The following is a 57,671-nucleotide window of genomic DNA, read 5'->3' on the forward strand; positions in this document are numbered from 1 at the left end:
TGGTACTCGGCGGTCCCCTCCTCCAGCACCGCCAGCCGGTCGAAGAACAGCTTCGACAGCTCCCGCGCGTCCTTCGGCGCCACCTGGGAGGGATCCGCGATCTCCGGCACGTCCACCCTCTGCTCCGCAGTCTGCGCGGTCGTCGTCGGCATCACGCGTCCCTCCCAGTCGATCGGCCATGTCCCGCCGGTCCATTGTCCGGCAAGCCCGCGTCTACCCCGGTTACCGGCCGGCATTCCTCCACATGCCGGCCGGGTGTGCGGTTCAGCTCGTCGTCAGGGTGGCGTCGTCGACGACGAAGCTGGTCTGGAGACCGGAGTCCTCGGTGGCGGTGAAGGTCAGCGTGATCTGCCGGCCGAGGTACTGGCTCAGGTCCAGGGTGCGCTCGGTGTACCCCGTGGCCGCGTTGGCGTTGGAGTACGACTGCTTCACGGTCCCGTCGACCTTGACCTGGAAGGTGTCGTACACCGTCGTGCCCGACTCGGCGGTGTCGATGTGCAGCCAGTACTTCAGGGTCGCCTTGGTGCAGCCGGACGGGACGGTCACCGTCTGGGTGAGGGTGTCGGTGGCCGCGTAGCCGTAGCCGGCGAGCCAGGCGTACCGGGTGCCGGAGTGCGCGGACTGGCCGCTGAACGTGCCGATCGCACCGGTGTCACCCGTCCACGGCGACGTACCGCTCTCGAAGCCGCCGTTGGAGACGACCTGGGAGGCCGTGCAGCCGCCCGCGCCCTTGACGGTGAGCGTGTAGGAGGCGGTGTGGGTGGTGGTACCGGTGCCGGTGATCGTGAGCGGGTACGTGCCGGGCGGCACCGAGGAGCCGACGGAGACCGTCGCCGTGGACGAGGCGCCGGAGGTCACCGAGGCCGGGCTGAAGGAGACCGTGACGCCCGCCGGGGCGCCCGAGGCGGACAGGTTCACCGTCTGCGCCGAGCCGGTGGTGGTGGCCGTGGAGACGGTGGCGGTCAGTGAGGTGCCCGGGTCGGTGCTGCCGGTGGCGGGGCTCACCGAGACCGAGAAGTCGTTGGCGGGAGCGGTGTCCGCGACCGCCTGCTTCCACAGCGTGTAGGCGACGCCGTCGGCGCTGCGGTTCAGCCCGGTGGCGTTGATGTTGCCGGTGGTGTCGCAGGAGGAGTGGTAGCAGCCGTCGTACGCGGCGCCTGCCGTACCGCCCCACTTGGCCGCCTGCGCCGAGGTCTTGCGGGCGCTCGCGCCCATGGCGTAGCCGGAGGTCGGGATGCCGTAGTTCTCGAAGGAGTAGTCGTCGGAACGGCCCGCGCCCTCGGTGTTCTCCTCGGGCTGGAGGTTCAGCGAGTCCCAGTACGCCTTCATCGGCGCGGCGGCGGTGGAGGTGATGTGGTTGATGAAGTAGCCGCCGTTGGGCGAGGCGACCATGTCGAAGTTGTAGTACGCCTTGATCGCCGAGCGTTGGGCGGAGGTCAGCGAACGGACGTAGAAGTCCGAGCCGTTGAGGCCCTGCTCCTCGTCCGTCCACCAGCCGAAGCGGACGCGCGCGGCCATCGACGGCTTGGTCTCGGCCAGTTTCAGCGCGACCTCCAGGAGGGAGGCGCTGCCGGAGCCGTTGTCGTTGATGCCGGGTCCGGCGGAGACGCTGTCCAGGTGTGAGCCGAACATGTACACCTTCGACGCGTCGCCCTGGGGCCACTCGGCGATCAGGTTGGGTCCGGCGCCACTGGTGCAACCCGAGGTGCAGGCCTGCTCGGTGACGGTGTAACCGGCCGCCTGGAGCTTGCCCTTCACATAGGCGACCGAGTCGCGGTAGCCCTGGGTGGTGGATCTGCGGTTGCCGCCGTTGCGGCTCGCTATGGCGTTGAGTTCGGTGAGGTGCGCCTGTACCCGGGTGACGTCGATGTCGGGCGCGGTCGCGGCCAGGGCGGGGGCAGGGCGCGCTGCCGTGGTGCGGCCGCCGGAGGCCGCCTCGGCGCTCGCGGGCAGCAGCGTGAGGCCCGCGGCGGCCGTGGCCAGCGCGAGTCCTGCCAGGGAGAGTCTTCGTGGTCGTAGCACCATGTCTCCTTGTGGGGTGGAGGAAACGGGAGGCGGGCGGCGGGCCTGGGTGGGCCGTGCCGCTTCACCCTGATGAGCATGCGCATGCCAAGGCCGGTTCAAGCCTCCGCGCGCCAGACCGGCCGGATCGGAAGCGTGCCGCCTGCTGCGCCATGTTCCTCCCGGGGCTACCGTACGGTAACCGCGCGGGCCTACGCTGCCGTCAACTCGGTGACAGCGAAGGGAAGTTCGGGGATGCGCGGATTGAGACGGCTGGCGGCGCTCGCAGGGGCCGCGGCTCTGCTGGTGGTGGCGCCGGGCAACGCACGGGCGGCGTCGCCGAAGTTCTCCGAGACGACGGCCATCGGCACGCACAACGCGTACGACAAGTCCAAGTACACGTACTTCGCACAGGCGCTGGACTCCGGCGCCTCACTGCTGGAACTGGACGTCTACGCCGACACCATCAGCCATCGCTGGCGGGTCAGCCACGGGAACCCGTTGGGCAACGACAACAACTGCGAGGCGGCGAAGACCCCGGGCGAGCTGTACAGCAAGAGCCGTGACCAGGACCTCGGCAGTTGCCTGGACAACATGGCCGCCTGGAACCAGCTGCACCCCGACCACCCGCCGATCCTCGTCAAGGTCGAGATGAAGGTCGGCTTCAACGACAAGAGGGGCCTCGGACCGGACGAGTTCGACACGCTCGTGGCGCAGAAGCTGGGCGGCAGCGTCTACAAGCCGGCCGACCTGCTCGGCGGGACGTACGGCACGCTGGACGCGGCGGCGAAGGCCAACGCCTGGCCCGCCCGGGACTCCCTCCGGGGCAAGTTCGTCTTCGACCTGATCCCGGGCACGGTGGAGCAGTCCAACCCGTTCGACAGCTACTGGACGGACGAGGAGTACGGCGACCACCTGCGCGACCTCTACGCGGCCGGGAGGATCTCCGCGGCCCAGGCCTTCCCGGCCGTGCTCGGCGCGGCGAACGGCGATCCGCGCACCAGCCGCTACGACGCCTCGATCCGCCCCTGGTTCGTGTTCTTCGACGGTGACGCGGCCACCTACGTGAACAACGGCTACGACACCTCGTTCTACTCCGCGAACCACTACATCCTCATCGCCACGGGCGCCCACAGCGTGTCCCCGGCAATCTCCTCCACCAGCCCGACGGACGCCGAAGTCGCCGCGCGGCTGGCTCTGCTGGCCAAGAACCACGCGAGTCTGATCACCTCGGACTGGTCGGCGAAGTCCGCGTCGGTGCTGAGTTCGGTGACCACCCGAAGCTGAGGTTCCGGACAGCGGCCCACGGGGGACAACCCTCACATGCTGCATGGCATCGACGTGAGCGCCTACCAGTCCTCCTCCTACGGGACGGACGGCCTCTCCTTCGCCTTCATCAAGGCGACGGAGGGCCGTTCGTACGTCAATCCCCGGCTGACCGCGCAGACGAAGACCGCCCGCGACGCCGGACTGGTCGTCGGCTTCTACCACTTCCTGTGGCCGGGCGACCTCACCGCCCAGGCCGAGTACTTCCTCCGCCACGCCCCGGACCGCGCCGGCGACATCCTCGCGGTCGACTGGGAGACCACGGGCGCCGGAACGCACGCGAGCAACGCGGAGAAGGACCGCTTCCTCCGCAAGCTGAAGGAGTCACGGCCGCACAACCGGGTCGTGCTCTACTGCAACCGGCACTTCTGGCTCAACCTCGACACCACCTCCTATGCCGGGGACGGGCTGTGGATCGCCGACTACGTCACCGCGGGCAAGCCGCGCATCAAGGCGAAGTGGCGGTTCCACCAGTACACCAGCGAACCCCACGACAAGGACGTGGCGAACTTCGCGAGCAAGGCGGCGCTGAAGGACTGGGCCACCCCGTAGGGACCGGGCGGCAGGCTCGGCCCCGGACGTCCGCCCGGACGTCAGCCCCGGAAGTCGGCCGGGCGTTCCGGGGAGGCCTCCGCCAGGGCCTTCTCCACGGCGGCCCTGCCGGCTCGGAGGCCGTAGACCGGGGTGCCGGGCTGCTGGCGCCAGGAGTCGGCGATGGTGCCGGCGTCGACCGTGTCGAAGCCCAGTGCGTCGATCAGGGCGCGGACGGTCCGCTTGGCGGCCTCGTCGTCGCCGGCGACCGGGAGGGCCATGCGGTCGGGGTCGCCCGCGGGGCGGTGCCGGTCCAGGATGTCCTGGGCGTAGGTGCCGTTGAAGGCCTTGATCACCGGGTGACCGAGGTGCTGCTCGGTCCAGCGGCTCTCGGTGAGGCCCTCGTCCTCGATGGCCGCGATCCGGCCGTCCCGCTGCTGCGGGTAGTAGTTGCCGGTGTCGATCACCGCGACGCCCTCGGCCGCGCCGTCCAGCAGGCCTGCGGGCAGGGCCGGGACCGCTTTCAGGGGAACGGTGACGACCACCACCTCGGCGCCCTTGGCCGCGTCCTCGGCCCGGACCGCGGTGGCACCGGTCTCCTCGGCCAGTTCCCGGAGTGTCTCGGGGCCGCGGGAGTTGGCGACGGAGACGTCATGGCCGAGGGCGGTGAGCCGCCGGGTGAGGTTGCCGCCGATGTTTCCCGCGCCGATGATGCCGATCTTCATGGCCGACCTTCCGGATGATTGATGCATACGCATGCTTCGGTCGTCCGGGTCAACCTCACGACTGCACGGCCTATTCCCCGCCGCCGCCGAACGGACGGCAGGGGGCTCCCGGTCCGGTCGGGACGGGCACCCCCTGCCGCCATCGGTCACTTGTTCAGGTAGGCCCAGAACTCGTCGAACGACAGCACCTTGTCGCCGTCGAGGTCGCGGGACTTGATGATGGCCTCCGCGACCGTCTCGGTGACGTTCCAGTCACCTTCCTGTGCCAGGGCGGACTTGAACTCCGCTGCGGTGATGAATCCGTCACCGTCCGCGTCGATCCGCTGGAACTGCTTGCGTGCTTCCTCGATGTCCGCCACCGATCCGCCCCTTTTGTTCGTGTTTCTCATGCCGTGCTGGCGTACTGACGCTGGTCAGATTAACGGCCCGCCGGAGACCTGACTGCGGCGACCACCCAGCAGGTCTGCGAGTCTGGGCCTTCCAGTGGCGAAAGACTCGGGGAGCGGGCCTTGGAGACCTTGCGGGACATTCTCGACGCGGCGGCGGCCGGCGTCTTCCCGGCGGCGGACGGCGGTACGACGGTCGTACCGCAGCCCTCACCGCGGGACGCCGGGGTGATGTCCTTCACCGCGCACTCGGTGGTCTTCACCGACGAGGACCCGCGGTGGGTGCGCGAGGCGCTGCGCGGCACGGACTGCGACGCGCTGGCGGCGACCATGAACCCGCGGTTCCTGACCGCCCTCATGGACCGGACCGGGCGCCGCAGCGAGACGATAGACGCGGTGCTGGTGGCCGACCCGCTGCCGGGCGAGCCGCCGCTCGCGCTGCGCGAGGTCGCGGACCCCGGCCATCCCCGGATCGCCTACGCCCACGGGCGCCGCGACGAGGTGCGGGCCTGGACCGCCGAGGGCGGGGTGCTGGTCATGGGGCGCGGGGTCGCCGGGCGGCTGGAGGTGTCGGTCGAGGTGGCCGAGGGGGTACGGCACCGGGGGCTCGGGCGGCTGCTGGTGACCGCGGCCCGGCAGCTCGCCGCGGAGCCGCTGTGGGCGCAGGTCGCCCCGGGGAACGCCCGCAGCATGCGGGCGTTCCAGGCGGCCGGTTACCGCCCGGTCGGCGCGGAGCTGCTGCTTCAGCGGAAGATGCCGGTGTGCCCCAGCGAGTAGCGGCCCGGCTGGGGGTACACGGCGAGGCCGTGGGGTCCGCTGCCGACCTTGATGCGGGCCACCTGGGCGCCCGTGCGGGTGTCGATGGCGTACACCTCGGCGTTGTAGCGGCCGGAGAGCCACAGGATCCTGCCGTCGGCGGAGACTCCGCCCATGTCGGGGCTGCCGCCGCCGGGCAGGTGCCACTTCTTGGTGAGCCGGTCCTGGGTGAAGTCGAAGACGGAGATGGTGCCCTCTCCGCGGTTGGAGACGTACATCTCGCGGGAGTCGCGGCTGACGTAGAGGCCGTGGGCGCCCTTGCCGGTGGCCAGGAACCGGGGCCGGGTGAAGCGGTCCCCGTCGAGGATCCACAGCCCGCCCGCCATCATGTCGGCGATGTAGAACAGCTTGCCGTCCGGGGAGATCTTGACGTCCTGCGGCATGGCACCGCGGAGCGGCAGCTTCTCCTGGGCGACGACCTTCATCCGCGCCGTGTCGACCTTGAGGATCTCGCCGCTGAACTCGCAGGAGACGATGAAGTAGCGGCCGTCGACGGAGAAGTCGGCGTGGTTGACGCCGTAGCAGGTGACCGGGACGGTCTTGACGACCTTCATGGTGTGCGCGTCCCGGAAGACCAGCTCGCGGTCCATGGAGGCCATGACGACCGCGTACTTGCCGTCGGGCGTGAAGTACAGGTTGTACGGGTCGTGCACGGCGACCGGCTTGCCGGCCCGGCCGGTCCGCGGGTCGATGGGGGTCAGGCTGTTGCCGAGGTCGTTGTTGACCCACAGGGTCTTCAGGTCCCAGGACGGTACGACGTGCTGGGGCTGGCGGCCGACGGGGATGGTCTCGACGACCTTGTAGGTCGCGGGGTCGATGACGGTGACGGTGTGAGAGTTGGTGTTGGGCACGTACACCCGGGAGGGGAAGTCCCGGACCACGGGCGAGAGCCGGTTCGGCCGGTCGGCGGAGTACAGGTCGGCCGGGTCCTCGACCGGGGGCATCCCGGGCAGCACGTTCACCCGCGGCTTGTTCACCCGCGGCTGGACCGGGGCCTTGCTGCCGAGGGCCTCGCTCTCCTGGTCCCCGCTGCCGCCGCACGCGGAGAGCAGCGTCAGGGCGGTGAGGGCGGCACCGGCGGCCAGCAGGCGGGCGGCTTTCGTGGTTCGCATCAGCTCAGCAGCTCCGTGGTGGTGACCGCGCGCAGTCCGCGGCGGCCGAGTTCGGTCAGGACGTCGGGGAGGGCGGCGACCGTGTCCGGGTAGCCGAAGTGCAGGCTCACCACCGATCCGTTGCGCACGCCGGCGAGGACCTCGCGGGTGACGGCGGCGGCGCCGGGGCGGGTGTGGTCGAGCGAGTCGACGTCGTACGACAGCACGTGCGGGTAGCCGGCGGCGCGGGCCAGCCGGGTGACGAGCGGGGAGGCGGTCGGGGCGCGGGAGGGGCGGAACCAGGTGCCGATGGAGCCGGTGAGCCGTGTGAGCCGCTCGGCGCAGTCGGTGATCTCCCGGCGGGCGTCCGCCTCGGCAAGGGTGTTGATGCCGATGTGCCGCTGGGTGTGGTTGCCGAGGTCGTGGCCGCCGTCGAGGATGCGGCGGGCGAGGCCCGGGTGTTCGTCCAGCCAGGTGCCGACGGCGAGCACGGTGAGCCGGGCGCCGTGCCGCTCGGCCGTGGTGAGCAGGGCGCGGGCGAGGGCGGGGTCGCCCTGGCCGTGGAAGGTGAGGGCCACCTGGGGGCGGCTGCGCGGGCCGTGGGTGATCTGGGCGGGGTGGCCCGGGTACGCACGGGGTCCCGCCGGGGGTTCCGCGGAGGGCGATGTGGGGGCGGCCGGGGCGGGGGGCCGGGCGGCGTGTTCGGTGCCGCAGCCGGCGGCGAGCGCACCGCCGGCGACGGCGCGCAGCAGATCACGGCGGAGGGTGGAGGTCACCCGCACCATTTAAGGACGGTTTGGCAGAAAAACCGGCGATTAGCCCGCTTGGGAGTGACGTCGGGTCGCCGTGCCCGGCATCCTGCTACCGGTCCGCGACCCGCATCTCGAACCAGGTCGTCTTGCCGCGCGGCAGCAGGTCGACACCCCACCGGTCGGAGAGCTTGTCCACCAGGAACAGTCCGCGTCCGCTGACGTCGAGTTCCTGGACCGGCATCAGACAGGGCAGCCCGCGCGAGGGGTCGCGGACCTCCACCCGGATCCAGCCGGTGCGGCGGCGCATCCGCAGGCCGAAGACCCGGGCGCCGGTGTGCCGCACGGCGTTGCCGACGAGTTCCGACACGAGTAAGACCGCGTCCTCGGCCAGCTTGGGACTGAGCCGCCAGGTGCGCAGGACGACGACCTGGGCGAGCCGGCGGGCGGTGGCGGCGGACTCGGGGCGGGACGGCAGCGGCACCTCCGCCTCCGTCGGGTTGCCGAACAGTTCGATCGCCTTGAGCGCCTGTTCGTCCTCGACCGCGGGCGACCAGCGCGCCGCGGCTGCACGGCTGTGTCCCCGCGGCTGTTCGATGCCCTCCAGCCCCGCCATGCCCCCATGATGGCCGTCCGGAGCCGGCTTGGGGGCCGTTCCGGAGGAATACGCCCCCCGCACGCCCCCGTTCCGCGCCCGTCGCCCGGCATATGTCATCGGCATGACGGTGTTCGACACAACCTGGTTGACCTGCGGAGACGGCTCACTTCCGGGCAAGCGCCAGGCTCCCTCGACAAGGCAGGCTTAAGGCTGCCTTAAGGCTCCCATAAACCGCCCCATCGAGGGACCCGAAAGAAGACGACGCGTCAACTCCCCGCCACCGGACGGGAGTCGGCGGGACGTGCGCGTCGTTGACGCTCAGACGAACTTGGCCTTGCCCGGCCCCTCCTCCACGAAACTGCGCATGCCCCGCTCGCGGTCCTCGGTGGCGAACAGACCCGCGAACCAGTTCCGTTCGACGGCGAGCCCGGTGTCGATGTCGGTCTCCAGGCCGGTGTCGACCGACTCCTTGGCCGCGCGCAGCGCGATCGCCGGACCCTGGGCCAGTCTCGCGGCCCAGGCGTGCGCCTGCTCGTACACCTCGGCGGCCGGGACGACCCGGTCCACCAGGCCGATGGCGAGGGCCTCGTCGGCCTTGACCTGGCGGCCGGTGAAGATCAGGTCCTTGGCCTTGGAGGGGCCGATCAGCCGGGGCAGCCGCTGGGTGCCGCCGGCGCCCGGGATCAGCCCGAGCAGGATCTCGGGCTGGCCGAGCTTGGCGTTGTCGGCGGCGATGCGGTAGTCGGCGCACAGGGCCAGCTCGCAGCCGCCGCCGAGCGCGTAGCCGGTGATGGCGGCGACGACCGGCTTGGGGATGCGGGCCACGGCGGTGAAGGCGTCCTGCAGGCCACGGGAGCGCCGGACCATCGCGGGATGGTCCATGTTCTGCATCTCCTTGATGTCCGCGCCCGCCGCGAACACCCGCTCGCCGCCGTAGATCACCACGGCGCGCACGTCGTCGCGGTGCGTGGCCTCCTCGGCGAGTTCCTTCAGCCGGTCCTGGGTGGCGATGTCCAGCGCGTTCATCGGCGGCCGGTCCAGACGCAGGGTGCCGACGCCTTCGGCGACTTCCAGAGTGACGGTCATGCAGGTCAGGTTAACGGCCACTAACGACAGTGGGCCCGGTGCCGTTCCTCACAGCACCGGGCCCGCTCGTCAGCCGGGGTTCACTTCTTCCAGGCGGCCCACGACATGTTCCAGCCGTTGAGGCCGTTGTCCGGGGCCACCGTGGCGTCGTGGGAGTTCTTGACGACCACCACGTCACCGATCATCGAGTGGTTGAAGAACCAGGCGGCGGGGACGGAGCCGTCGTAGCCGCCGCGGACGTCGCGCAGGCCCACGCAGCCGTGGCTGGCGTTGTAGTTGCCGAAGGCGTCGCCGCCCCAGTAGTTGCCGTGGATGAAGGTGCCGGAGGTGGTGAGACGGATGGCGTGCGGGACGTCCTTGATGTCGTACTCGCCGCCGTAGCCGACCGTCTCGCCGTTCATCCGGGTGACGGCGAGCTTCTCGCTCATGACCATCTGGCCGTTCCAGGTCTCGTAGCCGGGCTTGCCGGTGGTGACCGGGAGGGTCTTGACGACCTTGCCGTCCTGGGTGACCTTCATCGTGTGCTTCTTGGCGTCCACGACCGAGACCTGGTTGCGGCCGATGGTGAACTTCACGGTCTTGCGCTGCTTGCCGTAGACGCCGTCGCGGCCCTCGACGCCGTCCAGGTCGAGGTCGACGGTGACCTTGGTGCCTTCCTTCCAGTACTTCTCGGGGCGGAAGTCCAGGCGGTCGTTGCCGAACCAGTGGCCCTCGACGTCGACGGCCGGCTCCGTCTTGATCCTGACGGCCTTCTCGACCGCCTCGGGGCTGGTGATGCCCCGGGTGAAGCGTATGGAGAACGGCATGCCCACGCCGACGGTGGAGCCGTCCTCGGGGGTGAAGTAGCCGGCGAAGGTGTTCTTCGGGGTGAGCGTGGTGAAGGTGGCGTCCTCGGCGGCCTCACGGCCCTCGGCGTCCTTCGCCACCGCGTGCACGGTGTACTTGGTGGCCGCCGCCAGGTGCGAGGACGGCGTCCAGGCGGAGCCGCCCGCGGTGAGGGCGCCCTCGACCTTCGTGCCCTTCTCGTCCTTGACGGTGATCTCGGTCAGCTTGCCCTTGGCGACGCTGACCTTCAGCGCGCCGCTGGTGTCGACGCCGGTGGCACCGGACTTCGGCGCGATGCTGACCGCGGCCGTGGACTGTCCGCCCTTCTGGCTGCCGTCCTTGTCCTTCCCGTCCCCGGAACCGGACCCCGATCCGCCGCCCCCGCCGCACGCGGTGAGCGACAGCACCAGGGCGCCGGCTATGACTGCCAGTCCCCTACGGCCTCGCCGCCCCCGAGCCGACGCCCCCGCTACAGGCCGCATGTTCAAGTTGTTCTCCCCTCGCCGGACCCCTGATCAGGCCCGCTCCCCACCACGTTGTGCGCGCATATTAACTGCCAGGTTTTGAGCAGGGTGTCAGGCGAATGTCACCGTTCCGTCGCAACTTCCGCCCGGCACCCCCACCAGCGCCCCCGCCCCTCACCTGGTTACTTCTCCGCGCTGCCCGCTTTCCACTCCTTCCAGCCCATGTTCCATCCCCCGAGGCCGTTGTCGGGTGCGACCGTCTTGTCCTTGCTGTTGACGACTTCGACGACGTCCCCGACGAGGCTGCGGTCGAAGAACCAGCCGGCCGGGGTGTCCGAGCTGCCGCCCTTGACGTCCACGAGGCCCACGCAGCCGTGGCTGACGTTGACCCGGCCGGGGGCGTCCGTGGCCCAGTAGTTGCCGTGCAGGAAGGTGCCGGACTCGGTGAGCCGCATGGCGTGCGGGACGTCGGCGATGTCGTACTCGGCGCCGAGGCCGACCGTCTGGCTGTTCATGCGGGTGACCTCCAGCATGTCCATCACCACCATCTTCCCGTTGTAGGTCGGGTGCTTGGGAGCGCCCGCGGTGATGGGGACGGTGGCCAGGAGCTGGCCGTCGCGCCGTACGTCCATGGTGTGCTTGGCCGCGTCGACCAGGGAGACCTGGCTGCGGCCGACGGTGAAGGAGAAGGTCTTGTCCTGCAGGCCGTAGATCCCGCGGGCGCCCTCGACGTCCCGCAGGCCCAGGTCGACGGTGACCTCGGTGCCCGGTTTCCAGTAGTGCTCGGGACGGAAGTCCAGGCGGCCCTTGCCGAACCAGTGCGGGCGGATCTCGACCGGGGGCCGCGCGCTGACCCGGACGGCGCGTTCAACGGCGGCACGGTCGGTGATCTCCTGACTGAAGGAGAGGGAAACGATCATGCCGGTGCCGACGGTGGCGCGGTTCTCCGGGGTGACGTAGGCGATGAACCGCCGGTCGGGGACGTAGGTGGTGAAGGTGGTGTGGCGGGCCGCGCGACGGCCGTGGGCGTCCAGCGCGACCACGTCGACGGTGTACTTGGCGGCCAGCGCCAGCCGGTCCTCGTCCGGCCGCCAGGTCAGCCCGTCCTCGCTGACGCGCCCCGGGACCGGCGCGTCCTGCGCGTCCTGCGACCTGACCACGGTCACCTTCTCCAGGCGCCCGCCGGGCACCCGTACCCGCAGCCGGTCGTCGGGGCGTACGGCCTTGCTGCCGTCGTTCGGGGTCACCCGGATGACGTCCTCGGGGGGCGGCGGCTCGCCCAGTGCCCCGCCCATGCCCAGCGGGCCCGAGCCGTCCGCGGAGCAGCCCGCGAGCAGCCCCGCCCATGTCAGTGCGGCGGCCAGCGCGGCCCCCGCGCGCCGTGCGCGTCCTGTTACGTGCATCACACAGGACCCAACGACGGGGCACGCTCCGGGGAAACGTGAGTGCGAGCCACGCGCTGGGCAGAACAGAGGCAAGGACGACACGTCGGGGAGCCGCCGCGCCCGCCTCGGAGCCGTCGGGGCGCAGTCGTACCGGGCGGCCGGGGGTGCCGGAACGCTCCCCCGGCCGCTCGGCACGGCCGGACGCGCCCCTCGGGCGTGCCCACCGAGAAGAGGGGCCGACAGTGACGAGCGCAGCCGAGCAGCGGGCGCCGGCCGGGGAGCCGACCGCCGGGAGCGGGCAACCGGCGGCGGTGAACGGCGCCCGGCGGGCCGTACCGCCCGTCCCGGCCGTGTGGCCGGGTGCGCCGACCCCGCTGGGCGCCCGGTTCCGGGTCGGCCCGGACGGGGTCGCCGGCACCAACTTCGCGCTGTGGGCGGCCGGCGCGGAGGCGGTCCGGGTCAGCCTGTTCGACGAACAGGGCCGGGAGACGCGGATCCCGCTGACCGAACTGACGCACGAGATCTGGCACGGGTTCGTGCCGGGCGTGATGCCCGGGCAGCGGTACGGCTACCGGGTCGAGGGCCGCTGGGACCCGTGGACCGGTGCCCGCTGGAACCCGGCGAAGCTGCTGCTCGACCCGTACGCCCGCGCCGTGGACGGCGAGTTCGGCCTGCCGCCGGAGGTGTACGGGCACGTCCGGGACTGGCCGGACCAGTCGGTCGCCGACACCGTGCGCGACGAGCGGGACTCGGCGCCGTACGTCCCGAAGGGCGTCGTGGTCCACGACGACGACGACTGGTCCGACGACCGCCGCCCCAAGACGCCCTGGGCCGACTCGGTCATCTACGAACTGCACGTCCGGGGCTTCACCAAGCTGCACCCCGGGATCCCCGAGGAGCTGCGCGGCACCTACGCGGGCCTGGCGCACCCGGCCGCGATCGAACACCTGGTGCAGCTGGGCGTCACGGCCGTAGAGCTGCTGCCCGTGCACCAGTTCGCACACGAGGACCACCTGCTGCGCCGGGGCCTGAAGAACTACTGGGGCTACAACTCCATCGGCTACTTCGCCCCGCACGCGGCCTACGCGGCCTCCGGTACGACCGGACAGCAGGTCGGCGAGTTCAAGCGGATGGTGCGCGCCCTGCACGCGGCCGGCATCGAGGTCATCCTCGACGTGGTCTACAACCACACCGCGGAGGCGGGCGAGCTGGGGCCGACGCTGTCCCTGAAGGGCATCGACAACCGCGGCTACTACCGGCTCCAGGACGACGCCCGCCGGTACGCCGACTACACCGGCTGCGGCAACACCCTGCACGTGGTCCAGCCGCAGGTGCTGCGCCTGATCACCGACTCGCTGCGTTACTGGGTGACCGAGATGGGCGTGGACGGCTTCCGCTTCGACCTCGCGGCGGCGCTGGCCCGCTCGATGCACGACGTCGACATGCTCTCCCCGTTCCTGGCGGTCATCGCGCAGGACCCGGTGCTGCGCCGGGTGAAGCTGATCGCCGAGCCGTGGGACATCGGCTCCGGCGGCTACCAGGTCGGCGCGTTCCCGCCGCTGTGGACCGAGTGGAACGACCGCTACCGCAACGCCGTCCGGGACTTCTGGCGGCATGCCCTGCCCGACGTGCGCGAGATGGGCTACCGCCTCTCCGGCTCCAGCGACCTGTACGCCTGGGGCGGCCGGCGCCCCTACGCCTCCGTCAACTTCGTCACCGCGCACGACGGTTTCACCCTGCGCGACCTGGTGTCGTACGGAACCAAGCACAACGAGGCCAACGGCGAGAACAACCGCGACGGCACGAACGACAACCGCTCCTGGAACTGCGGGACGGAGGGCGAGACCGACGACGAGCGGGTGCGTGCACTGCGGCGCCGGCAGCTGCGCAACCTGCTGACGACCCTGCTGCTGTCCACCGGCGTGCCCATGCTGGTCGCCGGCGACGAACTCGGCCGCACCCAGCGCGGCAACAACAACGCCTACTGCCAGGACAACGAGATCGGCTGGCTGGACTGGTCGCTGCTGGAGCAGCCGGGCTGGCGGGCGCTGTTCGACCTGACCTCCCGGCTGATCGCGCTGCGCCACCGGCATCCGGTGCTGCGCCGGCGGGCCTTCTTCTCCGGCCGCGCCCAGACCGCGGACGGGCTGCGGGACCTGGCCTGGTTCACCTCGCGGGGCGCGGAGATGACCGAGGGCGACTGGTACGCGCCCGCCGCCACGCTCGGCATGTACCTGTCCGGACGGGACATTCCGGGCCGGGACGAGCGGGGCGCGCCGGTGGTGGACGACAGCTTCCTCGCCGTGCTGCACGCGGGCGACCGGCCGACCGGCTTCGTGCTGCCCGGGCCGCCGTGGGCGGAGCGGTACGAGGTCGTCGTGGACACCTCGGTGGAGGAGCAGGCGCAGGCGCCCGGTACGGTCCACCGGGCGGGGGCGGAGATCACGGTCCCGGCCCGGGCGGTGCTGCTGCTGCGGGTGGCCTGAGCCTGCGCGAGAGCCGCGTGTGACGCGAGTCACGGCTCCTGAGTGCAACGCCCTCGGCCCTCAGGGCCTTTTCTCTGGTGCGGGCCGCCATTTGGCGCACCGTCTATTCGGTGCGCCTATAGAAACGAAAGACGCAGTTTCAATCATTAGGCTTTCAATCAACTACCACTGAGTCAACTGCTCCACGACCATTGTCATCTGATAACTTCTCAGGTCGTAATCACTCGGCCAGCCAACGCCGAGTTTCTTTATGGAGTGATGCCTGCTATGAACAAGCTCGCGCGCGTCTCAATCGTGGCAAGTGCCATGTCGGCCGCATTGTCCATGTTCGTTGGAATCGCGCCGTCGGCATCGGCAGCGACCGGTCCCCGACTCATGAACGACAACAACTACTGCCTGGGCAGCCAGGGCGGAGCCAATAGGACGAACGCCCTGCAGTGGTACTGCAACAGCAACCCCGATCAGTCCTGGCACTTCAACAAGATGGGGAGCGACTCCCACGGAACCTACTACCGGGTGACCAACGACAATGGCCAGTGTCTGGGCATCAATGGCGTCTCCCAGGCGTCCGGCGCAACCGCCATGGTGTGGGACTGCAATGGAAACAAGGACCAGCTGTGGTACTGGCAGAAGGGTTCCAGTGCGGGCTGGTACCAGATGATCAACAGGAATTCGCAGATGTGCCTGGGCACAAAGGGCAACGCCGTCGGAGCCAAGGCGATCCAGTGGCCGTGCAACGGCAACCCTGACCAGCGTTGGGGCCAGTTGGACCACTGATGGTGGTGATCCCCGGCCGGGGCTATGACGACGGCGCGGTAGCCGGTCCCAGGAAGGCCGTGACGGCCGTCACGAAGCGGTCTGGGTCGTCGAGCGGCGGGTAGTGTGCGGCGCCCGGCGTCCGGGAAGAGGTCCGCGAACTTGGCCACGGTGCCGGGCGGGGCTCCCGGGTCGAAGTTGTCGGCCAGGAGGAAGACGGGCCGAGTGAACCGGGCGAGCCCGGCGCGCGTGGCGTCCGGGGCGAAGGCGCCATCGGCCCCGAAGACGGCCACGATCTCCGGGTTCATCCGCTCGTCCTCGGCGGCCTGACGGGCCCGGGCCGGCCTCGTCTCAGCGGCCGTGGGAGAACGGTGCGACGGCCTTCCAGCGGTCGGCTGTCGCCTCGCCCGCCAAGATCGCCTCCAAAACCGCAAACGCCTCCGGAAATCGCGGCTCGTCCCGGCGGAGCCGCGCCGTCCGTAGCCGGGGGTCACCGCTGATCGTGAGACAGACGGCCCGGACGCTCGGTGTGATCAGCGCGAGCTTGCCGACGGTGTCCGGATGACGGCTCGCACACAGGACGGCCAGATTCGCGCCGGTTCCGTGTGCGAGCAGATCCAGGTGCTCGCGCAGGGCCTGGACGTCGTCGACAAGCCGGTCGCAGCCGTAGGAGGCGGTGTCCTGCGGTGTCGCGGACCGGCCAGTGTCCCGGAGATCCAGTCTGATCAGCTGCCGGTGCGCGGACAGCCCGCCCAGGTCCGCCAGGTAGGCGGAGTCCGTCGGGCCTCCGGGCAGACAGACCACCGCAGGGCCGTCTCCGACGACGTGGTAGGTGAGCCGGGTCCCGTCGTACGCCGAGCAGGTAGGCATGGCAGGGACCCTGTCAGCAGCGCACCGGCAAGGGCAACCGGGTTTCGGCCGATGCTCGCACCCCGAGCGCGTCAGGCCAGGCTGTCCCGCCAAGCCTTGTGGAGGTCCGCGAACCGGCCCGTACCCCCGATGAGTTCGTCCGGGCGGCCGTCCTCCACGATCCGGCCGTGCTCCATCACCAGCACCCGGTCCGCGATCTCCACCGTGGACAGCCGGTGCGCGATCACCACCGCGGTACGGCCCCGCAGCACCGTCGCCATCGCCCGCTGCACCGCCCGCTCCCCCGGCACGTCCAGCGAGCTGGTCGCCTCGTCCAGGATCAGCACCGCCGGGTCGGCGAGCAACGCCCGGGCGAAGGCGACCAGTTGGCGCTGGCCGGCGGAGATGCGGCCACCACGCTTGCGGACGTCGGTGTCGTAGCCGTCGGGCAGCGCGCTGATGAACTCGTGCGCGCCGATCGCCTTCGCGGCCTGCTCGATCTCCTCCCGGGTGGCCTCGGGCCGGCCGATCGCGATGTTGTCGGCGACCGTGCCGGAGAACAGGAACGCCTCCTGCGTCACCATGACCACCCCGCGCCGCAGCTCGGGCACGGACAGCTCGCGCAGGTCCACGCCGTCCAGCAGCACGCGCCCGTCGGAGGGGTCGTAGAAGCGGGCCAGCAGCTTGGCCAGGGTCGACTTGCCCGCGCCGGTGGAGCCGACGACCGCGACCGTCTGCCCGGCGGGGAGGGTCAGGTCGAACCGGGGCAGCACCTCGCCGCCGGTGCGGTAACCGAACCGGACCCCGTCGAAGACGACCTCGCGCCCCGGGAACCCGCCCTTGAGCGGCGGCAGTCCGCGCGGCCGCTCCGGCTCCGGAACGGACGGCGTCTGCGCCAGCAGACCGGCGATCTTCTCCAGGGAGGCGGCGGCCGACTGGTAGGAGTTCAGGAACATCCCGAGCCGGTCGATCGGGTCGTACAGCCGGCGCAGATACAGCACCGCCGCCGCCAGCACGCCCAGCTCCAGCGAGCCGGACGCCACCCGGTGGGCGCCCCAGAGCACGATCGCCGCGACCGCCGTGTTGGCCACCAGCCGGGAGCCGACCACATAGCGGGCCATCTCCAGCAGCGCGTCCCCGTTGGTGCGCTCGTGCCGCTGGTTCAGCACCGCGAACTCGGCGTCGTTGGCGGCCTCCCGGCGGAAGGCGCGCACGGGGCGGATGCCGTTCATCGTCTCCACGAACTTCACGATCACCGCCGCGATCGCCGTGGACCGCGCCCGGAACACCCGCCCCGCGCGCCTTCGGTAGAGCCGGACCAGCAGATACAGCGGACCGAACGACGCCACCGCGACCGCGCCGAGGCCCAGGTCCAGCCAGAGCAGCATCGCCGAGATGGAGAGGAAGGACAGGAGGACGGTCACCAGCTCCTGGAGCCCCTCGTCGAGGAGTTCGCGCAGCGACTCGACGTCCGTGGTGGACCGTGAGATCAGCCGGCCCGAGGTGTAGCGCTCGTGGAAGTCGATGCTGAGCGCCTGCGCGTGCCGGAAGATCCGCCCCCGCAGGTCCAGCAGCACGTCCTGGTTGACCCGCGCGGAGGTCTCGATGAACGCGAACTGCAGCCCGCCCGAGGCGAGGGCGCACAGCAGGTAGCCGGCGCCGACCACGAGCAGCGGGCCGTGCCTGTCGTCCCGGAACGCCGGTACGGCGCTGTCGATGGCGTACGCCACCAGCAGCGGGCCCGCCTGCACGGCCGCCTGCTGGAGCAGCAGCAGGAGCGTGGTGAGGGCGACCCGGCCCTTCATGGGTGCGAGCAGCGAGCGCAGCAGGGCGGCGGTGGCGCCGGGCGGGGTGGGCAGGACGTCCCGGTCGAAGGGGTCGCCGCCGCCGGTGTCCCGGGGGCGGTCGGGGTCGTCGTCCGCGACGGCGGGGGTGGAGGCGGTCGTGCTGGTCAACGGGAGTCCTCCTGTTCCCCGGACATCAGGTGGGCGTACTCGGCGTTGTGGCGCAGCAGTTCCTGGTGGGTGCCGACGGCGGCGATCCGGCCGCCGGAGAGCAGGGCGACCCGGTCGGCGAGCAGCACCGTGGACGGGCGGTGGGCCACGATCAGCGCGGTGGTGTCGGCGAGGACCCGGCGCAGCGCGGCCTCCACGGCGGCCTCGGTGTGCACGTCCAGGGCGGACAGCGGGTCGTCCAGCACCAGGAACTCGGGCCGGCCGACGACCGCGCGGGCCAGCGCCAGGCGCTGCCGCTGGCCGCCGGAGAGGCTGAGGCCCTGTTCGCCGACCCGGGTGTCGGTGCCCTGCGGCAGCGCGTGCGCGAAGTCCGCCTGCGCGATGGCCAGGGCCCGGTCGAGTTCCGGCCGTCCGGCGCCGTCCGGGGCGCCCATCAGCACGTTCTCGCCGACGCTCGCCGAGAACAGGGTGGGTTCCTCGAAGGCGACGGCGACCTTCGAGCGCAGTTCCTCGCGGGACATCGCGGTGATGTCCACGCCGTCGAGGGTGATCCGGCCCGAGGTGACCTCGTGCAGCCGGGGGACGAGCGCGGTGAGGGTCGTCTTGCCGCTGCCGGTCGCCCCCACGAGGGCCATGGACTCGCCGGGGCGGATGTGGAGGTCGATGTGGGTGAGCAGGGGCGGGGAGCCGGGGGGTGCGTCGGGGTAGCGGAAGGAGACGTCCTCGAACCGGAGCCCCCGCACACCCCGCGCGCGCGGGCGGGCGTCCCCGGCCCCGGCCGACTGCTCCTCCGGCACCTCGTCCCTCACCTCGAAGTACCGCTCGGTCGCGGTGGCCGCCTCCTGGCTCATCGCCAGCAGGAACCCGATCGAGTCGACCGGCCACCGCAGCGCGAGGGCCGTACTGAGGAAGGCGACCAGCGTCCCCGCGGACAGCTCCCCGTCGGCCACCCGCACCGAGCCCAGCACCAGCGCCGCCCCGATGGCCACCTCGGGCAGGGTCACGATGACGCCCCAGATGGTGGCCAGCAGCCGCGCCTTGCGCAGTTCCGTGCCGCGCAGCCGGCCCGACAGCTCGCGGAAGGCGCGGGCCTGGCTGCGGTGGCGGCCGAAGCCCTTGATGACGCGGATGCCGAGCACGCTCTCCTCGACCACCGTGGTCAGGTCGCCGACCTGGTCCTGGGCGCGGCGCGCCGCCTGCGCGTACCGCCGTTCGAAGACCACGCAGGTCCACATCACGGGGACGGCCGGCCCGAGGATGACCAGTCCCAGCACCCAGTCCTGCATCAGCATGATCACCACGCCGACCACGATGGTGACGCCGTTGACGAGCAGGAACGTCAGCGGGAAGGCGAGGAACATGCGCAGCAGCATCAGGTCGGTCGTGCCCCGGGAGAGCAGCTGACCGGAGGACCAGCGGTCGTGGAAGGCGACCGGCAGCCGTTGCAGCCGCCGGTACAGATCCGCCCGCATCTCCGCCTCGACGTGCGACAGCGGCCGGGCCACGAGCCAGCGCCGTATGCCGAACAGGACCGCCTCGGCGAAACCGAGCAGGAGCAGGTACAGCGCGCCGAGCCACACTCCCGCCGGGTCGCGGTCGGCGACCGGCCCGTCCACCAGCCACTTCAGGACGAGCGGGATCACCAGACCGGCACAGGAGGCGACGACCGCGACGAACGCGGCGGTGAACAGCCGGGCACGGACCGGGCGGACGTACGGCCACAGCCGGAGCAGGGTGCGGACGGCGGAACGGTCGGTGGTTGCACGTGTCGAGGGCATCACTCGCGAGCGTACGGACCGCCGCTGACAACGCCCACCGAGTTTTGGCCCAAGGCCCGCGCGGACAGGCTCGTTGCAGGGACGGGGGGATGCATGATCGACGCGTACGAGGACCCGGGCACGCCCGACGCCCGCGGCGGCTGGTGGTATTTGTGGTGGCTGGTGCGGTGTCAGCCGGGCCGCTCGGTGGCCGGGGCGCTGCTGGGCAGCACCTGGATGGTGCTGCTGGCAGCCCAGCCGTACCTGACGGCACGGGCCGTGGACGACGGGCTGCTGCCGGGGCGGCTGGGGATGCTCGCCGGGTGGACGGCGGTGATGTTCGCGGTCGGGTCGGTGAACGCCTGGCTGGGCATCCTGCGGCACCGGATGATGACCCGGGTGCGGATGGACGCCAACTTCCGCACGGTCAAGGTGGTCGTCGCACATGTCGTGCGGCTGGGGGCCGCGCTGGCGCGCCGGGCCGGCGCCGGAGAGGTCGTCACCATCGGCGTCGGCGACGTCCAGACCATCGCGACGGCGCTGACCGTGGTCGGACCGGGTGTCGGCGCCGTCGTGGTCTACGCGGTGGTGGCCGGACTGCTGCTGACGGTCTCCGCGCCGCTCGCCGCCGTGGTGCTGCTCGGCGTGCCGGCGGTCGTGCTGCTGACGGGCCCGCTGTCACTGCGGCTGCAGGCTGCGGAGAGCGAGTACCGGGAGCGGCAGGGGGTGCTCACCGCGCGCATCAGCGACCTCGCGGGCGGCCTGCGCGTCCTCAACGGGCTGGGTGGCAAGGGGCTGTTCGCGGACGCGTTCCGGAGCGACTCGCAGCGGCTGCGGGCGCAGGGCTACCGGGTGGGCGCGGTGGCCAGCTGGGTGCAGGCCCTCGGGGTGGGCCTGCCGACCCTGTTCCTGGCCGTGGTGACCTGGCTCGCGGCCCGGCTCTCCGCCCAAGGGACGGTCACGGTGGGTGAGTTGGTGTCGGTCTACGGCTATGTGGCGGTGCTGGTCGGACCGGTCGCGTTCTTCGTGCGGATGGCCTACGACCTCAACCGGGGCGTGGTCGCCGCGCGCCGTGTCGTACGCCTGCTGCGGCTGGAACCGGAACCGGACACCGGCACCCGGCCGGCGCCCGCCGGACCGGCCGAGCTGTACGACCCCGCGTCCGGGGTGCGGGTGGTGCCGGGCCGGCTGACCGCGCTGGCCGCCGCCCGGCCCGTCGAGGCCGCCGCCGTGGTCGACCGGCTCGGCCGGTACGGGCCCACCGACGCCACCTGGGGCGGGGTCCGGCTCGACGCGGTGCCGCTGGCCGAGGTACGGCGGCGCATCCTGGTCGCCGACAACGAGGCGGACCTGTTCGCCGGGCCGCTTGGGGAGGTGGTGGCCGGCGCCGGGCCGGCCGGCGAGGCGGCGCTGCGCCGGGCGCTGTACGCGGCGGCGGCCGAGGACGTCGTGCGCGGCCTGCCGGACGGGCTGGACTCGGCGGTGGCCGGGCAGGGCCGCAGCCTCTCCGGCGGCCAGCGGCAACGCGTGCGCCTGGCCCGGGCGCTGCTCGCCTCCCCCGAGGTCCTGCTGGCCGTGGAACCGACCTCGGCCCTGGACGCCCACACGGAGGCCACGGTCGCCGACCGGCTCCGGGCGGAACGGGAGGGCCGTACGACCCTGGTGACCACGACGTCCCCGCTGGTCCTGGACCGGGCGGACACGGTCGTGTTCCTGACCGGCGGCAAGGTCACGGCGACCGGCCCGCACCGGCGGCTGCTGGCCGAGGAACCGGCGTACCGGGCACTGGTCGCGCGGGACGCCGAGGCGTCCGAGGGGGTCGCGCGATGACGGCGGGCGAGACCCTGCTGCCCGTCGCCGACCGGGCCGCCGTGCGGCGGGCCGCGGTGCGGCTCGTGACGGCCGACCGGGGGGCGTTCACCGCCGCGCTGCTGCTCAACGCGCTGGCCGCGGCGGCAGGGCTGGCCGGGCCCTGGCTGGTGGGCCGGATCGTCGACGAGGTGCGGGCCGGGCACGGGGTGGGCGCGGTGGACCGGCTGGCGGTCTGGATCGTGCTGTGCGCCCTGGCGCAGGTGCTGCTGGCCCGCTGGGCGCGGTACGTGGGGCACCGGTTCGGGGAGCGGACGCTGGCCCGGGTGCGGGAGGAGTACGTCGAGCGGGTGCTGGCGCTGCCCGCGTCCGTGGTGGAGCGGGCCGGCACCGGCGACCTGACCGCGCGGGGCACGGCGGACGTGGCCACCGTCGGCACCACGCTGCGCGACGTCGGCCCGGAGCTGCTGGTCGACACCGTCCAGGCGCTCTTCGTCCTGGGCGCGGTGTTCGCCCTGAACCCGCTGCTGGGGGCGTTCGGGCTGCTCGGCCTCGCCCCGATCTGGCTGGCGCTGCGCTGGTACCTGCGGCGGGCCCGGGACGGCTACCTCGCCGAGGGGGCGGCGAGTTCGCAGGTCGCGGAGGTCGTCGCGGCCACGGCGGCCGGGGCGCGGACCGTGGAGGCGTTCCGGCTGCGGGAGCGGCGGATCGGGGCGAGCCGGGAGGCGCTGGAGGCCTCCCGCCGCACCCGCCTGCACACGCTGTGGCTGCGGTCGGTGTTCTTCCCGGCGGTCGATGTGACGTACACCGTCCCCGTGGCCGGGGTGCTGCTGCTCGGCGGGTGGCTGCACGCCCGGGGCGCGGTCGGCGTGGGTGCGGTCGTGGCGGCGGCGCTGTACCTGCGGCAGTTCACCGAGCCGCTCGACCAGATCCTGATGCGGGTGGAGCAGCTGCAGAGCAGCGGCGCCTCGTTCGCGCGCGTGGAGGGGCTGGCGCAGGCTCCCCGGGGCGAGGGCGGCGACGGTGCGTCCCCGGTGCCGGCGGACGACCGGATCGAGGTGCGCGGTGTCCGCTACGCCTACGAACGGGGCGGGGAGGTGCTGGGCGGGGTGGACCTGACGGTACGGCCCGGGGAACGGCTCGCGGTGGTGGGACCCTCGGGCGCCGGCAAGACGACCCTCAGCCGGCTGCTCGCGGGCATCGACCGGCCCGGTTCCGGCACGGTGACGGTCGGCGGTGTGCCGGTGGCCGAGCTGGCGCCGGAGCTGCTGCGCCGGCAGGTGGTGCTGGTCACCCAGGAGCACCACGTCTTCCTGGGCAGCGTCCGCGACAACCTGCTCATCGCCGAACCCGGCGCCGACGACGACCGGTTGTGGGCGGCGCTCGCGACCGTGGGCGCCGACGACTGGGTGCGCGCCCTGCCGGACGGGCTCGGCACCCGGCTCGGCGAGGGCGGCCGGCCGACGGACGGTTCGCAGGCGCAGCAACTCGCCCTGGCGCGGGTGGTGCTGGCCGACCCGCACACGCTGATCCTCGACGAGGCGACCGCCCTGCTGGACCCGGCCACGGCCCGGCACACCGAACGCGCCCTCGCCGCGGTGCTGGCGGGCCGTACGGTCATCGCCATCGCCCACCGGCTGCACACGGCCCACGACGCCGACCGGGTGGCGGTCATGGAGGACGGCCGGCTGACCGAACTGGGCACGCACGAGGAGCTGGTGGCGGCCGGCGGGGCGTACGCGGCGCTGTGGCGGACCTGGCACGGGGACGCCACCGGCGAGGGCCGGTAGGCCACCGTGCCGGGTCGTCTCCGGCCTCGGGATCCACGACGACCAGCCGCCGGCGAGAAGGCCGGCGGCTGGTCGTACGGGTGCGAGGTGGCTAGGGAGCCACGGGGTCACCGTCCCCGAGCTGCAGCCACCACACGTCGTCGTCGCGGGTGAGCCGCACCTCCTGTCGCTGCCCGTCGCCGAAGCGCAGTTCGACGGTGGCCAGGTACGGCACCACGGGGTCCCGCACCAGCGCGTCGACCGGTTCGCCGGCGTGTGCGCCGTACCGGCTGATCAGCTCCCGCGCGGCGCGGTCCCGGCCGGTGTACCAGGGGGCGCCGAGGCGGGCCAGGTCGGTGGCGTCCCCGGCCTTGAGGCGCTGTACGTACACCTTGAGCAGCGGATCGACGTCACCGGCGAGTTCCCCGGCCTCCGGGTAGTCGGACTTCACGGCGTGGACGGTGACCTTCACCGCCGGTGTTTTCCGCAGGGCGTAGGGAGCGGGGTCCCTCAGCAGCCACCAGGTGCCGACGGCCGCCGCCAGGACGACGGCCAGCGCCGCCGCCCCCGCACAGAGGCGCTTCCCGGCCGGGCCGGCCATCAGTACCACCCCGGAATGACGTGGAAGATGTCCGCCCAGGTGCCCCGCTGGCTGTTGATGTACACGTCGAGGCGCTGGTTGAGACGGTTGTTGTTGTGCGCGGTCACGTACGCCTTGCCGCCCGACATCTTCGTGACGACGCCCGCGTGGTCCCAGCCGCCCCGGCCGCCCCAGTTGAACAGCACGATGTCACCGACCTTGGCGTACTGCTGCTTGGTCTCGGTGTTGATCGCGCCGTCGCTGTGACGCAGCAGGAAGGTGTGCATCTTGTCGGCGACGGTCCAGGTGTAGGAGTACGTGTAGTAGTGCACACCGTGCGGGGCCAGGTGCCCGACCCGCCACCAGTAGTCCGCGCTCTTCTTGTCCTTGTTCACTCCCTTCATGCGCATACCGCCCCCGTGGTACAGGGCCTTGGAGACGAAGTTGGTGCAGTCCTGGCTGAACTCGGACCGGGAGTTCACGTTGTCCCTCGCCCACTTCGCGGTGCCGCTGGCGTTGAGGCTGGCGTAGGGCGTGATCTGCGCCGCGTAGGCCGAGTACGGGCTCGGTGCGGCGCTGGCCGTCCGGGTGGCCTGCGTGGTGCCGCTGTCGTTCTCCACGGTGCCGTAGGTGACGGCTCCGAGGGCCCGGTCGTCCTTGGCCAGCTGCTCCTCGTACTGCTCGGCGTTCATCCTGTTGCGGAGCACGGGCGTGTCCCCGGCGGAGAACGTGTAGAGGATCGTGGCCTCGGTGGTCTCCGGGTCCGAGGGCGCGTCGGCCAGGGTCTTCTGCTGGCCCACCGTCGCGCGGACGGTCACCGTCCCGTCGGCGGAGGGCAGCAGCAGCGTGTCGGAGAGGTCGGTGGTGATCGACGTGTACGTCAGCCCGCTCGCCTTGAGGGCGTCGCGGCTGTCGATCAGCCAGGACTCCTCCGCCTTGAGCAGCGAGGTGTACATGCCGGCGTGCGGACGTCCGTCCACCGCCGCCGCGGCGCTGCCCTTCGCTCCGGTCGTCAGGGAGGCGGAGGCGTCCAGGTATTCGCGGACCGCCTGGGTGTAGGTGGCGCCGTCGAGCGGGGCGCCGAGCGGCTTGGCCTCGGCGCTGGTGACCGCGTCACTCGTGCCGTACGGGCTGGAGGCGCTGACCCGGAAGGTGTACGAGGCCCCGTTGGTGAGGCCGGTGAACACGGAGTCGGTGCCCTGGGTGGTGTGCTTGGCGACCTCGGCGCCGGAGGAGTCGAGGGCGGTCACCTCGTAGGTGAGGACGGTGTCGTTGTAACCGCTGTCCTCGCTGGCCCCCCAGGTGACCAGGGCGCCGGAGTCGGCCGCCCGGGCGCGGACCGCCACGGGCGGCGAGGGCGGGGTGGCCGCCTCGTACTCGGCCGTGAGCGTGGCCGAGGTGAAGCTGATGCCGGCCGTGCTCGCGGCGTCCTCGGCCCTGCGCAGCACCAGGCCGTGGTTGGCGTTCGCCCCGTCGGTCCAGCCCGTGACCAGGCCGGTGACGTCGATCGTCCAGGGCGCGCCGGCCGTCAGGTTGGCCTCCGGGGCCGTGACGGCGTCCAGCTGGCTTCCCGCCCCGGTGGTGTCCCAGGCCGCGTTGAGGGCGTGCACGTCCAGGTCGGGCGTCGTCGCGGCCGACTGGAGGGTGAGCACGGCCTTGGTCACGCGGGCGCCGGCGGGGATCTTCGACACGTCGGCCTTGAGGTAGGCGCGCCAGTTCTTGCCCGAGACGCTGCCGGCCTTCAGGGCGGTACCGGTCTCCCCGACGCAGGCGTCGGAGTCGGTGCAGACGGTGGCCTTGGTGAGCGGCAGGCTCACCGAGGAGGCGGCGGTCACCTGGTCCGGTTCCGCGCCGGTCCCGGCGGCGATCGGGGTCCGCTCGGTCCACGCGGAGCACTTGCCCACGTAGCAGGCCCTCATCGACCAGTCGAACGGGCCGCCGGAGGTGAGCCGGTCGGCGGGGATCTGGAAGCCGGCCCGCTCTCCGCTGGGGACGAGCTGGGCGCCCAGGGTCTGGGTGCCGGTGGCGTTGCCGAGGCGGAACTGGGCCTCGACCATGCCCCCGTTGGGCGAGGTGACGACGCCCGTGACGAGCGGCGAGGCGGTGTCCGTCGCGCCGGCCTGGAGCTGCGTGGGCAGGTCGGCGGGCTGCACGGCGGTCGCGTCGACGCGGAAGGTCTTCCAGTCGGACCAGGCGGAGGTGTCGATCCCGTCGCTGGTGCGGGCGTGCATCCGCAGATGGCTGCCGTCGGGCATCGCCGACGCGGTGGGGATCTGCGTGGTGGCCACGGTGCCCGGCGCGAACTGGGCGGTCTTGCCCGTCCAGGTGTACGTGGTGTCGGCGAACGCGGGGTCCGGCTGGACCTGGAACTCCGTCACCAGGTCGGAGTCGGCGTCGGCGTCGCCCACCTTGGCCTGGAGGGTGGGTGTGAGGGACCCGGCGGTCGTCAGCGTGGTGTCCGTCTTGAGCGGGCCGACACCGAGGGAGGCCGGGACCGTGGGGGCGGAGTTGTAAGTGACGATCAGAGACGGCTCGGTGGCCGCGTCGTGCGATCCGTCGACGTAGTTGGCGGAGCGGTAGCGGCGCCAGGTGAGGGGGTCGGTCTCGTCCACGGCCGCGAGGCGCACACCGTAGTTGGGCTGGCCGTCCGCCCACGCCTGGGCGATGCCGTCGATGTCCCACGACACCTGTCCGGCGGGGCAGGCGGAGCTGTAGCCCTTCGCCGCCGTCGAGACGGGAGCCGAGGCGGTGCTCGTGCCGGGCTGGCTTGCCCACGTGATGGCGGAGGGGTCCCAGTCGCTCGTGACGCGCCGGACCTGGATGCCGGAGTTGTTCGTCGAGCAGGTGGACGACCAGTGCGAGTACATGCGCAGGTCGGCGTCGACGATGTGCTTGCCGACGAACCGGGCCGCGTCGAACTTGAGGTAGGAACGGGCGCGTTCGGTCCCGTTGTACGTGCCCGCCTTCAGCTCGGTCGAACCGCGCTGGGACGTCGGATAGTCGTCGTCCTGGATCCAGGTGTCCGTGAGCGGCCCGAGCAGGGTGTTGGTCGGGTCCACGGTGACCGGGTACTTCACGGCGGGGTCCGTCAGGAACGACGTGTCCGGCTTGAGCACCAGGGTCTGTCCGTCGGCGCCGCCCTCGACGGAGACGCCCACGTCGGTGACCTTCGCCGGTTCGCCCGACGCCTGGCCCTCCCCGGCTCCCCACATGACGGGGACGGGAGCGGTGGCGACGTTCTTGCCGCTGTCGCTCTCCCACAGCAGGCGCTCGTCGGAGGTCTCACGGAGCTTCAGGCCCTCGGCGGACACGGGGATACGCAGCTCCACGTCGTCCTTCGGGCGCTCCTTCAGCACGAGCTGGTGCGAGAAGCCCTCCGGCAGCGCGGTGACCACGAGGTCCTGGCCCGGCCGTACGTCGCTGTAGACGGCGGTGTTGCCCTGGATCTCCGGTTCGGGGAGGGTCCCGTCCCAGCTGATGCCGAGGGTCTTGTCCCCCTCGTCGACCTCGGCGAGCGGTCCCTCACCGCCGTCGGAGATGCGGATGTCGGCCGCGGCCCGGCGGGGCTCGATGCCGCCGTCGCGGCGGACGAGGGTGGTGTCCAGGTCGTGCCATGCGCCGTCGTCGTCCTTGACGCGGACCGGTCCGGTGGCCGCTTCCACGGTCACGGACCCGTCGGGGTTGACGTACGTCGTGGAGCTCTCGGTGCGCAGGGCCGTGACCTCGACGCGTTCCCCCAACGCCGCGGCGCGGCGGCGGGCTTCGCCCGTCGCCGCATCGTCGTCGTCGTCGGATGCGGCCGCCGCCAGCGCCACCGGGGTGACGGTCCCGGTGGTGTCGTGGTGTGCGGGCAGGGCGAGACCGGCGGTCACGACACCGGCCATGGCGTACGCGGCATAGACCAGGAAGCGGTTGCTCCCGGGTCTGTGGCGTCTTCTCATGTAGAGATCCTTGCTTTACAAACTCGTGGCAAAATTCAAAGGATCTTCACACAGGGATCTAGCCATGTCCATGGCTGAAAAGGACCCAGGACGCTCGGCACCCCCACTCGACCCTCCTGCCACACCCGCGAAGCGTCCGCATACCGAACAGGAACATCCGGTCAACGAACCGTTTTTGGCCAAGTTTGTGACGCGGTCCTGACAGATGGCGAGATCTCCTGCCACTCTTCCCTGGCCGACTCACAGCAACCCCACAGTTACTGCGCGCCTGGGTGAGCCGGCTCCGCACCTGCACGTGGCTTTCGCACCGCCCAGTTCTGCCCGGACGTCCCAACCCACCGTCCGGTCTCCCCTGGCCGCGCGACCCGCGGTCACGCAGAAGGAGTCAGTGTTGAGAAGCAATTCCTCTCGCGGACGCACCTCCCACACCTCGCACCGCAGAACCGCCACCGTCGCCCTCGCCGGCGTCGCCGCCCTGATCGCCGCCGCCGTCCAGTCCGGCGCGGCCAGCGCGGCACCGGCGAAGCCGCAGGCCGGGAAGGTCAACCCGGCCCACGCCGCCGTCAAGCTCACGCCCTCGCAGCGCGCCGAGCTGGTCCGCCGCGCCGACACCGGCAGGGCCGCAGCGGCCCGCGCGCTCGGGCTGGGCGCCCAGGAGAAGCTGGTGGTCAAGGACGTCGTCAAGGACGGCGACGGCACGCTGCACACCCGGTACGAGCGGACGTACGCGGGTCTGCCGGTGCTCGGCGGCGATCTGGTCGTGACCACCGCGAAGTCCGGCAAGACGATGGACGTGGTCCGGGCCACCAACGCCACGCTGAAGGTCACCGGTCTCACCCCGGCCGTGTCGGAGGCCGCGGCCAAGCGGCAGGCCGTGCAGCGGGCGAAGGCGCTGGGCGCGGCCAAGCCGGCCGCGGACAGCGTCCGCAAGGTGATCTGGGCGGCGACCGGCAAGCCCGTGCTGGCGTACGAGACGGTCGTCGGCGGGCTCCAGGACGACGGCACCCCGAACCAGCTGCACGTCATCACGGACGCGGCCACCGGCAAGAAGCTGTTCGAGTACCAGGGCGTCCGGACCGGCATCGGCAACACCCAGTACAGCGGGCAGGTCTCGCTGACGACGACCCAGTCCGGTTCGACGTACACGCTCACCGACGGGGCGCGCGGCGGCCACAAGACGTACAACCTGAACCACGGCACCTCCGGCACCGGCACCCTGTTCTCGCAGTCCTCCGACACCTGGGGCAACGGGAGCAACTCCAACGCCGCCACCGCGGGCGCGGACGCCCACTACGGCGCCGCGCTCACCTGGGACTACTACAAGAGCACGTTCGGCCGCAGCGGCATCAAGAACAACGGCGTCGGCGCCTACTCCCGCGTGCACTACGGCAACTCGTACGTGAACGCGTTCTGGGACGACAGCTGCTTCTGCATGACCTACGGCGACGGCTCCGGCAACGCCAAGCCGCTGACCTCGATCGACGTGGCCGGCCACGAGATGAGCCACGGCGTCACCTCCGCCACCGCGAACCTCAACTACAGCGGCGAGTCCGGCGGTCTGAACGAGGCGACCAGCGACATCATGGCCGCCGGCGTGGAGTTCTACGCGAACAACACCACCGACCCCGGCGACTACCTGGTCGGCGAGAAGATCGACATCAACGGCAACGGCACCCCGCTGCGCTACATGGACAAGCCCAGCAAGGACGGCGCGTCCAAGGACAACTGGTACTCGGGCATCGGCGGCGTCGACGTGCACTACTCGTCCGGCCCCGCGAACCACTTCTTCTACCTGCTGAGCGAGGGCAGCGGCGCCAAGGTCGTCAACGGCGTCAGCTACAACTCGCCGACGGCGGACGGACTTCCGGTCACCGGCATCGGCCGGGACAAGGCGCTGCAGATCTGGTACCGGGCGCTGACCACCAAGTGGACGTCCACCACCAACTACGCGGGCGCCCGGACCGGCACCCTGGCGGCGGCCGGCGAGCTGTACGGCACCTCCAGCGCCGAGTACAAGGCGGTGCAGGACGCCTGGGCGGGCGTGGCCGTCGGGTCGCGCTCCGGTGGCGGCGGGGGCGGCGGCACCTCGTACGAGAGCACCACGCCGGTGTCCGTCCCGGACAACGGGCCGGCCGTCACCTCCAGCATCACCGTCTCCGGCCGGACCGGGAACGCGCCGAGCAACCTCCAGGTGTCCGTCGACATCACCCACACCTGGCGGGGTGACCTGGTGATCGACCTCGTCGGCCCCTCGGGCACCGCCTACCGGCTGAAGAACTTCAGCTCCTCGGACTCGGCGGACAACGTGAACGAGACCTACACGGTCAACGCCTCGGCGGAATCGGCCAACGGCACCTGGAAGTTGCGGGTACAGGATCAGGCCACCTACGACACCGGGACGATCAACGGCTGGAAGCTGACCTTCCCGTAAACCGCAGGCCCTAGGGCCCGGAAACACGGCGCTGTCCGAGGGTGGAGCACCCTCGGACAGCGCCCGTTCACACTGCTGAAACGTTCACCCGAAGGTCGACTTTCAGCCAACATCACTTCAGGGTCCTGACATGTACGCGCCCTTGATGTCACTCTCTCTCCACCCGCCGCACAGCACAGCAACTTCACCACGCCACACACTCCGGCCAGTAACCCCACGCTGCCCGGACTCCCCCACGAGAAGGAGCTTCTGTGAGCCCCCTCTACGCGCGTCACAAGCGCACCACTCTGGCCATCGCCACCGCTGTCGCCGCCGGAGCCCTGCTCGCCACTGGTGTGACCACCAGCGCCACCGCCCAGCCGACGGCCAAGCCCCTCGCTGCGGCCCCGACCCAGCTGTCCGCGGCGGCCCGTACCACCCTGATCCAGCAGGCCCAGGCCGGCGCGACCGACACCGCGCACCGGATAGGCCTCGGCGCCAAGGAGAAGCTCGTCGTCAAGGACGTCGTCAAGGACGTCGACGGCACGCTCCACACCCGCTACGAGCGCACCTACGCGGGCCTGCCCGTGCTCGGCGGCGACCTGATCGTGCACACCGCCAAGTCCGGCAAGACCGAGGGCGTCACCAAGGCGGCCAAGTCGGCCATCAAGGTCTCCTCGCTCAAGCCGCAGATCACCGCGGCGAAGGCCGAGAAGCAGGCGGTGTCCGCCGCCAAGACGCTGGGCTCCGCCAAGACCACCGCGGACGGCGCCCGCAAGGTGATCTGGGCCGGCTCCGGCAAGCCCGTCCTCGCCTACGAGACGGTCGTCGGCGGCCTCCAGGACGACGGCACCCCCAACCAGCTGCACGTCATCACCGACGCGGCCACGGGCAAGAAGCTCTACGAGTACCAGGGCATCGAGACCGCGACCGGCAAGACGCTGTACTCCGGCACGGTCACCCTCAACTCCGTGCAGTCGGGCTCGACGTACCAGCTCACCGACAGCGCGCGGGGCAACCACAAGACCTACAACCTGGCCCGCAAGACGTCCGGCACGGGCACCCTGGTGGCCAGCTCGACCAACGTCTTCGGCACCGGTACCGCCTCCAGCTCCTCCTCCGACCAGACCGCGGCGGCCGACGCCGCCTACGGCGCGGCGGAGACCTGGGACTTCTACAAGAGCACCTTCGGCCGCAGCGGCATCAAGAACAACGGTGTCGGCGCCTACTCCCGCGTGCACTACGGCAACGCCTACGTCAACGCGTTCTGGGACGACAGCTGCTTCTGCATGACCTACGGCGACGGCTCCGGCAACGTCGACCCGCTGACCTCGCTGGACGTGGCCGGCCACGAGATGAGCCACGGCGTCACCGCGAACACCGCCGGCCTCAACTACTCCGGTGAGTCCGGCGGCCTGAACGAGGCCACCTCCGACATCTTCGGCACCGGCGTGGAGTTCTTCGCGAACAACGCCAGCGACCCCGGTGACTACCTCATCGGCGAGAAGATCGACATCAACGGCGACGGCACCCCGCTGCGCTACATGGACAAGCCCAGCAAGGACGGCGGCTCGGCGGACTACTGGTCCTCCTCCGTGGGCAACAAGGACGTGCACTACTCGTCCGGCGTCGCGAACCACTTCTTCTACCTCCTCTCGGAGGGCAGCGGTTCGAAGACGATCAACGGCGTGACCTACAACTCGCCGACCTCCAACGGCTCCACGGTCACCGGCATCGGCCGCGCCAAGGCGCTGCAGATCTGGTACAAGGCGCTGACCACGTACATGACCTCGACGACCAACTACAAGGCCGCCCGCACGGCGACCCTGAACGCGGCGTCGGCGCTGTACGGCTCGACCAGCACCGAGTACAAGGCGGTCGCCGCGGCCTGGTCCGCGGTCAACGTCGCCTAGTCGCCAGCGACTCGGCACAGGGCGGCACCCGGGAGGAAGGCCTTCCGGGTGCCGCCCTACCCTTGTGACCCATGTCTTCGGCGCCCTTCACCTACGAGCCGGTCGGCGCGACCCGCGACGATCTCACGTCCTGCCCGCCCGGCTTCCACCCCATGCTCGTCCGCACCCGCCTCGGCGAGGGCCACGAGGTCTTCCGGCGAGCCGCCGAAGCGGTCCTGACCTGGGAGATGCACCGCGCACTGGGCGTCGGCATCGACGCCACCGCCGACCGCGCTGCCCCCGGCGTCGACGTCACCGTCACCCTGGCCGGCGTCATAAAGGCCCCCTGCCGCATCATATGGACGACCGAGGAACCCCGCCGCGCCGGCTGGGCCTACGGCACCCTCCAAGGCCACCCCGAATGCGGCGAGGAAGCCTTCCTCATCGACCGCACCGGCGACGGCACGGTCTGGCTCACCGTGGCGGCCTTCAGCAAGGCCGCCGCGTGGTACGCCCGCGCGGGCGGCCCGGCCACCCGCGGCCTGCAACACGCGTACGCCCGCAGGTGCGGGACGGTACTGAAGCGACTGTGCGCGGGCCTGTCCGAGTCATGACCCGAGAAGCCCCACCCCCCACTTTGTAAGCCGGGATGTATCGATGTGATCATCCCGCCATGGAGGAACACGGGGCCCACACCGGACCGGCGGCGCAAACGCCGAGGTCACGGTTGTACGACTACGCGGACGTCGCGATGCCGGAGCATCAGCCGGAGACCACGGGCGATCCCGACCACAGACGCCGGGAGTTCGCCGTCCTGCTGGGAGAGTTCCGGCGTACGGCGGTACTGGTGCCGGTGGACGGGGACGACGTGCCCCTGTCGGGTGATTTCGGCGGTGTCCGCTGGATCTACGCGTTCTCGAACGAACAGTCCCTGGCGCGTTTCGCCCTGGCGCGGGGCGAGGGTGCGCGGGAGTGGGCGTATCAGCGGTGGCTGGGGGCGCGGCTGCTCGACGCGGTGGTGCCGGCTGTCGGGGTGCCGTGCGGGGTGGCGCTGGACTGCGCTGACGGGGAGGACGGGGCGGTCTTCCCTCCGGTACGCGGGATCGTGCCGGATGCGGTGGCGGTGAATGTGGACGGCGGGACGGGGGACGAGGAGTGACTGGGGGCGGCGGCAAGGACCTGGCGACGGACGGGCTGGCGTTGATCGCCAAGGGGTTGACCGATGCGCTGGGTGAGTTGAAGGAGCTGGGTGGTTTCGGCACGTCCGGGGCCGGCCGTGGCTTCGCCGAGATCGCGCTGTCGGGTGTGGAGCTGGGGCATGAGGGTCTGACGGGTGAGTTCACGTCGTTCTGCGAGCGCTGGGAGTGGGGCGTGCGGTCGCTGATCGCCGAGGGCAACGGGTTCGCGGAGAAGACGGGGCTGGCGGCGGGGACGTACTACGAGACCGACAAGTACGTCGAGGGCACCGTCAAGGTCGTCGAGAACGCGGCCATCGGCAACCCGTACGCCTCCGAGGAGGACGTGGAGAAGATGGGCTACGGCGACATCGCCAAGTCCGGTGCGTACGGCGGCGACGTCGACTACAGCAAGGAGTCCTTCGACCAGGCGTGGGCCAACAGCAAGCAGGGCTGGAAGACGGCCGCGGACGACGTGATGACCTCGCACACCATCGGGCCGGTGCCGGGCATGGGCGTGGGTGATCTGCGCGAGGCGCTCGGGGACGGGGACGGAGACGGTCAGCGGCGGGGGGTTGAGCGCTGATGGGCATCGGGGATGTGACCAATGCGCTCCTGGGCGGTGCCGAGGACCTCTACGACAAGGGCAAGAAGAAGCTCGGCGAGGGCGTCGACTGGGCCACGGACAAGGTCGGCGACAAACTGGACGATGTCGGCCTGCACAAGTGGGCCGACGTGGTGGAGGACTGGGGTGACGGGGTCGCCTCCGACCTCGGCGCAACACCCGGCGAGCAGCAGCTCGGCCAGACAGAGGACGCCGACGAGCTCGTCCACGGCGACCCGGCGAAGATCCGTGAGAGCGCGGGGCACCTGCGGGACTTCCACGGCGCGTTCGACAAGGTCAGCCAGGGGCTGAAGAAGGTCGACTCCTCCGGCTGGAAGGGCGAGGGCGGCGACGCCTTCCGCGAGAAGTTCGGCGTGCACCCCGCCAAGTGGGCGCAGGCGGCCGAGGCCTGCAAGAACGCGGCGGAGGCGCTGGAGTCGTACGCCGACACGGTCAAGTGGGCGCAAGGCCAGGCGAAGGAAGCCGTAGAGCTCTACAAGAAGGGCGAGAAGGCATCCAAGACCGCGTTCGACGCCTACAAGGACAAGGTCGAGACGTACAGCGCGAAGGCGAAGGCGGGCGAGGACCCCGGCCCCGATCCGGGGAAGTTCCACGACCCGGGCAAGGCCACCGTCCAGGCCGCCCAGCACAAGCTCGCCGAGGCTCGCAAGCAGCGCAACACCGCCGCCACCGAGGCGCAGGGCAAGGTGAAGGCGGCGCTCGCCCACGCCCCCGCCGAGCCCCCGCCCCTGGACCGCCTCAAGGGCGACCTGAAGGACGGCGCGCTGTCCACCGGCATCGAACTCACCCACTTCGCCGGAGGCGTCGTCAAGGGCACGGCCGGCCTGGTCACCTTCGTCCGCGGCCTGGACCCGATGGACCCCTACAACCTCACCCACCCGGCCGCGTACATGCAGAACGTCAGCATGACGCTCTCCGGCCTGGTCTCCACCGCCGCACACCCCGAACGCACCGCGAAGACCATGTGGGACGAGTTCCGCAAGGACCCGTCCGAGTTCGGCGGCCGCATGCTGCCCCAGTTCCTCCTCGGCGACGGCGCCGGACTGGAGGCGGGGCTGGCGCGGGATGCGGCGAAGGCTGGTCTGACCCGGCAGGCGGCGGAAGCCGCGGCACGCGGAGAGGCGCGGGCGGGAGCCGAGGGCGCGGCCGCAAAGACGGCCCGGAACCGGGTGAACGAGGACCCGCACGGGCCCTCACGGGAGTCGGATGCGGTCTACAGCGGCGGCACCGACCCGATCGACCTCGCCACCGGCAGGATGTACCTGCCGCAGACCGATGTCACCCTCCCCGGCGCACTCCCCCTGGTCCTCGCCCGTCGCGTCGAGTCGGGCTACCACCTGGGCCGCTGGTTCGGCCCGTCCTGGTCATCCACCCTGGACCAGCGCCTGGAGATCGACGCGGAGGGAATCGTCTACGTCACGGAGGACGGCCTCCTCCTGTCCTACCCCCACCCCGCCCCCGGCCTGCCCACCCTGCCCAGCCACGGCCCCCGCCTCCCCCTGGACCGGGTCGACGGCGGCTACACGATCACCGACCCGCGGACCCACCACACCCGGCACTTCGCCGACCAGGGACCCGGCCTCGCGGTCCTCGAACAGATCGACGACCGCAACGGCAACTGGATCACCTTCGAATACGACGGGGCGGGAGTGCCCTCGGCCGTCGTCCACAGCGGTGGCTACCGCCTGCGGATCGAGAGTGCCGACGGGCGGATCACCGGCCTCTACCTGGCCGGCGGAAGCGAGGACGGATCCGATCTCCAGCTGATCCGGTACGGGTACACGCAAGAGAACGTCACCGAGGTCCGGAACTCCTCCGGGCTGCCTCTCCGCTTCACCTACGACGAGCGGGGACGCGTCACCTCCTGGACGGACACCAACGGTCACGCGTACACGTACGCGTACGACGACAGGGACCGGTGCATCGCGCAGGGCGGCGCGGAAGGGCACATGAGCCTGCGGCTGTCCTACGGCGCAAGAGACCCGGAGACGGGGCTGCACACCACGGAAGCGGTCAACGGCGAGGGCGCCGTGCGCCGGTACTTCGTCAACGACCTGCACCAGATCGTCGCGATGGTGGATCCGGCGGGCCACACCCGGAGCTCCACCCGCGACCGCTTCCATCGCCTGCTGTCCGAGACCGACGCCGTCGGCCGTACGACCTCCCGCCGGTACGACGACATGGGGAACGTAACGGAGATCGTCCGTCCGGACGGCCGTCGCACGACGCTCTCCTACGACGCCCGCGGGCTGCTCACGCGTATCGTGCGCCCGGACGGAAGCTCGCTCCGCCAGGAGTTCGACGCCCGCGGGAACCTGACGTCGGTGGCCGACTCAGCCGGCGGTCGAACGTTCTTCACGTACGACGAGCGCGGCCATGTGTCCGCGATGCGCGACCAGTACGGCCGGGTCACCACCATCCGCTGCGACGCGGCCGGTCTGCCCGCCGAGGTGCGTGACCACGCGGGCAACGTCATGCGGTACCGGCGGGACGCCTTCGGCCGCGTGACCGCCATCACGGACCCCTTCGGTGCGACCGGTGAGATGGAATGGTCCGTCGAGGGCCATGTCACGCGTCGCCGGAATCCGGACGGGACCGAGGAATCGTGGACGTACGACGGTGAGGGGAACTGCCTCACCCACACGAACACGGTCGGCGGAGTGACCCGGTTCGAGTACGGCCCATTCGATCTGCTCACCGCACGCGTCGAACCCGACGGTTCCCGTTACGAGTTCGTGTACGACGACGAACTCCGCCTGACCCGGGTGACCAACCCACAGGGTCGGACGTGGAGTTACGAGTACGACGCCGTGGGACGGCTGAGCACGGAGACCGACTTCGGCGGGCGGGCCATCCGGTACGCGTACGACGCGGCCGGTGCGTTGGTCTCCCGCACGAACGCCCTCGGCCAGGTCGTCTCCTTCGAGCACAACGAACTGGGACAGATCGTCCGCAAGAGCGTCGACGGGGAGGTGATGACGTACACCTACGACTTCACCGACGAGATCGCCCACGCCGGCAACGGCCACGCGGAACTCACCCTCCTCCGTGACCGGCACGGACGCCTGGTCTCCGAGCGGATCAACGGCCGGGAGGTGGCCTACCGCTACGACGAGTTCGGCAACCTGGCCGCGCGCACGACTCCGTCGGGCGCCGTCAGCACCTGGGACTACGACGCCGACGGAAAGCCCTGCCGGCTCACGGCCGACGGTCGGGTCATCGCGCTGGAATACGACCGGACGGGCCGCGAAGTCAGCCGTCGGATCGGCGAGTCCCTGACCGTCTCCCGGTCGTTCGACGCGATGAACCGGCTGGTCTCCCAGGCAGTGGACCACTCTCGCCGCCGGATCCAGGCGCGGACCTACGCGTACCGCGCGGACGGCAGCCTGACCAAGGTCGACGACCAGCTGAACGGCGTCCGACACTACGAACTCGATCCGGCAGGCAGGACCACCCGGGTCACCGGGGACGGGTGGGCGGAGTCCTACGCGTACGACCGGCTCGGCAACCAGACCGCCGCCGACTGGCCCGGGCGGCAGTACGGAGACGACGGGTGCGGCGAACGCGCCTACCAGGGCGCCGACCTCGTCCGCGCCGGCCGGATCCGCTACGAGCACGACGCCGCCGGCCGTGTGGTGCTGCGCCAGAGGACCCGGCTCTCCCGCAAGCCGGACACGTGGCGGTACAGCTGGGACGCGGAGGACCGGCTCACCCGGGTCGTCACTCCGGACGGCACGGTGTGGCGGTACCTGTACGACCCTCTGGGCAGGCGCATCGGCAAACAGCGCATCGCCGAGAACGGTGTCGACGTACTGGAGCAGGTGGACTTCGCCTGGGACGGCACCTCGCTCTGCGAGCAGACGACCAGTTGGGCGGACTCGGGCGACTCGGTGACCCTGACGTGGCATCTCAACGGGGTCGAAGCGGTTGCGCAGAGCGAGCGCCGGACCATGGCCGCGGCCTCGCAGGAAGAGATAGACGCCCGCTTCTTCGCGATCGTGTCCGATCTCTCGGGTACTCCGTGCGAGCTGATCGACGAGTCCGGCGACATCGCCTGGCGCGCCCAGGCCACCAACTGGGGCAAGCTGTCCTGGTCGGTGCGGAGCCGCGCTTACACTCCGCTGCGTTTCCCGGGACAGTACTTCGACCCCGAGACGGGCCTCCACTACAACTACCTCAGGTACTACGACCCCGAAATCGGCCACTATGTCAGCCAGGACCCCCTCGGCCTGGCTCCGGCGGCCAACCCGGTCAGCTACGTGGACCGTCCTTCCGTCTCCTGCGACCCCCTCGGACTTGCCCCACAGAAGTCGCCCTTCCCGCCCAAACCGTACGAGACACCCCATTATCCGGACCTGCCGAAACACTTCAATCCGGAAGGGGGCAACAAGAATTGCACGTACGTGGCCGATGCGTTCGAACAATACATGCGCGGCAACGGCATCAAACCCGTACCCGGTGACATGGGAGGATTCCAGTCCCTGGAGCGCCTGGAGAACGTGTACGGATCCAGCTTCAAGGACACCGATTTCTGGGGCATGGTTGATCATGTCAGGAATGCTGGACACGGCGCCCGCGGTATCATCGCGGCGAGACCTGGCGAGGGAATGCCGGGGCACGTGTTCAATATCGTGAACGATCAGAATCGGGTACTTTTCATCGACGCCCAGACAGGGTTCGTCGATCCCACGTATTTCAAAACATTCAAGTTGATGAGGACCAACTGATGCACACCATGGAACAGGCAGAACGGATCGCAGCGGAATACATCCGGCAGATGTCCGCCGACTGGGACAACGAGGTCGCCCTGTTCCCGGACGAGGATTGCAAGGCCCAGAAGGGAGAGTTCTTCTATTTTGCCTTCCAGTCCGCGAAGTATGTCCTCACGAGGGACGACAAGCACTTCCTCTATGGGCCGTGCCAGATTTCCGTGCACCGCGTGACTGGCGAATGCCGGCTGCTCAGTGTCCAAGAATCGTACGAAATCGACCCGTTCAACGCACGCTAGCCTCGAGCTTTCTCGTGCCAGCAGTCGGTCGGGTGTGGCGAAGCTGGGCCGTCAACAGTGGCCCATGACGACCAACGACGTCCACCAGGCGCACGAGCCCACCGCCCCTGACCAGCAAACCCAGCTCACCAAGATCCACAGCAAGACCCAGGGCAAGAAGAAGTAATCGCCCACGAGTAAGCCCCCTGCCTGCGGTTTCTCCGCTGGCAGGGGGCTTTACTCTTGCCCTGGGCCGTCTTAGCGGCGGTCACTGCAACAGCGGCCCCGCGGCCCGGGCGGTGTTGCCCGTGCCAGACGCGTGCCGGATCGTGCGGGAACAAAGGAACGCACGGCCTGATTCAGGCGGATCCCAGCAAGGAAGTGATCGCCGACAGCGCCCAGAGCAGTGCCAGGGCTCCCAGGACCAGGGAGAGCGCGCCGTAAACCCAGATGTTCATGTGTCTGTCGTGGGCGACCAGGATGATCCGTTCCGGATCCTCCGGCCGATACAGAAGCTCCACCCTGTCGCCCTCTGACAGTGGGCTGCGCATCGCGTGTGCTCCGCCCTCGCCGACGACCTCCCGGCCGCCAGGGAGCGCGTACCGGACCTGGGGGTACAACTGGGCGTCCCCGTCCCCATCCGTCGATTCCCAGATGCCGACGACAATGCCTGTAGTCCGGATGCCGCGCCGACGAACTCCATGAACTCGCCAAGCTTCGCGCCCCATCGCCACGCTCGCGCCGGCGAACACCACCCCGAGCAGCGTCCACACCACGAAGTCGCCCACACAAGAACCTTAGCCTCGATCGCGGTGGACCCTCTTGCTTTCCGGAGCTGATGCCGGGCAGGCCGGTGGCCCGGCTGTCTCGTCGGGTGGGCGCCGGGTTCCACTGCCCGGGGCGGGTGATGCTGTCGCAGGGACGGTGGGTTGCTGGTCAGCCAGGGTCGGGCAGGAGCGCGAGCCGTTCAAGGGCAGCGGTGATCTCGTCGGTCCAGGGCCCAGTGCCGGGCGAGGCGGAGAATCCTGCGCCGACCGGTGGTGACGAGCTGGCCGGCTGCGGAGACCGCAAGCGACGCGGTTCCCAGAGCCTCGCCCGGCCAGTCAGGGCGAGCATGGGCATCCAGGCCAGCAGCTCGAGCGCAATCTGGACGATCTCCATCCTGACCCGGTTCTGGGCGGTGTAGTGCAGGGGCAGGTTGCGCAGGCCGGTGGCCCGGGCGGCCCGGATCCGGTCCTCGGCCCGTGCCCGGAGCCGGTGACGGAGCTCGAGCTCGGCGATCGGCCGGACGGTGGTGTTGGTCGCGAAGCACGTGATCCGCATGCCGTCCGCGTCCGTGATCCTCAACTGGGCGCCGAGATGCGGCCGTTCCTTACGGATGATGAGCAGCATGCCCTTGGGCCAGCCGTCCAGGAGCTTGCCGGTGAGCTCGGCGACCCAGGCCCCGTCCCGGGCCTCACCGTCGGTCTCGACGGCCGGGGTCCAGGCCGAGGCGGGGATCTTCAGCACGTGTTCGTGGATCGCATCGGTGACCGTCATGCCGACCGAGTAGGACAGCCATCGGCCCCGCTTCGCGAGCCAGGACACGAAGCCGTGGGTGCCGCCGGCGGAGTCCGTGCGGATCAGCGTCTGCCGTCCTCGTCGGTAGCGCTTGGGTAGTTGTACCAGGGGGAGTTGGGCGGTGGTGATGTGGTCGGCGGCGGTATTGGAGCCCGCGTTTCCCGGTCTGAGGAGGGTAGCGACGGGCTCTCCGGTTCCGCCCGGTCCGTCGATCAGGCGGGAGACGGTCGGGTCGGAGGCGACCGGGCCGAAGACGGCCGGCTCACACCGCAGCATGGTGACGTCCGCGAGGCAGTCCCCGCCCAGTGCGACCGCCAGGGCGACGTCCAAGAGGATCTTGCCGGGATCGGACGGCCCGCGGCTTCCGCCACGGAGCCAGAGCTGCAGATATAGCCTGGTCAAGGCCCGTCTTGCGGACCGTCTCCAGCAGCAGGACCGCACCGGCCTGCGAGATCACCTGCCGACCGTCTCCCTGGACACGGACACGTGGGTACGACGAGATAGGGCTCTCTCACCTGGAAAGTGCTCTTTTCCTTGCAGCCAACAGGGCCCTCAGGTTGGTCGTCCTGGCGGTTGGATGTGCGGTGACGTCCGATCCGACCGCTGGAGGCGCGGTGGCTGAGCCTGTTCGTACGCACAGACCGACCGACCAGGAGGGGCAGCGGCTGCAGCAGATCGTGCGCCGGGGCAGTACGAGTTCGGTGCGTTATCGGCGCGCGATGATGCTGTTGGCTCGGCCGGCGGTAACCGGGTGCCGGTGATCGCCCAGCTGGTGCAGGCAGACGAGGACACGGTCCGGGATGTGATCACCGGTTCAACGAGATCGGCCTGGCCTGCCTGGACCACCCTCGGTGGACGGGAGGCCGTCCCCGCCTGCTCAAGCCTGACGACGAGGATTTCGTCATCCAGACGGCCACGACCCGACCCATCAAGCTCGGCCAGCCTTTCACCCGCTGGTCACTGCGCAAATCTCAGCAGCGACCTGACCAGCCAACCCTGACCGAACCTCTCCTTTGCGGCGGAGACGCCTGAGCCTATGCCCGGGGTGTGCCGTCCCAGCGCCATGTGGTGAGGCGAGGGTGTCCGGGTAGTTCGGCGCGTCCAGTGGCCCACAAGAGGGTGGGCCAGGGATCCGCGGACGACGGTGCGTCCGGAAACAGCCGAGCGAGCACCCGAGAGCACAGATCGGCAGGCGGGCTCCATGCGAGACCGAGCCCTTGTGCCAGGTCGTGCGTGTGCACCAGGGTCTCCACGATCCCCATCGCGGCGAAGCCCTCAGGGTCCGAGACGCCGAAGACGTGGTGAGCGCGGGTCTGCGGAGGCGTCGTGCGCACCATGGCGACCAGCAGCGCGCCACTCGCTTCCAGGACCTGCAGCAGGCCAGCGGGCCCGGCCTTGCGGTTCGCGTGAATGGCGTTCGCTGGGCCGCCGGGCCGTCGGCTCTCCCATACGAAGGGCACCTCGCCATCCAAGGGCGGCGTCTTGGGCCCCAGTTGAGCAGCGTAGGCAAAGAGGTCGTCGCTGAGGTGCTCGACGGTTTCCCAGCAGTCCCATTCCAGCGAACCGGCCTTGCCTTCCCACGCGGCTGGGGGCGCCTCGCGAAGGACTGCCACAGCGAGTTGCACGGCAAGGTCGAGGTCGTCCGCGGTGACGGGAGGCTGGGGAAGGGCAATATCGGCTGATCGGGACATGGCAGGACCATACCGCGACCGGAGCGAGCCACCCCTCTTTTGTTCAGCGACCAACAACCCGGCGAAGGTTCGCGGTCACAGCACTAGCCGGCCCCGCCGCCCAGTCACCGCAGCACCATGCCCGCTGCCTCCCCCACCTCCTCCGACGGCACGGCCAGGAGGCCCAGTTCGGCTGCCGAGGCCAGGAGCCGGTGGGTGGGGAGGATGCGGACCGTGTAGCCGTAGGGGCCGGTGCGGTCGAGGGAGAGGGGGCCCTCGTAGAGGAGGCGGCCTTCCAGGTCGGGGGTGCCGGTCGGTTTCAGGGGGACCACCGTGGCGTCGGTGATGCGGTCCTCCGCGTCCACCCGGCCGGACACCGCCTGGACCTCCACGTCCTCGGGGGTCAGCGAGCCGAGGGCCACCCGGACGCGCAGGCCGACCGACGTGCCCAGCTCCGCCGTGGCACTCGTCGCCGTCGTCTCCACGTGGTCCACGCTCACCCCGGACCAGGCCGCCCGCACCCGGGCCTTCCACGCGGCCAGCTCGCTGGCCGTGTCCGGGGTCAGTGCGCGGTGCGCCTGCGCGGCGGGGACGTAGAGCCGGTCGACGTACTCGCGGACCATGCGGCCGGCCAGCACCTTCGGGCCGAGCAGGGAGAGCGTCTGGCGGACCATCTCGATCCAGCGGTCGGGCAGGCCGGCGCGTCCGCGTTCGTAGAAGCGCGGTGCGACCCGCTGCTCGAGCAGGTCGTACAGGGCCGCCGCCTCGATGTCGTCGCGGCGGTCGGGGTCCGTGCCCGCGCCGTCCGCGGTCGGGATGGCCCAGCCGAAGTCCGGCTGGAACCACTCGTCCCACCAGCCGTCCAGCACGGAGAGGTTCAGGCAGCCGTTCAGGGCCGCCTTCATGCCCGAGGTGCCACAGGCCTCCAGCGGCCGCAGCGGGTTGTTCAGCCAGACGTCGCAGCCGGGGTAGAGCTTCTGCGCCATCGCCATGCCGTAGTCGGGAAGGAAGACGATACGGTGCCGGACCCGCGGGTCGTCGGCGAAGCGGACCAGCTCCTGCACCAGGCGCTTGCCGCCGTCGTCCGCCGGGTGCGCCTTGCCCGCGACCACGAGCTGGACCGGGTGCTCGGGGTGCAGCAGCAGCTCCATCAGGCGGTCCCGGTCGCGCAGCATCAGCGTCAGGCGCTTGTACGACGGCACCCGGCGCGCGAAGCCGATGGTCAGGACGTCCGGGTCCAGCACCCCGTCGATCCAGCCCAACTCCGCGTTCCCGGCGCCGCGTTGCCGCCACGACACCCGCAGCCGCTCCCGCACCTCCAGCACCAGCTGTTCGCGCAGGGTCCGGCGCAGCTCCCAGATCTCCTGGTCCGGGATGTCCGCGACCGAGTCCCAGCGCTCGGAGCCGCCGACGCTCAGCGCGTCCTCGGTCCGCTGGGCGCCGACCTGCCGGGCCCCGAGCCGCAGCACCTCCGGCGCCACCCAGGTCGGCGCGTGCACCCCGTTGGTCACGGAGGTGATCGGTACCTCCTCGGGATCGAATCCCGGCCACAGTCCCGCGAACATGCTCCGGCTGACCTGCCCGTGCAGCAGCGACACCCCGTTGGCCCGCTGGGCCAGCCGCAGCCCCATCACGGCCATGTTGAACAGGTTCGGCTCGCCGCCCGGGTAGGTCTCCATGCCCAGCGCCAGGATCCGCTGCACGTCGATCCCGGGGAGTTCGGCGTCGGGGCCGAAGTGCCGGCCGACCAGTTCCCGGTCGAAGCGGTCGATGCCGGCCGGCACGGGGGTGTGCGTGGTGAACACGGTCCCGCCCCGCACCGCCTCCAGCGCCGAGTCGAAGTCCAGCCCGCCGACGCACAGTTCGGCGATCCGCTCCAGACCGAGGAAGCCCGCGTGCCCCTCGTTGGTGTGGAACACCTCCGGCTCGGGGTGCCCGGTGAGCCGGCAGTACGTCCGTACGGCCCGCACACCTCCTATGCCGAGCAGCATCTCCTGCAGCAGCCGGTGCTCGCTGCCGCCGCCGTAGAGCCGGTCGGTCACCCCGCGTTCGCCGAGCTCGTTCTCCTCCACGTCCGAGTCGAGCAGCAGCAGCGGCACCCGGCCCACCTGCGCCAGCCAGATCCGGGCGCGCAGCGCCTTGCCGCCGGGCAGCGCGAGGGAGACCTGCGCCGGGGTGCCGTCGGCCTCCTTCAGCTGGGTGAGCGGCAGTTCGTTGGGGTCGAGCACCGGGTAGTGCTCCTGCTGCCAGCCGTCCCGGGAGAGGGTCTGCCGGAAGTACCCGTGCCGGTACAGCAGCCCGACCCCGATCAGCGGCACCCCGAGGTCGCTGGCCGCCTTCAGATGGTCGCCGGCGAGGATGCCGAGGCCGCCGGAGTACTGCGGGAGCGCGGCCGTGATGCCGAACTCGGGCGAGAAGTAGGCGACGGCGCCGGGCAGGCCGTCGGCCTGTTCCTGGTACCAGCGGTCGCCGGTCAGATAGTCGTCGAGGTCGTCGGCGACCGCGGTGAGCCGGCGCAGGAACCGCCGGTCCCCGGCCAGTTCGGCCAGCCGCGCCGGCCGCACACTGCCCAGCAGCCGGACCGGGTCCCCGCCGCTGCCGGCCCAGCCCTCCGGACAGACGGACTGGAACAGATCGCGCGTTTCCGCATGCCAGGACCAGCGCAGATTGCGCGCCAGGTCGCTCAGCGGCCGGAGGGGGTCGGGGAGTACGGGACGGACGGTGAACCGACGGATCGCCTTCACTTTCCACCTCGGGACGCGTCGCGGGGTGAGACGCACGGCGCTGTGCGTCTCGTCGTCGTCTTCGACGGTAGTGGTTACCGCGCGGTCGGTGGGGACGTACCGGCCGGGTGTCGGAGCTGTCGGGGCGTCAAGGCCCGGTCAGGGGGCACCCGCAGAAAAGGGGCCGGTCTTGTGCGTAGACGTACGCGTGAGTAGTTAACAAAGTGCCGGATTGCCCACCCGAACCGGTGGGGAAGGCTCCTCCGGTACACACCCCACAGGCGCACCACAGCACTTCCGCAGGACCCACCTCCCCACAGCCATCCGCCCACACCCACGTCGAAGCGGACAGGAGCGGTCATGCCCGCGACGCAGCATTCGTCAGCACCCCCGACAAGCAGCAGGACCAAGGCAGCAGGAAAGAGGACGACGGGGAGGAAAGGCGTGGCACCGGCCGACGCCGCCGGCCCGACCGCGGACGGGGAGCGGTCCTCCCCCAACGCGGCCACCACCCTGGGCCGTATCCCCGTCCTGGACGTACGTCCCGTGGTCCAGCACGGGCGCCGGCCCGCGAAGGCGGTGACCGGGGAGTCGTTCGAGGTGTCGGCCACCGTGTTCCGGGAGGGCCACGACGCCGTCGCGGCGAACGTGGTGCTGCGGGACCCGGCGGGCCGGGCCGGCCCCTGGACGCCGATGCGGGAGCTGGCCCCCGGCACCGACCGCTGGGGCGCCACGGTCACCGCGGGCGAGCCCGGCCGCTGGACCTACACGGTGGAGGCCTGGTCGGACCCGCTCGGCACCTGGCGGCACCACGCCCGGATCAAGATCCCGGCAGGTATCGACACGGATCTGGTGCTGGCGGAGGGCGCGCAGTTGTACGAGCGAGCCGCCGCCGGAGTCCCGGAGGACCTCCGCGCGCCCGTGCTGGACGCGGTGGCGGCCCTGCGGGACGAGGACCGCCCGGCCGCCTGGCGGCTCGCGGCGGCCCTGGCCCCGGACGTGGAGGCGGTCCTGGCCCGTCATCCGCTGCGGGAGCTGGTCACCGCGTCGGATCCGATGCCGCTGCTGGTGGAGCGCGAAAGGGCCCTGTACGGATCCTGGTACGAGTTCTTCCCGCGGTCGGAGGGCACGGCCGAGCAGCCGCACGGCACGTTCCGTACGGCCGCGCGCCGGCTGAAGCCGATCGCGGACATGGGCTTCGACGTGGTGTACCTGCCGCCGATCCATCCCATCGGCACGACCTTCCGCAAGGGCCCCAACAACACCCTCACCGCCGGCCCGGACGACGTCGGCGTGCCCTGGGCGATCGGCTCCCCGGAAGGCGGCCACGACGCCGTCCACCCCGACCTCGGCACGATCGAGGACTTCGACTTCTTCGTCGCCGAGGCGGAGAAACTGGGTCTGGAGATCGCGCTGGACTTCGCGTTGCAGTGCTCGCCGGACCACCCCTGGGTCCAGAAGCACCCCGAGTGGTTCCGGCACCGCCCGGACGGGAGCATCGCCTACGCCGAGAACCCGCCGAAGAAGTACCAGGACATCTACCCCGTCGCGTTCGACGCCGACATGGACGGGCTGGTCGCGGAGACCGTCCGGATCCTGCGGCACTGGATGGCGCACGGGGTGCGGATCTTCCGGGTCGACAATCCGCACACCAAGCCGGTGGTGTTCTGGGAGCGGGTCATCACGGAGATCAACCGCACCGACCCGGATGTGATCTTCCTGGCGGAGGCGTTCACGCGGCCGGCGATGATGCACACGCTGGCGCAGATCGGTTTCCAGCAGTCGTACACGTACTTCACCTGGCGCAACAGCAAGCAGGAGCTGACCGAGTACCTGACGGAGCTGTCGGGTGAGGCGGCGGCCTACATGCGGCCGAACTTCTTCGCCAACACCCCCGACATCCTGCCCGCCTACCTCCAGCACGGCGGGCGGCCCGCGTTCGAGGTGCGTGCCGTGCTCGCCGCCACCCTCTCCCCCACGTGGGGCATCTACTCCGGTTACGAGCTGTGCGAGAACTCCCCGCTGCGAGAAGGCGGCGAGGAGTACCTGGACTCGGAGAAGTACCAGCTCAGGCCGCGCGACTGGGCGGCCGCCGAGCGCGAGGGGCGGTCCATCGCGCCGCTCGTCACCCGGCTCAACACCATCCGACGGCGGCACCCGGCCCTGCAGCAGCTACGGGACCTGCACTTCCATCACGCCGACAAGGACGCGGTGATCGCCTACAGCAAGAGCACGGGTTCGGACACGGTCGTGGTGGTCGTCAATCTCGACCCCCACCACACCCAGGAGGCAACGGTCTCGTTGGACATGCCGCAACTCGGCCTGGACTGGCACGAGTCCGTGCCGGTGCGCGACGAGCTCACCGGCGAGACCTACTACTGGGGCAGGGCCAACTATGTGCGCCTCGAACCGGGTCACAGGCCCGCGCACGTCTTCACCGTCCTGCGACCGTCCACCCCGCAGATCGGAGGGTCACCCACCATATGATCGTCAATGAGCCCGTTCCGGACACCTTCGAGGACACTCCCGCCAAGGACCGGGACCCGGATTGGTTCAAACGCGCCGTCTTCTACGAGGTCCTGGTCCGCTCCTTCCAGGACAGCAACGGCGACGGCGTCGGCGACCTGAAGGGCCTGACCGCCAAGCTCGACTACCTGCAGTGGCTCGGCGTGGACTGCCTGTGGCTGCCGCCGTTCTTCAAATCGCCGCTCAGGGACGGCGGTTACGACGTCTCCGACTACACCGCCGTGCTCCCGGAGTTCGGTGACCTCGCCGACTTCGTGGAGTTCGTGGACGCCGCCCACCAGCGCGGCATGCGCGTGATCATCGACTTCGTCATGAACCACACCAGCGACCAGCACCCGTGGTTCCAGGAGTCGAGGCGCGACCCGGACGGTCCGTACGGGGACTACTACGTCTGGGCCGACGACGACAAGCAGTACCCGGGTGCCCGCATCATCTTCGTCGACACCGAGGTCTCCAACTGGACGTACGACCCGGTACGCAAGCAGTACTACTGGCACCGCTTCTTCTCGCACCAGCCGGATCTGAACTACGAGAACCCGGCCGTGCAGGAGGAGATGATCTCCGCGCTGAAGTTCTGGCTGGATCTCGGCATCGACGGGTTCCGGCTGGACGCGGTGCCGTACCTGTACCAGCAGGAGGGCACCAACTGCGAGAACCTGCCGGCGACCCACGAGTTCCTGAAGCGGGTGCGCAAGGAGATCGACGCCCAGTACCCCGACAAGGTGCTCCTCGCCGAGGCCAACCAGTGGCCCGAGGACGTCGTCGACTACTTCGGTGACTTCGGGGTCGGCGGCGACGAGTGCCACATGGCGTTCCACTTCCCGGTCATGCCGCGCATCTTCATGGCCGTACGGCGGGAATCCCGCTACCCGGTCTCCGAGATCCTCGCCAAGACCCCCGCGATCCCGTCCGGCTGCCAGTGGGGCGTCTTTCTGCGCAACCACGACGAGCTGACCCTCGAAATGGTCACCGACGAGGAACGCGACTACATGTGGGCCGAGTACGCCAAGGACCCGCGGATGCGCGCCAACATCGGCATCCGGCGGCGCCTGGCACCCCTGCTCGACAACGACCGCAACCAGATCGAGCTGTTCACGGCCCTGCTGCTGTCCCTGCCCGGCTCGCCGATCCTCTACTACGGCGACGAGATCGGCATGGGCGACAACATCTGGCTCGGCGACCGCGACGCCGTCCGCACCCCCATGCAGTGGACACCCGACCGCAACGCCGGCTTCTCGTCCTGCGACCCGGGACGCCTCTTCCTGCCCACGATCATGGACCCGGTCTACGGCTACCAGGTCACCAACGTCGAGGCGTCGATGTCCTCGCCCTCGTCGCTGCTGCACTGGACCCGCCGCATGATCGAGATCCGCAAGCAGAATCCTGCCTTCGGACTGGGGTCCTATACCGAGCTGCCGTCGTCGAACCCGGCGGTGCTCGCCTTCCTGCGCGAGTACGAGGACGACCTCGTGCTGTGCGTCCACAACTTCTCCCGCTTCGCGCAGCCCACGGAGCTGGACCTGAGCCGGTTCGGCGGGCGGCACCCCGTCGAGCTGTTCGGCGGGGTCCGGTTCCCGGCGGTGGGCGAGCTGCCGTACCTGCTCACCCTCGCGGGGCACGGCTTCTACTGGTTCCGGTTGCGCCCGGAACCCGTGTAGTGCGGGCCGGTGGGGCGGTGCGGCGTTTCCACCGCCCCACCCGGGGCACGCATCAGTAACACCCCGACGACCCCCGGGGAAAGGACGTGACGCCCATGGCGGATACGGTCACCTCTTCCGGCACCACCCCTCTCCTCACCTCGCTCGACCCCTTGTTGCGCGCCTGGCTGCCCCGGCAGCGCTGGTTCGCCGGCAAGGGCCGTCCGGTCACCGGGTTCACCCCCGTGTCGGTCACCGAACTGCTGCCGCCCGACGGCCGGCTGGGCCTGTACCACCTGCTGCTGCGCGTCCAGCAGCCCGCCGCGCCGGGCGCCCCGCCGCACCCGGGCGACTGCTACCAGCTCCTCATAGGCGTGCGCGAGGCGCTGCCGCCCCGGCTGGCGCCCGCGCTCATCGGACACGTGACGCAGGGCCCGCTCGCCGGACGCACGGTGTACGAGGCCCTGTACGACCCCCGGCCCGCCGAGGTGCTGCTGGAGGCCCTGCGCGCCCGGGCCCGCATCGGCGCGCTGCGCTTCGAGCGGGAGTCCCGGCAGGAGATCCGGGCCGGCCTGGTGGCCCGGCTGATGACCGCCGAACAGTCCAACTCGTCGGTGGTCTACGGAGATACGTTCATTCTCAAGCTGTTGCGCCGGGTGGTGCCCGGCGTCAACCCCGACCTGGAGATACCGCTGGCCCTGGCCCGCGAGGGCTGCCCCCGGGTGCCCGCGCCGACGGCCTGGCTGCACGCCGACGTGGACGCGCAGTCGTATGTGCTGGCCGTGCTCCAGCCGTTCGTGAGCGGGGCCGCCGACGGCTGGGAACTGGCGCTGCGCGAGCTGGCCAAGGGCGAGGACTTCGCCGCCGAGGCCCGCGCGCTGGGCCGGGCCACCGCCGAGGTGCACACCGCGCTGGCCCGCGCCCTGCCGACGGTCACCCTCGGCCACGCACAACTGCAGTTGCTGGTCGACAGCATGACCGAGCGGCTGGCGGCGGCCGTGCAGGCGGTGCCGGCGCTGCGGCCGTACGAGCACGGGCTGCGCTCGGCGTACGCGGCGCTGGCCGACCTGGCCGCCGAGGGCCACACCTGGACCGCCCAGCGGGTGCACGGCGACCTGCACCTGGGGCAGTGCCTGCGCTCACCGTCCGGGAGCTGGTCGCTGATCGACTTCGAGGGCGAGCCGGCCCGGCCGCTGGCCGAGCGGCGCATGCCGCAGCCGCCGGTACGGGACGTCGCGGGGATGCTCCGCTCCTTCGACTACGCCGCCCACTCGGTGACCCCGCCCGCCCCGGACTGGGCGCACGCCTGCCGGGCCGCCTACTGCTCCGGGTACGCGGAGGTCACCGGCCGCGATCCGCGCACCGACCCGGTGCTGCTGCGGGCCTACGAGACCGACAAGGCGGTCTACGAGGTCGTCTACGAGGCCCGGCACCGCCCCGACTGGCTGCCCGTGCCGCTGAACGCGGTGCGCCGCCTCGCCCTGCCCGACCAGGAGGCTCGTTCGTGACCCCCAAGGCCAACAAGCCGTCCCCGGCCAAGAAGGAAGCCACGGCCAGGAAGAAGGCCGCCGCCCGGAAGGCGCCGGCCCAGGAGGTCCCCGCGCAGGCGCCGGCGCCCGCCGTGGAGGCCGCCGTGTCCCCGGCCGTCGACGCCGGCGACCGTGCGCGGCTGCTGGACGGCACCCACCACGACCCGCACGCCGTACTGGGCGCGCACCCGGTGCCGGGCGGGGTCGCCTTCCGCGCGTTCCGCCCGCACGCACAGGCGGTCACCGTGGTCGCGGACGGGCTGCGGGCCGAGCTGCACGACGACGGCGACGGCTTCTTCTCCGGCCTGCTCCCGCTCGCCGAGGTCCCCGTCCACCGGCTGCTGGTGACCTACGACGGCACGGTGCACGAGACGGAGGACGCCTACCGCTTCCTGCCCACCCTCGGCGACCTGGACCTGCACCTGATCGGGGAGGGCCGGCACGAGCAGCTGTGGCAGGCGCTCGGCGCGCATGTCACCACCCACCAGGGGGTCACCGGCACCCGGTTCGCGGTGTGGGCGCCGAACGCGCGGGGCGTGCGGGTCACGGGCAGTTTCAACTTCTGGGACGGCACCGGTTTCCCGATGCGCTCGCTCGGCGGCACCGGGGTCTGGGAGCTGTTCGTGCCGGGGATCGGCGAAGGCGAGCTGTACAAGTTCGAGATCACCCGCCCGGACGGCTCGCGCACCCTGCGCGCCGACCCGCTGGCCCGCCGTACCGAAGTGCCGCCCGCCACCTCCTCGATCGTGTGCGCCTCGCACCACGAGTGGGGCGACGGGCAGTGGCTGGCGCACCGGGCGGACACCCCGGTGCACGAGGCGCCCTTCTCCGTCTACGAGGTCCACCTGCCCTCCTGGCGTCCTGGTCTGACGTACCGCCAACTGGCGGAGGAGCTGCCCGCGTACGTGAGCGAGCTGGGCTTCACGCACGTCGAACTGATGCCGGTCGCCGAGCATCCCTTCGGCGGTTCGTGGGGCTACCAGGTCACCGGGTTCTACGCGCCGACGGCCCGGCTCGGCACCCCGGACGACTTCAAGTACCTGGTGGACCGGCTGCACCAGGCCGGTATCGGGGTGCTGATGGACTGGGTGCCGGCGCACTTCCCGCGCGACGACTGGGCGCTCGCCGAGTTCGACGGGCGTCCGCTGTACGAGCACCACGACCCGCGGCGGGCCGCCCACCCCGACTGGGGCACGCTGGAGTTCGACTTCGGGCGGCGCGAGGTGCGCAACTTCCTGGTGGCGAACGCCGTGTACTGGTGCGAGGAGTTCCACATCGACGGGCTGCGCGTGGACGCGGTCGCCTCGATGCTCTACCTGGACTACTCGCGCGAGCCGGGCCAGTGGACGCCGAACGAGCACGGCGGCCGGGAGAACCTGGACGCGGTGGCCTTCCTGCAGGAGATGAACGCCACCGTGTACCGGCGCTGCCCGGGTGTGGTGACCGTCGCCGAGGAGTCGACGGCCTGGGACGGTGTCACCCGGCCCACCCACCACAAGGGCCCCAGCGGCTTCGGCGGGCTCGGCTTCGGCCTGAAGTGGAACATGGGCTGGATGCACGACTCGCTGCAGTACATGAGCCACGAGCCGGTGCACCGCGCCTACCACCACCACGAGATGACGTTCTCGATGGTGTACGCCTACAGCGAGAACTACGTGCTGCCGATCTCCCACGACGAGGTGGTGCACGGCAAACGGTCGCTGGTGTCGAAGATGCCGGGCGACTGGTGGCAGCAGCGCGCCAACCTCCGCGCCTACCTCGGCTTCATGTGGGCCCATCCCGGCAAGCAGCTGTTGTTCATGGGGCAGGAGTTCGCGCAGGGCGCCGAGTGGTCCGAGGCGCGCGGCCCCGACTGGTGGCTGCTCGACCCGGAGTACGGCGCCGAGGCGGACCACCGGGGCGTGCGGGACCTCGTACGGGACCTGAACGCGGTGTACCGGGCGAGTCCGGCGCTGTGGCAGCGGGACACCGACCCGGCGGGCTTCGAGTGGATCACCGGGGACGCGGCGGACGACAACGTCTTCGCGTTCCTGCGCCACGACGCCGAGGGCACCCCGCTGCTCGCGGTCTCCCATCTGTCCCCGGTGGTCCGCCACGACTACCGGCTCGGGGTGCCGGACGACGTCCCCGCCTGGGTGGAGGTCCTGAACACCGACGCGGCCCGCTACGGCGGCAGCGACGTCACCCGCCCGGACGTCGTCAAACCGGAACCCCAGCCCTGGCACGGCCGCCCGGCGAGCATCCGGCTGACCCTGCCCCCGCTGGCGACGGTGTGGCTGCGCCCGGCCTGACCTGCCCTTTGCCCTCCGCCCCACCCCGCGCCTACGCTCGGCGCCCGGTGGGGCGGAGGGGGAGGACATGCGGCGGATCGTCATGGCGCTGGGGGCGGTGGCGGCCCTGACGGGCTGTGCACCGGACGGGCCGTGCACCCTGTCGGACACGGAGTCGGGTGTCGCCGTGCTGTGGCGGCCCGCCGACTTCGGCCGGCAGCAGGACGCGGTGACGGTACGGCTGTGCGTGGACGGCAGCTGTGCCGAGGGGCCGTCCGGCGATCCCGGCGATCCGTTCCGGTCGCTGTCGGTGCGGCTCCCGGACGACGTGGGCGCCGGCCCGCTGCCGGTGCGGCTGACGGTGACCTCCAGGAGGGACGGCCGGGTCGTCGTACGGGACAGCCGGCGGGCGCGGCTCGCCGAGGAGCACCCCAACGGCCGCTCCTGCCCGCCCACGGCCTGGACGGCGGCCTTCCGGGCGCATCCGGAGAAGGGGCTGACGTCGACGAAGGGCATGGACCTGCGCAAGACGCCCGGCACGTCACGGGAGCGGCACGGCGGCGGCCCGTCCGGCGGGTGAGGACGAGGGCGTTCAGGGGCCCGGGGCGGCAGCCCCCGGACGCCCGCCGTCCGCACCGTCACCCCCGGTCGGCCAGCCCCGGCGGCAGCGACCCCGTGTGCAGTACGCCGAGCCGCTGGGTGGCCCGGGTCAGGGCCACGTACAGGTCGCTCGTGCCGTAGGAGCCCGGCTCCACCACCAGGACGGCGTCGAACTCCAGGCCCTTGGACTGGCGGGGGTCGAGCAGGACGACCGTCTGCGTCAGGTCGGGTTCGGCGCCGGCCGTGACGCCGTCCAGGCGGGCGGCCAGGGAGCGGTGCAGGGCGCGCGGGGCGATCACCGCCAGCCGGCCCTCCGCAGGGGCGAGTTCGGCGACCGCCTTGGCGACCGCGCCGGGCAGGTCGTCGCGGACGTGGCGCACCCAGGGGCGTTCGCCGGTGGAGCGGACCGAGCTGGGCGGTTCGAAGTCCGGGTGCTCGGCGCGGACCACGGCCGCCGCCAGGTCCATGATCTCCGCCGGGGTGCGGTAGTTGACGCCCAGCCGGGTGTGCTCCCAGCGGTCCTCGACATAGGGGGCGAGGATGTCCGCCCAGGAGCCGACGCCGGCCGCCTCCGCCGTCTGGGCGGGGTCGCCGACCAGGGTCATCGAACGGGTGGGGCTGCGCCGCATCAGCAGCCGCCAGGCCATCGGCGACAGCTCCTGCGCCTCGTCCACGATGATGTGCCCGAACGCCCAGGTGCGGTCGGCGGCGGCCCGCTCGGCGGCGCTGCGGTGGTCGGCCTCCTCCTGGCGCTCGGCGAACCGCTCGGCGTCGATGATGTCGTGCGCGGACAGCACCTCGGAGGCGTCCGGGTCGTCGGCCTCCTTGTCCTCGAACTCGTAGGTCCGGGAGGCGTAGGACACGTCCAGCACGCCCTGGGCGTACGCCACCTGGGTCTCGCGTTCGCGTTCGGCGCGGGCGCGCGCCACCCGGTCGTCCTCGCCGAGGAGTTCGGCGGCCTCGTCCAGCAGGGGCACGTCGGCGACGGTCCAGGCGCGGGTGACCGGGCGGCGGATCGCGTCGGCGTCCTCCTCGGGGAGGTAGCCGTCCGGTGCGGCGAGGAAGTCGGCGACCAGCCGCTGCGGGGTGAGCCGGGGCCACAGCTGGTCGACGGCGTCCCAGACCTCGGGGTTCTCGGCGAGTTCGTCGCGGATCTGCGTGACGTCGGAGGCGTCCAGCAGGCTGCTGCCGTCGTAGGGGTCGGTGCCCACGCGCTCGGCGTACAGCTCGGTGAGCGTGTTGAGGATGTGCCCCTCGAAGTGCTCGCGGGCCTCGTTGTGCGGCAGCTTGGCGGCGCGGGTGCGCTCGCGGGCGACGCTCACCAGACCCTCGTCCAGCATGAGCACCTCGCGGTCGTGCTCGATCGCGATGACCGGGTCGGGCAGGGCCTGCCGGTCGCGGACGACGGCGGCGAGCACGTCGGCCATGGCGGCGCGGCCCTTGACGGCGGCGGCCTCGGGGGTGTCGGCGGCGGTGGCCCGCACGCCGGGGAACAGCTCGCCGACGGTGGCCAGCAGCACCCCGGTCTCGCCGAGGGAGGGCAGCACCTCACCGATGTAGCCGAGGAAGGCCGGGTTCGGGCCGACGATGAGGACGGCCCGGCGGGCCAGCAGCTCCCGGTGCTCGTACAGCAGATAGGCCGCCCGGTGCAGGGCGACCGCCGTCTTGCCGGTGCCGGGGCCGCCCTCCACGACCAGCACGCCCCGGTGCGGCGCCCGGATGATGCGGTCCTGGTCGGCCTGGATCGTCTGCACGATGTCGCTCATCCGGCCGGTGCGGGCCGAGTTCAGCGCGGCCAGCAGGACGGCGTCACCGTTGTGGTCCTCGTGCCCGGTGCGGGTGGCGTCGCCGAGGTCGAGGATCTCGTCGTGCAGGGAGGTGACGGTACGGCCCTCGGAGGCGATGTGCCGGCGGCGGCGCAGGCCCATCGGGGTGTGGCCGGTGGCCAGGTAGAAGGGCCGGGCGACGTCGGCCCGCCAGTCGATGAGGACCGGGGTGCGCTCGGTGTCGTCCTCGCGCAGCCCGATCCGGCCGATGTGGTGCTCGGTGCCGTCGGCGAGGTCGATGCGGCCGAAGCAGAGCGAGCCGTCCACGGCGTTCAGCGCGGCGAGCAGCCCCGAGCGCTCGGCGACCAGGATGTCCCGCTCCAGCCGGGCCTGCATGGGCTTGTCGCCCTGGGCGAGCGCGTCCGCGACGGAGTTCTGGGCCTCGCCGCGCAGCACGTCCACGCGCGCGTACAGTCCGTCGACGAATTCCTGCTCCTGCCGGATTTCATCGTCTGGAAATTCGGTGTTTGACAATTCCGCTCCCGCCCGGATATACTGTGCTCAGTAAACGTCATTCGTGGCTCATCGAAATGAAAGTCACGAATCATTGAATATACGCACAGGAATCCCCCGAGCGCAATTGCTCGGGGGATTTTTTGCGGGCGGGGCCGCTTTAGAGCACGTCCTGCAGCTCCTCCAGGAGGCGCCGCTTGGGCCGCGCCCCCACCATCGACTTCACGGGCTCACCGCCCTGGAACACCATGAACGTCGGCATCGACAGCACCTTGTACGCGTTCGTGGTCTCCGGGTTGTGGTCCACGTCCAGCTGGACGACCTTGAGCCGCTCCCCCTCCTCCGCGGCGAGGGCGCTCAGCACCGGCGCCATCTGCCGGCACGGCGGACACCAGTCCGCCGTGAACTCCACCAGCACCGGCAGTTCCGATGCCAGCACCTCCTTCTCGAAGTCCGCGTCCCCCACCTCGGGCACACCCGCCGCCTTCGTCACCGTTCCTGCCCTCCCAGTTCGCACAGAGGCTCCGGACCTCCCGGAACCAGCGCCTCGACGGCCAGCTCGTCCCGCGCCCGCTCGGCCCGCGCCAGCTGCCCCGCGACCGATTCGCGCACCGCCGTGAGCTGCCCGATGAGCGCGTCCAGCTCCGCCAGCTTGCGCCGGTAGACCACGAGCGCGGCCGGACAGGAGTCGCCCTCGGGGTGCCCGGCGCGCAGGCACTCCACGAACGGCCGCGTCTCCTCCAGGTCGAACCCGAAGTCCTGCAGCGTGCGGATCTGCCGCAGCAGCCTGAGGTCGTTCTCGTCGTAGGTACGGTGTCCGTTGCCGTCACGCCGGGCCGGCAGCAGCCCCCGGGCCTCGTAGTACCGCAGGGTGCGTGTCGTGGTCCCGGCCCGCGCGGCCAGCTCGCCGATGCGCATGACTACGACGGTAGAGGTTGACGTCGGCGTCAACGCAAGAGCGGAGGATGGACGGGGCGGCTAGGCGTGCACCAGGCCCGCCGACTCCTCCACCTCCAGCAGGGACGCGCTGCGCCGCTCCTCCTCGAACTTCCGGCGTCCGCCGCGCAGTCCGAACAGCCGCTTGGTCAGGGCGATGTAGAGGACGGCGAGGATGTTCAGCACGAGGGTGGCGATCTTCAGCCAGCTGATGTGCTCGGTGAGTTCGTAGATCTCCAGCGGCAGGAAGGCGGCCGTCGCGACCACCGTCAGGTACTCCGCCCAGCGCTTGGCGTACCACAGGCCGACTGCCTCGATCAGCTCGATCAGCGCGTAGGCCAGCAGCAGGCCGGCCACCAGCAGCAGCGTGGAGTGCCGGTAGCCGAACGCCTTCTGCACGGAGCCGACGACCGGTGAGTGGTCGAGGTCGTAGTGGAAGTGCCGGAAGACCGGGCGGAAGACGTCCAGATACTCGTCGAACAGGCGGCGGACGGCGTCCTGACTGTTGCTGAACTTCCACACCGCGGCTGCGACCAGCACGATGAACACCCCGCGCACGGCCCGCTCGACGGCGAGGAAGCGCAGCACGAACAGGTCCCGGATCACCTTGCCGCGCGGCACCAGCGGCGCCTCGGCGGCCGGTCCCGAGCCGTGCGGCTCGCCGAGCACGAAGTCACCGCAGCGCAGGCACCGCCAGACCTCCCCGAGCGCGGTCTGGGCGTGCAGCCGAATCCGCAGCCGGGGGTCGTCGGGCGCGTAGGTCACATGGCCCTTGCGCGCGCAGGTCCGCCGGTCCCAGTCGATCGTCATCCCCCGTGCCTCCACACCTTTGCTGACTCACCTGTACGGGCGCCACACGGACGGGCGCCACACGTACGGACGCCGTACGCGAACGTGCCGTTCCGGATGGTCCGGAGCGGCACGTTAACGGATCGGGGTGCGAGGTGTTCAGTCGGCCGCGCTGTCG

The 57,671-nt window shown here is 71.1% G+C and carries 40 protein-coding genes and 4 pseudogenes (1 of these 44 running past the window's edge); 20 read left to right on the forward strand and 24 right to left on the reverse strand.

Translation table 11 applies throughout. The features are described from left to right. Both ACIP4Y_RS27865 and ACIP4Y_RS27870 read right to left on the reverse strand, forming a co-directional pair. Nucleotides 1-152, reverse strand: a pseudogene (locus ACIP4Y_RS27865) (RNA polymerase sigma factor SigF); the annotation flags it as partial. A gap of 112 nt (nt 153-264) precedes the next feature. Then, on the reverse strand, nt 265-2,025 hold the full coding sequence (locus ACIP4Y_RS27870) for a M28 family peptidase (protein WP_401398439.1): 1,761 nt from the start codon (nt 2,023-2,025) through the stop codon (nt 265-267). 231 nt (nt 2,026-2,256) lie between these two features. Here ACIP4Y_RS27870 and ACIP4Y_RS27875 point away from each other — a divergent pair, with 231 nt between their 5' ends. Both ACIP4Y_RS27875 and ACIP4Y_RS27880 read left to right on the forward strand, forming a co-directional pair. Further along, a complete protein-coding gene (locus tag ACIP4Y_RS27875; protein WP_401398441.1) occupies nt 2,257-3,288 on the forward strand; it encodes a phosphatidylinositol-specific phospholipase C domain-containing protein in 1,032 nt (343 codons plus the stop codon). 36 nt (nt 3,289-3,324) lie between these two features. After that, nucleotides 3,325-3,879, forward strand: a complete 555-nt coding sequence (locus ACIP4Y_RS27880; RefSeq protein WP_401398443.1) for a glycoside hydrolase family 25 protein — start codon at nt 3,325-3,327, stop codon at nt 3,877-3,879. 41 nt (nt 3,880-3,920) lie between these two features. On the opposite strand, the gene ACIP4Y_RS27885 is transcribed toward ACIP4Y_RS27880, so the two are convergent. Further along, entirely contained in the window at nt 3,921-4,610 is a 690-nt protein-coding gene (locus ACIP4Y_RS27885) for an NAD(P)-binding domain-containing protein (RefSeq protein WP_358646677.1), read from the reverse strand. Nucleotides 4,611-4,729: 119 nt separating this feature from the next. Continuing rightward, the gene (locus tag ACIP4Y_RS27890; RefSeq protein WP_358646715.1) at nt 4,730-4,942 is read right to left on the reverse strand and encodes an EF-hand domain-containing protein; all 213 of its coding nucleotides are present in this window, start codon (nt 4,940-4,942) and stop codon (nt 4,730-4,732) included. Between the two features lie 150 nt (nt 4,943-5,092). On the opposite strand from ACIP4Y_RS27890, the gene ACIP4Y_RS27895 reads away from it, so the two are divergent. Continuing rightward, nucleotides 5,093-5,746, forward strand: coding sequence for a GNAT family N-acetyltransferase (locus ACIP4Y_RS27895; RefSeq protein ID WP_401398445.1), 654 nt, complete (start codon nt 5,093-5,095; stop codon nt 5,744-5,746). Here ACIP4Y_RS27895 and ACIP4Y_RS27900 read toward each other — a convergent pair. From ACIP4Y_RS27900 to ACIP4Y_RS27925, 6 genes are all read right to left on the reverse strand, one after another. Further along, entirely contained in the window at nt 5,713-6,897 is a 1,185-nt protein-coding gene (locus ACIP4Y_RS27900; protein WP_401398446.1) for a YncE family protein, read from the reverse strand. The genes ACIP4Y_RS27895 and ACIP4Y_RS27900 overlap by 34 nt on opposite strands. Beyond that, complete coding sequence (locus ACIP4Y_RS27905; protein ID WP_401398448.1) at nt 6,897-7,661, reverse strand: polysaccharide deacetylase family protein; 765 nt, start codon at nt 7,659-7,661, stop codon at nt 6,897-6,899. Before ACIP4Y_RS27905 ends, ACIP4Y_RS27900 begins: the two co-directional genes overlap by 1 nt. Nucleotides 7,662-7,737: 76 nt before the next feature. Continuing rightward, nucleotides 7,738-8,241, reverse strand: a complete 504-nt coding sequence (locus tag ACIP4Y_RS27910; RefSeq protein WP_053711786.1) for an ATP-binding protein — start codon at nt 8,239-8,241, stop codon at nt 7,738-7,740. Between the two features lie 300 nt (nt 8,242-8,541). After that, entirely contained in the window at nt 8,542-9,309 is a 768-nt protein-coding gene (locus ACIP4Y_RS27915; protein ID WP_358646687.1) for an enoyl-CoA hydratase-related protein, read from the reverse strand. Nucleotides 9,310-9,389: 80 nt separating this feature from the next. After that, nucleotides 9,390-10,622: an Ig-like domain-containing protein gene (locus ACIP4Y_RS27920; RefSeq protein ID WP_401398451.1), complete on the reverse strand. Its 1,233-nt coding sequence runs from the start codon at nt 10,620-10,622 to the stop codon at nt 9,390-9,392. 158 nt (nt 10,623-10,780) lie between these two features. After that, the gene (locus ACIP4Y_RS27925) at nt 10,781-12,004 is read right to left on the reverse strand and encodes an Ig-like domain-containing protein (RefSeq protein WP_401398453.1); all 1,224 of its coding nucleotides are present in this window, start codon (nt 12,002-12,004) and stop codon (nt 10,781-10,783) included. Between the two features lie 221 nt (nt 12,005-12,225). On the opposite strand from ACIP4Y_RS27925, the gene glgX reads away from it, so the two are divergent. Next, nucleotides 12,226-14,469, forward strand: a complete 2,244-nt coding sequence (glgX, locus tag ACIP4Y_RS27930) for a glycogen debranching protein GlgX (protein WP_358646693.1) — start codon at nt 12,226-12,228, stop codon at nt 14,467-14,469. Between the two features lie 267 nt (nt 14,470-14,736). Further along, nucleotides 14,737-15,246: an RICIN domain-containing protein gene (locus ACIP4Y_RS27935; protein ID WP_401398455.1), complete on the forward strand. Its 510-nt coding sequence runs from the start codon at nt 14,737-14,739 to the stop codon at nt 15,244-15,246. A gap of 22 nt (nt 15,247-15,268) precedes the next feature. On the opposite strand, the pseudogene ACIP4Y_RS27940 reads toward ACIP4Y_RS27935, so the two are convergent. The 3 genes and pseudogenes from ACIP4Y_RS27940 to ACIP4Y_RS27950 form a co-directional block, all read right to left on the reverse strand. Further along, nucleotides 15,269-16,095, reverse strand: a pseudogene (locus ACIP4Y_RS27940) (alpha/beta fold hydrolase). A 71-nt stretch (nt 16,096-16,166) separates the two neighbouring features. Continuing rightward, on the reverse strand, nt 16,167-18,029 hold the full coding sequence (locus tag ACIP4Y_RS27945) for an ABC transporter ATP-binding protein (RefSeq protein WP_401398457.1): 1,863 nt from the start codon (nt 18,027-18,029) through the stop codon (nt 16,167-16,169). Then, entirely contained in the window at nt 18,026-19,807 is a 1,782-nt protein-coding gene (locus tag ACIP4Y_RS27950) for an ABC transporter ATP-binding protein (protein WP_401398459.1), read from the reverse strand. Before ACIP4Y_RS27950 ends, ACIP4Y_RS27945 begins: the two co-directional genes overlap by 4 nt. A gap of 93 nt (nt 19,808-19,900) precedes the next feature. Here ACIP4Y_RS27950 and ACIP4Y_RS27955 point away from each other — a divergent pair, with 93 nt between their 5' ends. Further along, nucleotides 19,901-21,616 carry an ABC transporter transmembrane domain-containing protein gene (locus ACIP4Y_RS27955; RefSeq protein ID WP_401398461.1) on the forward strand — a complete coding sequence of 572 codons (1,716 nt, stop codon included), beginning with the start codon at nt 19,901-19,903 and terminating at the stop codon, nt 21,614-21,616. Continuing rightward, entirely contained in the window at nt 21,613-23,385 is a 1,773-nt protein-coding gene (locus tag ACIP4Y_RS27960) for an ABC transporter ATP-binding protein (protein WP_401398463.1), read from the forward strand. The genes ACIP4Y_RS27955 and ACIP4Y_RS27960 overlap by 4 nt, the downstream gene beginning before the upstream one ends. A 91-nt stretch (nt 23,386-23,476) precedes the next feature. Here ACIP4Y_RS27960 and ACIP4Y_RS27965 read toward each other — a convergent pair whose 3' ends face one another. Then, entirely contained in the window at nt 23,477-23,965 is a 489-nt protein-coding gene (locus tag ACIP4Y_RS27965) for a hypothetical protein (protein WP_401398465.1), read from the reverse strand. Then, nucleotides 23,965-27,885, reverse strand: a complete 3,921-nt coding sequence (locus ACIP4Y_RS27970; RefSeq protein WP_401398467.1) for a DNRLRE domain-containing protein — start codon at nt 27,883-27,885, stop codon at nt 23,965-23,967. The genes ACIP4Y_RS27965 and ACIP4Y_RS27970 overlap by 1 nt, the downstream gene beginning before the upstream one ends. A 391-nt stretch (nt 27,886-28,276) precedes the next feature. Here ACIP4Y_RS27970 and ACIP4Y_RS27975 point away from each other — a divergent pair, with 391 nt between their 5' ends. The 7 genes from ACIP4Y_RS27975 to ACIP4Y_RS28005 all read left to right on the forward strand — a co-directional run bounded on the left by ACIP4Y_RS27975 (nt 28,277) and on the right by ACIP4Y_RS28005 (nt 38,995). Next, nucleotides 28,277-30,316: a M4 family metallopeptidase gene (locus ACIP4Y_RS27975; RefSeq protein WP_401398469.1), complete on the forward strand. Its 2,040-nt coding sequence runs from the start codon at nt 28,277-28,279 to the stop codon at nt 30,314-30,316. 251 nt (nt 30,317-30,567) lie between these two features. Then, the gene (locus ACIP4Y_RS27980) at nt 30,568-32,208 is read left to right on the forward strand and encodes a M4 family metallopeptidase (RefSeq protein ID WP_401398471.1); all 1,641 of its coding nucleotides are present in this window, start codon (nt 30,568-30,570) and stop codon (nt 32,206-32,208) included. Between the two features lie 71 nt (nt 32,209-32,279). Next, entirely contained in the window at nt 32,280-32,801 is a 522-nt protein-coding gene (locus ACIP4Y_RS27985) for a DUF1990 domain-containing protein (RefSeq protein ID WP_358646713.1), read from the forward strand. A 59-nt stretch (nt 32,802-32,860) separates the two neighbouring features. Beyond that, entirely contained in the window at nt 32,861-33,346 is a 486-nt protein-coding gene (locus tag ACIP4Y_RS27990) for a hypothetical protein (protein ID WP_401398473.1), read from the forward strand. Continuing rightward, nucleotides 33,343-33,948, forward strand: a complete 606-nt coding sequence (locus ACIP4Y_RS27995; RefSeq protein ID WP_401398475.1) for a hypothetical protein — start codon at nt 33,343-33,345, stop codon at nt 33,946-33,948. Before ACIP4Y_RS27990 ends, ACIP4Y_RS27995 begins: the two co-directional genes overlap by 4 nt. 14 nt (nt 33,949-33,962) lie before the next feature. Then, on the forward strand, nt 33,963-38,714 hold the full coding sequence (locus ACIP4Y_RS28000) for a putative T7SS-secreted protein (protein WP_401398477.1): 4,752 nt from the start codon (nt 33,963-33,965) through the stop codon (nt 38,712-38,714). Continuing rightward, on the forward strand, nt 38,714-38,995 hold the full coding sequence (locus tag ACIP4Y_RS28005) for a hypothetical protein (RefSeq protein ID WP_401398479.1): 282 nt from the start codon (nt 38,714-38,716) through the stop codon (nt 38,993-38,995). The genes ACIP4Y_RS28000 and ACIP4Y_RS28005 overlap by 1 nt, the downstream gene beginning before the upstream one ends. A 338-nt stretch (nt 38,996-39,333) precedes the next feature. On the opposite strand, the gene ACIP4Y_RS28010 is transcribed toward ACIP4Y_RS28005, so the two are convergent. Together ACIP4Y_RS28010 and ACIP4Y_RS28015 are read right to left on the reverse strand one after the other, a co-directional pair. Then, entirely contained in the window at nt 39,334-39,762 is a 429-nt protein-coding gene (locus ACIP4Y_RS28010) for a DUF3592 domain-containing protein (protein ID WP_401398481.1), read from the reverse strand. Between the two features lie 148 nt (nt 39,763-39,910). Continuing rightward, nucleotides 39,911-41,036 (reverse strand): annotated as a pseudogene (locus tag ACIP4Y_RS28015) (transposase). Between the two features lie 112 nt (nt 41,037-41,148). Between ACIP4Y_RS28015 and ACIP4Y_RS28020 the strand changes: the two are divergent. Then, nucleotides 41,149-41,503: pseudogene (locus tag ACIP4Y_RS28020) on the forward strand (transposase); the annotation flags it as partial. Nucleotides 41,504-41,568: 65 nt separating this feature from the next. Here the strand turns inward: ACIP4Y_RS28020 and ACIP4Y_RS28025 are convergent. Beyond that, entirely contained in the window at nt 41,569-42,225 is a 657-nt protein-coding gene (locus tag ACIP4Y_RS28025; RefSeq protein WP_401398483.1) for a maleylpyruvate isomerase N-terminal domain-containing protein, read from the reverse strand. 104 nt (nt 42,226-42,329) lie between these two features. Further along, the gene (locus ACIP4Y_RS28030; protein WP_401398485.1) at nt 42,330-44,948 is read right to left on the reverse strand and encodes a glycosyltransferase family 1 protein; all 2,619 of its coding nucleotides are present in this window, start codon (nt 44,946-44,948) and stop codon (nt 42,330-42,332) included. 339 nt (nt 44,949-45,287) lie between these two features. On the opposite strand from ACIP4Y_RS28030, the gene ACIP4Y_RS28035 reads away from it, so the two are divergent. The 5 genes from ACIP4Y_RS28035 to ACIP4Y_RS28055 all read left to right on the forward strand — a co-directional run bounded on the left by ACIP4Y_RS28035 (nt 45,288) and on the right by ACIP4Y_RS28055 (nt 53,469). Then, on the forward strand, nt 45,288-47,414 hold the full coding sequence (locus ACIP4Y_RS28035; RefSeq protein ID WP_401398487.1) for an alpha-1,4-glucan--maltose-1-phosphate maltosyltransferase: 2,127 nt from the start codon (nt 45,288-45,290) through the stop codon (nt 47,412-47,414). Continuing rightward, nucleotides 47,411-49,111 (forward strand): maltose alpha-D-glucosyltransferase, encoded by a 1,701-nt coding sequence (gene treS / locus ACIP4Y_RS28040; protein ID WP_401398489.1) that lies wholly within the window; start codon nt 47,411-47,413, stop codon nt 49,109-49,111. Before ACIP4Y_RS28035 ends, treS begins: the two co-directional genes overlap by 4 nt. Before the next feature lie 95 nt (nt 49,112-49,206). Further along, the gene (locus tag ACIP4Y_RS28045; RefSeq protein WP_401398491.1) at nt 49,207-50,598 is read left to right on the forward strand and encodes a maltokinase; all 1,392 of its coding nucleotides are present in this window, start codon (nt 49,207-49,209) and stop codon (nt 50,596-50,598) included. Next, nucleotides 50,595-52,910, forward strand: a complete 2,316-nt coding sequence (gene glgB, locus ACIP4Y_RS28050; RefSeq protein WP_401398493.1) for a 1,4-alpha-glucan branching enzyme — start codon at nt 50,595-50,597, stop codon at nt 52,908-52,910. The genes ACIP4Y_RS28045 and glgB overlap by 4 nt, the downstream gene beginning before the upstream one ends. 67 nt (nt 52,911-52,977) lie before the next feature. Next, complete coding sequence (locus ACIP4Y_RS28055; RefSeq protein ID WP_401398495.1) at nt 52,978-53,469, forward strand: membrane lipoprotein lipid attachment site-containing protein; 492 nt, start codon at nt 52,978-52,980, stop codon at nt 53,467-53,469. A 58-nt stretch (nt 53,470-53,527) separates the two neighbouring features. Here ACIP4Y_RS28055 and ACIP4Y_RS28060 read toward each other — a convergent pair whose 3' ends face one another. The 5 genes from ACIP4Y_RS28060 to ACIP4Y_RS28080 all read right to left on the reverse strand — a co-directional run. After that, a complete protein-coding gene (locus ACIP4Y_RS28060; RefSeq protein ID WP_401398737.1) occupies nt 53,528-55,759 on the reverse strand; it encodes a HelD family protein in 2,232 nt (743 codons plus the stop codon). A 169-nt stretch (nt 55,760-55,928) separates the two neighbouring features. Further along, nucleotides 55,929-56,243 carry a thioredoxin gene (trxA, locus tag ACIP4Y_RS28065; RefSeq protein ID WP_358640199.1) on the reverse strand — a complete coding sequence of 105 codons (315 nt, stop codon included), beginning with the start codon at nt 56,241-56,243 and terminating at the stop codon, nt 55,929-55,931. A 14-nt stretch (nt 56,244-56,257) separates the two neighbouring features. Further along, on the reverse strand, nt 56,258-56,686 hold the full coding sequence (locus tag ACIP4Y_RS28070; RefSeq protein ID WP_358640009.1) for a MerR family transcriptional regulator: 429 nt from the start codon (nt 56,684-56,686) through the stop codon (nt 56,258-56,260). A 60-nt stretch (nt 56,687-56,746) separates the two neighbouring features. After that, a complete protein-coding gene (locus ACIP4Y_RS28075; protein WP_358640011.1) occupies nt 56,747-57,514 on the reverse strand; it encodes a DUF2127 domain-containing protein in 768 nt (255 codons plus the stop codon). A gap of 138 nt (nt 57,515-57,652) precedes the next feature. Continuing rightward, nucleotides 57,653-57,671, reverse strand: partial view of an MFS transporter gene (locus tag ACIP4Y_RS28080; protein WP_401398497.1) — the 3' end only. It continues 1,655 nt past the right edge of the window; 19 of the gene's 1,674 nt are visible here — the last part of the coding sequence; its start codon lies beyond the right edge, outside the window — the gene reads right to left on this strand; the stop codon is at nt 57,653-57,655.

It is taken from the genome of Streptomyces sp. NPDC088810, assembly GCF_044750305.1.
Taxonomy (GTDB): domain Bacteria; phylum Actinomycetota; class Actinomycetes; order Streptomycetales; family Streptomycetaceae; genus Streptomyces.

Coding starts and splice junctions, on each gene's coding strand:
- ACIP4Y_RS27905 (WP_401398448.1), bottom strand. CDS start 7,661: ATGGTGCGGGTGACCTCCACCCTCCGCCGTGATCTGCTGCGCGCCGTC.
- ACIP4Y_RS27955 (WP_401398461.1), top strand. CDS start 19,901: ATGATCGACGCGTACGAGGACCCGGGCACGCCCGACGCCCGCGGCGGC.
- ACIP4Y_RS27885 (WP_358646677.1), bottom strand. CDS start 4,610: ATGCATCAATCATCCGGAAGGTCGGCCATGAAGATCGGCATCATCGGC.
- ACIP4Y_RS27960 (WP_401398463.1), top strand. CDS start 21,613: ATGACGGCGGGCGAGACCCTGCTGCCCGTCGCCGACCGGGCCGCCGTG.
- ACIP4Y_RS28025 (WP_401398483.1), bottom strand. CDS start 42,225: ATGTCCCGATCAGCCGATATTGCCCTTCCCCAGCCTCCCGTCACCGCG.
- ACIP4Y_RS27910 (WP_053711786.1), bottom strand. CDS start 8,241: ATGGCGGGGCTGGAGGGCATCGAACAGCCGCGGGGACACAGCCGTGCA.
- ACIP4Y_RS27950 (WP_401398459.1), bottom strand. CDS start 19,807: ATGCCCTCGACACGTGCAACCACCGACCGTTCCGCCGTCCGCACCCTG.
- ACIP4Y_RS28045 (WP_401398491.1), top strand. CDS start 49,207: ATGGCGGATACGGTCACCTCTTCCGGCACCACCCCTCTCCTCACCTCG.
- ACIP4Y_RS27870 (WP_401398439.1), bottom strand. CDS start 2,025: ATGGTGCTACGACCACGAAGACTCTCCCTGGCAGGACTCGCGCTGGCC.
- ACIP4Y_RS28035 (WP_401398487.1), top strand. CDS start 45,288: ATGCCCGCGACGCAGCATTCGTCAGCACCCCCGACAAGCAGCAGGACC.
- ACIP4Y_RS27915 (WP_358646687.1), bottom strand. CDS start 9,309: ATGACCGTCACTCTGGAAGTCGCCGAAGGCGTCGGCACCCTGCGTCTG.
- ACIP4Y_RS27880 (WP_401398443.1), top strand. CDS start 3,325: ATGCTGCATGGCATCGACGTGAGCGCCTACCAGTCCTCCTCCTACGGG.
- ACIP4Y_RS27935 (WP_401398455.1), top strand. CDS start 14,737: ATGAACAAGCTCGCGCGCGTCTCAATCGTGGCAAGTGCCATGTCGGCC.
- ACIP4Y_RS28005 (WP_401398479.1), top strand. CDS start 38,714: ATGCACACCATGGAACAGGCAGAACGGATCGCAGCGGAATACATCCGG.
- treS (WP_401398489.1), top strand. CDS start 47,411: ATGATCGTCAATGAGCCCGTTCCGGACACCTTCGAGGACACTCCCGCC.
- ACIP4Y_RS27970 (WP_401398467.1), bottom strand. CDS start 27,885: ATGAGAAGACGCCACAGACCCGGGAGCAACCGCTTCCTGGTCTATGCC.
- ACIP4Y_RS27985 (WP_358646713.1), top strand. CDS start 32,280: ATGTCTTCGGCGCCCTTCACCTACGAGCCGGTCGGCGCGACCCGCGAC.
- ACIP4Y_RS28055 (WP_401398495.1), top strand. CDS start 52,978: ATGCGGCGGATCGTCATGGCGCTGGGGGCGGTGGCGGCCCTGACGGGC.
- ACIP4Y_RS28070 (WP_358640009.1), bottom strand. CDS start 56,686: ATGCGCATCGGCGAGCTGGCCGCGCGGGCCGGGACCACGACACGCACC.
- ACIP4Y_RS27990 (WP_401398473.1), top strand. CDS start 32,861: ATGGAGGAACACGGGGCCCACACCGGACCGGCGGCGCAAACGCCGAGG.
- ACIP4Y_RS28075 (WP_358640011.1), bottom strand. CDS start 57,514: ATGACGATCGACTGGGACCGGCGGACCTGCGCGCGCAAGGGCCATGTG.
- ACIP4Y_RS27900 (WP_401398446.1), bottom strand. CDS start 6,897: ATGCGAACCACGAAAGCCGCCCGCCTGCTGGCCGCCGGTGCCGCCCTC.
- ACIP4Y_RS27875 (WP_401398441.1), top strand. CDS start 2,257: ATGCGCGGATTGAGACGGCTGGCGGCGCTCGCAGGGGCCGCGGCTCTG.
- ACIP4Y_RS27965 (WP_401398465.1), bottom strand. CDS start 23,965: ATGGCCGGCCCGGCCGGGAAGCGCCTCTGTGCGGGGGCGGCGGCGCTG.